Consider the following 57671-nt stretch of genomic DNA (forward strand, 5'->3'; position numbering starts at 1 on the left):
AACGTGGCGCCTTGCTGGACGCCCTCGCTGCGCGCATACACGCGTCCGCCGTGCAACTCGGTCAACCGTTTGACCAGGGCCAGACCTAGACCGAGACCGCCTGTGCGCCGTGTATGCGCGCCGTCAGCCTGCCGGAATGGATCAAACAGATACGGCAAGAACGCCGGCGCAATCCCGCGGCCGTTATCGCGCACCACAATGCGCGCCACCTCGCCCAGCAGATCGGCCGACAACCACACCTCGCCACCTTCCTGCGTGAACTTGATGGCATTGGTCAGCAGGTTCCACACGATCTGCTCGACACGATCGGCATCGCCGTCAATCTCGTGATCGTCCAGTTCGATGGAGGTGTGCAGGGTGATGTGGCGCTCGGCGGCCAGCGCGTGCACGCTGTTGAGCGCGCTCTCCAGCGCCGCGCGCAGCACGAATGGCTCGCGTGTCAGCCGCAGCTTGCCGCTCATCACGCGCGTGGCATCCAGCAGGTCTTCGATCAAGCGCACCTGTTGCTCGACGCCGGTCTTGATGCCTGCCAGCGCCCGCTGCATGAGCGGCGCGCCGCCCGCGATCTGGCTCTCCAGTACATACGCCCAATTCTGGATGCCATTGAGCGGCGAGCGCAGTTCATGCGACACCACCGCCAGGAACTCATCGCGCGCAAGCGCTGCGGCCTCCGCCTGCGCGCGCGCGGCCTGTTCGCGCAGCAACAGCGCATCGCGCTCGCGCTCAGCCTCAGTGCGCTCTGTCACGTCGTAGATGATGAGCAGCGCCGATTCCATCGTGCCATTCCGATCTGCTTCCGGAATGACGCGCGCGTTGTAATGCGCAATGCGCGGGCGCCCCTCCTGTACGGCCAGATGCAACGCAAGTGTCTGTTCGGTGCCCAGGACGAACGCACGGCGGGCGGCGTCCTCCAGCGGGCGCGTGACCTCGGCGGAAAGGGACGATGCCGCCAGCGTCTGGCCGATCATCACGGGAGGCGTCACGCCAAACGCTTCGGTTACGGCGCGGTTGACATACACGCAGCGCAGTTCGCGATCAAGCCGCGCAATCACGTCCGGCGCGTTCTCCACCAGCGTGACGAATTCGCGCTGATGGCGAAAGCGCTCGTGCTCGGCCTCCTTGCGCTCGGTGATGTCTTCCACCACGCAAACGAGCGCCTGTACGCTACCGTCTGGCCCATGCTGCGGCGAATACGCGGCGTGCACAAAGCGGCGGCCAACATCGGCCGGATACTGCAATTCCATTTCAAACTCGACGCGCTGCCCTGCGAATGCGTCGTTCAAGTGCGACAGGACGCGCGCATACGCCGCCTCGCCCATCAGTTCGCGCAGATGCCGACCCAGAACGTCTTCAGACCGCAAGCCAAAGCGTTGTGCGTAAGCGCGGTTGGCAAAGCGCACGCGGTGCTCAGGGTCGATCTGCACCAGCGGAAACGGCACGCTTTCGGTCAGCCATTGCAACTGGAACTCCGACTCGGTGAGCGCTGCCAGGGTCTGCTGGCCCTGCGTCACGTCTTCAATCACGCCCACGGCATGGGCGGATGCTCCGTCGAGGCTTGGCATGAGGTAGCCGCGTTCGCGAACGCGGTATTCGCGAGCTTCGCCGTGGTCGACGCCGAGCCAGCGGTACTCGAGCACGAACTCCTGCCCGCGCGCCAAGCCCTCCCAGGCGGCACGCAGCGCGAGATGATCATCCGGATGCACATGGACAAGCCAGCGGTCACGGACGCCGCACAAGGAATCGGGCTGCACGCCCCACGTCTGCGCCCCGGCGCTTACGTGCAGACGTGTTCCCGTCAACGGATCGTCTACCCAGAACACATCAACCTGCTTCCTTGCGGCCAGTGCGGTACGCGCCTCGCGCGCGGCGCGCACGGGTGCGGACCAGCCCGTTACGGATTCACTCATTGCGCCTTTCGTTAGCAGTTTTCATTCCCGAGGTGACCGAAAAAAATGCGGTGCCGCAGCACCGCATCATAGGGCGTGGAACGAAGTTACTGCGAGGGTAATTCAGAAGCCGTTTGCGAAGCGCCGTTGGCCTGGGCCACGAGCACGCGAATGGCGTTGGGCGTCACGGCACCGACGCCGCCGGCCGGCAACGTGGTGATCAGCCAGTCGGCGTTGTTGGCCAGGCTGAACGGCTGCGACGTGAAGATGACGTTTTTCGTCCCCGCCGTCGCCACGCGCACCTGGTACGTGCCGCCATCGACGTAGATCGAATCCTGCGTGCTGGCGGGCGCCGCGCCGCCATACGCGGCACCGCTCATGGTCGGGGCAATGGCCGAGAGATCCACGTTCGGTGCGGTCACGTAGACGTCGACGTTGGGGGCGTTGTACGAAGCGTTGAAGGTGCGCACGCGCGCCTTGTCTGAGAGGATGGACTTGTTATAGGGGTCATCGATAAGCGCCAGGCTCGTCGCTGATCCGTTGGCACCCACGATGGCGAGTGCCGTGTAGCGGTGGCCATTTGCGGGCGTGAAGCCGGTCGAGGCCAGCGGCGTGCTGCTGCCCGTGTTCGACACCGTGGCCGTGCTCGCCGTCGCGTCAATTCCGAAATAGTTGCTGACGTTCTTGAAACCGACATTGGTGATCTTTGTGGTGCCGTTCACACCAAAGTCAACGTTGCCGATGAACGGGTTGGCGTGCACCGTGCGGTATTGCGGCGAGCTGGTGCCGATGATCTGCCCGATGTCGTCGTCACCGCCGCCGCATCCGGCAAGCACACCCAACGAACCCAGCGCCAGCACGGCGACGATCTTCCTGATCTGTATCTTCATTCTTCCACCTCGGAGGGAGAGTCCTGTCATGAACGGGCGGCATACATCGCATGCCCGTGTACGTTGTTGCCGACTTGTGGAACCGACGATAGCCGCGCACATCCAGGCGCGCCTATCGAACCGGTTCCGATCGTTTTGTCGGAAGCGTCCGACACACGAAGCGACGTTCCCGCATTGAGCATGGCGCGTGCCCACAGCGGTTGAATGACCACTCCAATCCGGTCTCGCGGCCTGGGCTTGAATACGGGTCGCTATACTTGCGCGATCTGTTTTGTCTTCGTGCACCACACACGCTCCGCATGCTCGAACCGCGCCCGGCCGATGCCGTGCCCCTTCCCGATAACGCCGCTTCCCAGGCCGATCTGCAGGCTTTCGCGCAAGAGCGCGAACGCGTGCAGGCGTGGCTCGCTGCGCGGGCGTCTGGCGCCCGCGCGGTGAGCGCTTCCACGCTGTCGCAGTACCGCGTGGAAGCCGAGCGTGTGTGCTGGTACGCGCGCACATTCGGTAAGCCGATCGCAAGCTGGGCGCGCGACGACGCGTCGGCCTATCTGCGCTTTTTGCAAGAACCGCCCGCTTGGGCGATCAGTGCGCGCGGCATTGAACGCGACGATGCCAACTGGACGCCGTTGCGGGGCCCGCTCTCGGCGCGCTCCACACGGCAGAGCGGCATCATCGCGGCGAACCTCTGCGGCTGGCTGCAGCGTGCGGGCTATCTGCGCGTGAACCCGTTTCTCGATGACGATGCGATGGTCATTACCGTGCCGGCGCCAAGCGCGCCTGCAACGAGGTCCGTCGCAACACCCGAACCGGGCACTGCACTCGGCGCGTCCGACATGGCATTGATGATCGATGCCGTTCGCGCCCGTGTCGCCTTGGGCCGTGAAGCGCGCTTGCGTCAAGCGCGCGACCACTTCCTCGCCGTGCTGCTCGCACAGGCGGGCATGCGTGTATCGGAGCTGGTGTCTGCACGCATGGGCGACTTGGCGCTGCACGCCGTGCCGGCCGAGCACGCAACATCCGACGCACTGCTGCCGGCGTCGGTCTGGCTGTTGGCGATCGGCACAGGCCGCTCACAGCGCTGGCTGCCATGCGATGCGTTGATGTCTGCGCTGCGCGAATACCGTACGGCCTTTGGCCTGTCACCGTTGCCGCTACCGAATGAAGCCACGCCGCTGCTGCTGTCGGTGCGCAAGCGCTCGCCGCGACGCGCGGACGGCACCATCATCGACTCGCCTGCCCTGCGTCGCGACTTCGGCGAGCGCAAGGGCATCGCTTCGCGTTCGCAACTGCTGCTCATCGTCAAGGCCATGCTCGGCGAAGCCGCTGAGTACGCTCGCGCCACGGGCCACGCCGATGCGGCCGCCCGCCTGGCGAATGCTTCGTTGCGCGGCGTGCGCGGCGCTCATTTGCGCGAACGGCTCGCCGCAGGTGAGGCCGCAGCGGACGTCGCCCATGCGCTTGGCCTGACCGCCCTGCCGAGCGTCGCCGTACGCGCACGTGAAGCCGATCTGGCCGCCAGCATTGCCGAAGCAGCCCGCAAACTGGCCCTGCCGTCCGCCTGACATTCCTCCATACATCGCGCAGAAACGGGTACGCACCGCCTGCGCGGATGCCATATTCACGCCTTGTCGAAAGCAATTGTTGGCACGATTCGCGCGACAGTTGTCGCTTACGTCGTCCGCAGAATTGGGTACGCTCGGCCGCTGGATCGCCGACGATGGCACGCAGAAACGGGTACGCTCGGCCCTGAAATCGCACGCAGAAACGGGTACGCTTTGGCGCAAATGCTCCCAAAAAAACGCGGACCCGAGAGTCCGCGTTCATTGTGCGTTGCATGAAGACCCCGGCGCTCAGTGCCCGCCCGACAGATAGAAGAAGCGGAACAGGAACACCGCTGAGATGATCCACACGATGATTGGCACCTCGCGCATGCGCCCCGTGAACAGCTTCAGCCCCGAGTACGTGATGAAGCCGAACGCGACGCCGTTGGCGATCGAATACGTGAACGGCATCATCAACGCCGTCAGCACGGCCGGCACCGCTTCGGTGGTGTCTTCCCAGTTCAGGTCCACCAGTTCGCGCAACATCAGGCACGACACATACAGCAGCGCGGGCGCCGTCGCGTAAGCCGGCACCACGCCAGCCAGCGGCGAGAAGAATAGACAAAGCAGGAATAGCACCGCCACCGTCAGCGCCGTCAGCCCCGTACGGCCGCCGGCCTGCACACCCGAAGCGCTTTCGATATAGGCGGTGGTCGACGAGGTGCCCAGCAGCGAGCCCGCCATGATGGCCGTGCTGTCGGCCAGCAGCGCCTTGTTCAGGCGGTCCATCTTGCCCTGCTTGAGCAGGCCCGCGCGGTTGGCCACGCCCATCAGAGTGCCGGTTGCGTCAAACAGCTCCACCAGGAAGAACACCAGCACCACGTTCAGAATGCCCACCGACAGCGCGCCCATGATGTCGAGCTGCATCAGCGTAGGCGCGAGCGACGGCGGCATCGACACCACGCCGTGGAAGGTGTTGCCCGCAAAGAAGAAGCTCGCTGCCGTCACGGCCAGAATGCCGATCAGGATGGCGCCTTTCACGCGCAGATGGTCAAGTGCCACGATCAAGAAGAAGCCGATCACCGCCAGGATGACCGAAGGCTGGTGCACGTCGCCCAGCGTCACCAGCGTCGCCGGATTCCCGACGATCAGCCCGGCGCCGCGCAGCGACACGATGCCCAGGAACAGCCCGATGCCGGCCGTAATCGCCACGCGAATCGAATGCGGAATCCCGTTGACGATCATCTCGCGAACGCGAAACACGCTCACCAGCAGGAACAGGCAGCCGGAAATGAACACCGCGCCCAGCGCCGCCTGCCACGTAAAGCCCATGCCCTTGACCACCGCGTACGCAAAGTAGGCGTTCAGGCCCATGCCCGGCGCCATCGCGATCGGGTAGTTCGCGTACATCCCCATGATGATCGTGCCGATCGCCGCGGCAATGCAGGTGGCGACAAACACCGCGTCGTGCGGCATGCCCGCGTCAGCCAGGATGTTCGGGTTGACGAAGATGATGTACGCCATCGTGAGGAACGTCGTCAGCCCCGCGAGCACTTCCGTGCGAACGTTGGTCTGGTGTTCCTCGAGCTTGAAGGTGCGCGCGAGCCAGGTCATTCAGGTTGTCTCCTCTTGTTGTGAAGTGTCATCGCCGGCCAGCGCTGTCTTGCGCGCGGCTCCCCCGATGCACGCCCACCACGGGGCGAGGCTACTGTTAGCAAGATTCCGGCGCCCCAAGGCGACGCGGTCGAAATACTGTTCATGCGAATCGAATGATGGAAAACGCGCCAGCCAAGTGCCAGGCCGGCGCGCGGGATGCGCATGATGCCCGAAACGCCGGGCGTGTGCACTCGCCCGGCAAGACGCATCGCCTCGGCAGCGGGAGGCCGGGCCCGGCCAACAAACCGTACCCGTTTCTGCGAAAACCCGGAGCCATGCGGCGTGCTTAGCGATTGGCGTACCCATTTCTGCGCTTGCCTCCGCAGAAATGGGTACAAGCTTCTGCAGGAGCAGGGGCGCAGGATGAAGCGCAAAGGCGTACCCGTTTCTGCGCCATTGAAGTGCGCACCGTACCCGTTTCTGTGCATGACGGCGCCACGCGGCGACTCAAAGCGAACCCGTTTCTGCGGGAACGGTTTTGGATCTGCCGTACCCGTTTCTGCGGAGCATCGCGCAGAAACGGGTACGCTTTATCTGCAGGCCCCCTCGCCAAGCCCTTGGCCAATAAGGCTTTTTACCCGCAGAAACAGGTACGGGGATCAGAACGCGGAGCCACGAGGCCCCAGCAAACGGCATCCTCTCGTGTTGGTTTCAGCGATGAAAGTTCAGAATTCGCCAGTCCGGGGCGAAGGCTCGTTGAAATGCAGCCGCACGCAGCTGGCGAACCGCCACGCAGAAACAGGTACGCATACTGCCAAGTCCGACGGCTCGAAGCGTGCACTCGCTTTCGCTGAAATGTTGTAAGCGTTGGGACAAGAAAATCACGAGCCTCGTAGCACGCGCAGATTTGGGTACGCAGGTACACGCGGAATTTGCCCTTACTCACGCAGAAACAGGTACGCTTCGGTGGCTGCCAGCCCGCGCGAGCCCCCAGAATAGCCAAATCGGCCGCAGAAACGGGTACGCACGAGCGGAAACACATCGAAACGCCCAGTCCAACCCCCTGTTTTCTGTGGATAACACTGTGGATAACATGATGTTGTCCCCGCAGATTCCGGTACGCCCAATGCGCAGAAGCGGGTACGGTTTCGCGCAGAAGCGGGTACGCCATTGCGCAGAATCTGGTTCGCCCCCTCGCAGAATCTGGTTCGGTTTACCCCACTGAACCCAATGCTGGCAAGGCTTTGCGGGCCGCGTATACGGTTTACCTGTAGTAAACGTAGAAGGTATATATAGCTTGTAGTGAGGAAAGGTCTTCCGTGGACAACCTTAACGGTTGCCCACCGATGCCCTTCCCGCGACAACGAGTAAAAATAAGAAAACGTACCCAATTCTGCGTGACAAGGCGAAGGCGTTTTAGTACAAAGGCTCTGAACAATTCTTGCCCACCATGGTCACCAAACGCCTCACACCCAATGGGAAACCGGACGACAATTCGCCCGGCCGCATCATCGTCCCCTCGGGAGGGCAAGTCATTGCCGCGCCAGAGAAGTTTCAGCGCCTGTTCGACGAAGCGCAGGCGATGGAGCGCGAAGACGCTTGGCAGAGCGGCGAAGTCGGCTTTCTCAGTCGTGCCAGTGTGCAGGTCACCCTGCCCTATCGGGCTCCCAAAGGTGCACCGCCGGTCTGGACCCGCTCGAGCGGTAACATCTCGCTGATGATTCAGCCCGGCTACTTCACGCAACAGCGTTCCGAGCGGGCGAGCAACGGCCGGCAGCGCATCGTCTCCGAGACCGTCTCCTTTGGCTATCCCTATGGTTCGTATCCGCGCCTGATGCTGGCCTGGATCGGCAAAGAGATCATGGCCAAAAAGAAACGCGGCGAATTCCAGGGCACAGTGGAAGATCGGCGCATTTCCTTGGGCAACTCGTTGTCCGAGTTCATGTACAACCTGGGCATCCCGATGGCCACGGGCGGCAAGCGGGGCACCATGACGCTGGTGCGCCAGCAGATGATTCGCCTCTTCTCTGCCACGATTGCTATCGTGCAGAACAAATCGGCGCCCAGCAGCCAGAATCAGAACCAGGAACCGCTGTCGATCGATCGCATCGGCTACTTGCTGGCAGATCAGCTATCGACCTGGTGGGATCCGATGCAGCCGGGTCAGGGCTCGATGTTCGAGAGCTTCGTGGTGCTGTCCGAGCCGTTCTTCAATGAGCTCGTGAATCGGCCTGTGCCGGTGGATATGCGTGCGTTAAAGGCGCTCAAACAGTCGCCGTTTGCGCTGGATGTGTATTCGTGGCTGACATACCGCTTCTTTACGATCCAGAAGCGTACAGAGATCCCTTGGGAAGCGCTGCAGATGCAGTTCGGCACCGAGACCGAAAGCGAGCGGAAATTCCGGGCGTTGTTCCGCAAGGCGCTGAAGGACGTGCTGGTTGTCTATCCGGACGCGAAGGTGGATGCTGATTCATCCAAGGCGCTGATTCTGCAGCCGTCGCGCACCAGCGTACGGAAGTTGGCCTGAAGCAGAGCGGAAGCGGCAGACAAAAAGAAAGGGGAGCAGAAGCTCCCCTTTTTCATCTCAGGCGATCAGCCCGAAACTTATTCCGGCTTGATCGCCGAGGCTTGCAGACCCTTCGGGCCTTGCTTCACCTCGAAGGTGACCTTCTGGCCGTCCTTCAGGGTCTTGAAGCCCGAACCCTGAATTTCGGAGAAGTGCGCGAACAGATCTGCGCCGCCGCCGTCCGGAGTGATGAAGCCGAAGCCTTTGGTTTCGTTAAACCATTTGACAGTACCCGTGGCCATGCAAAAATTCCTTTAAAAAACAAAAAACACGTCGTCCAGCCGATCCGGACATCGCACGAAGAACCGGCTGATTCCGAATCTTGCGTAGACAAAGTCTTCAGACGACTGTCTAAGCATCATAACCAGTTTGAGCCACAGTGTCGATGGGCGGCATTTTTCCGAAATGTCGCTTTTATGCATCTCACTGGTAAACACCTATGAAGCCCGTAAATGCAGGGTTGAACGCATGAAGTTATGCGCTAAAGACCGCATTTACATCTCAATTTAGGTGAATTGAAAATCGCCTGTTCTAGACATCGCCCGCCCCTCTCAGCGATGCGTTTTGTATAAATTGAATTTTATCGATCTTGTGTTTTCTTGCGGTCTTCCCTAAGATGAGCGCTGCTGACTTTCAGCGCTGAAAGTGGAGGCCCAGTGAGCGCCAAGATCGTAACGGTATTCAATCAGAAAGGCGGATGCGGCAAGACCACGGTCAGCATGCACATCGCCGGAACCCTTGGTTTGCGAGGGAGTAAGACGCTGCTCGTCGATATGGACGAGCAAGGAACGGCCACACGGTGGGCCGCTCAAGCGCCGGAAGACAAGCCCTTTCCGGCTTCGGTGATCGGCCTAGCCCCCTCTGGTGGCGCCATGCATCGAGAGGTCCGCAAGTTTGTGGCGGATTACGATTACATCGTGGTCGATTGCCCGCCGGCGGTCCACTCGCCGTCGTCATCAAGCGCGTTGCTTATCTCCGATATTGCATTGATCCCCGTTGTGCCGTCGCCGCCGGATTTGTGGGCTGCCGTGGCTGCCAAAGCGCTTGCGCAGCAGGCTCAAGTCACCAACGAAACGCTGCGTATTCGCGTGCTGGCGAACATGGTTCAGCGGCGCGTTTCGCTCGCGAAGCAAGCAATTGAAATTCTTGGTGATGATAGTGATATTCCTTTGATGGAATCCATGATCGGCTCGCGCTCTGCATTTCGGGAGTGCCAAGCGATCGGGGCGACGGTGCACGGGGTGTCTGGTGCCCGGGAAGCCGTGAGTGAAGTCGACACCTTGATCGACGAGGTGTTGCAGTTGTTGCAGGAGGAACGTGTATGAGCGCGAAGTTGAAATCGCTCAAAGACGGTATGCTGGCCGGCATTGCCGCAGAAAAGACCAAAACGACACCGGTCGATCGCTTTGCATTGGCAGAAAAAGCGATTACCTCTCACCCCCGCGGTCTGCTCGGGCAAGCCGCCTCAGATCCCGCTTTCAGCGCTGAAAGTCCCTCACCTGCGAATACTTCCGAACGCCGGGTGATCAAGGTTCCGCTTGAACGGCTGCAGGAAAATCCGCTCAACGCCCGTCGCATCTACGATCCGCAGATCGTTCAGGAACGGGCGGCATCCATCGCTACGCACGGTCAGCAGACGCCAGGGTTGGCGGCGCCAGATCCGGCGCGGCCAGGCTGGTATGTTCTGATCGATGGCCATTACCGTAAGCGCGCCTTGGCCGCTGCGGGGAAGGTCGAGATGGACTGCTTCATCGAAGACGGCCTGTCAGACATCGATTTCTACCGGCTGTCCTTCGTCTTGAACGAGCAGCGTTCCGGGCAATCCGTGCTGGACAACGCTATCGCGTGGCGGCAGTTACTAGATGAAGGAAAAGTTAAAAAAGAAGAAGATATTTGTGAGATTACCGGTGTCTCTGCAGGAACGGTCAATAAGACGTTGGCACTGTTGAAGCTGCCGGAATCGGTACTCGAAGTCATGAAGGAGCGCCCGGCTGGCATCGGTATCGCGACCGGATATGAACTGACGCTGTATTTCAAGAGCGCCGGCGAAGACCGCACGCGTGAGCTCGTGCATCGCGTGCTGGAAGAGGGGCTATCGAGCCGCGATGTGGAGCAGATCCGCAAAGTGGCTCAGGAAGGGCGCACCCGAAAGGTCAAGGAAGTCAGCCGCCAGTACAAGATTCGAAGTGCTGAAGGTGATCTTCTAGGCACAATTAAGGAATGGGATTCCGGCCGCGTGATGCTCGATGTGAAGCTAGGAGATCGTGGCGCACGGGAATCGTTGGTTGAGGCACTGAAGAGCCGTTTCGGCCTGGACGTCGCCTTACTGTAGTTCCGCCACAGTTTTGCTCATCGGAAAGCGCCCAATAGGGCGCTTTTTTTTGCCTCAATTTTCGACGGCTCAGAGCTTGTCAATGCAGGGAGCGTACCCGTTTCTGCGTTGGCTGACAGGGTCGGCGACGCCACGCAGAGCCGCGCGCGTCATCATCCAACGTCCGCCGAAATGAGCAGATTTGATGTCGGAAGGCCACGCCGACGAGTCAGAACTCGACTGCAACTACAGTTAGGCAATAAATAAATAATGAAGCATTTATCGAGGTATTTGATGTTTTTAACCCTTGATGTACACTGTAATAACACCTGATAGCTCTTATGGCACGCCCCGGTCTCCATTTCTCGGCTGAGCAGCAGCAGCGGATCGTTGAAGCGATCCGGAGGTTGGATATCGCCTTCCCGCACGACAACGCGGTGTTCTTGGATGAGGTAATCGAAGCCGTTCAGGCCGTGACACGTCGTGTTTACGGCGTTCGGCGTTACGTACAGTGGTTGGCGGAGGCGGGAGTGCGCCGACGTCCGAGCAATACGACGTTGCAGAAGGCGGTAGACCGCGCGCAGGGGCGCGGACCGGTTGCAAACGGTGTTGCCGCGGACGCGGTTGAGACGTGGCCGATCCCGTTGGCTCACGCAGAAACGGGTACGCTTTCGTCACGTGATGAGCGAAACCGCATCGCCTCGCGCGCCATTGGCGCGCCCGGTGCAGGCGCCGAATGGATGGAAGCGCGCATTCGCGCCGAGGTGGCCGAGCGCGCCCTAGAGCACGAAGCTGCGCGCAATCGGCAATTGCAGGCTGCCATGGCCGACTTGGAGCGCCGTCTTGGCGAGGCGCTTGCCACCGCGCCCACCGTACCGCCCAAGTTGACTGATGCGACCCTCGAGCGCCTGGAGCAGACCATGGAGACCGTGACCCGCTTGGAAGGGGCGGCCAGCGCGCTGGCAGGTACGGAGCGCTTTCTGCGTTTGCAGAACGATGCGGTGCGCCAGCAGACGCAAAACGAAGCGGATCAACTGCGCCAGCGCATCCGCACCCTCGAAGCCGAGGTCGCGCAATTGAACGCGCAGATTGATGCCTACCGGCGCACGCCTGAGCGCAACGCACCCGTCTCACGGGGCTGGGTCAAGCCATCTTCCTGATTTCTAACGGCTTGTCAGCGGGTGCTTACTGGCCTAGCCGACCGCAAGTTGGCACAAATCGGTACGCAGAATTGGGTACGCTTTTCGACTTTCGGCGCTGAAAGTTGGTGCGACGGAGTTGCAACCGGTTGTAGGAAAGATGCCAATGCGGTGCTCGTAGCGTTGCGCGGGACACGCCAGATGGCGTTCCATCAACGGGTCGACCCATTGGCTTGCGCTGGCATATGACTTGCTCATGACGCTACGTCTCACCAATGGAGTTGTCATGAACGAGAAGATCACCAAGGCCGTGTTTCCCGTGGCAGGACTCGGTACACGTTTTCTACCCGCCACCAAGGCGAGCCCGAAAGAGATGCTCCCGATCGTCGATAAGCCGCTGATCCAATATGCGGTGGAAGAGGCTGCCGCTGCGGGTATCACGGAGATGATCTTCATTACGGGCCGCGCCAAGCGCGCTATCGAAGACCATTTCGATAAGGCCTACGAGCTGGAAACTGAGCTGGCCGCTAAGAACAAGCACGCATTGCTGGAGATGGTGCAGTCCATCAAACCGTCCGGCGTCGAGTGCTTTTATGTCCGCCAGCCCGAGACCCTGGGCCTCGGCCACGCCGTGCTCTGTGCGCAGAAACTGGTACGCGACGAACCCTTCGCCGTGATCCTGGCCGACGACTTGTTGGACAACCAGCCGCCCGTCATGCAGCAGATGACGGAGCTTTACGATCACTACCGTTGCTCCATCGTCGGCGTCGAAACGATTGCGCCTGAAGCCTCGCGTTCGTACGGCGTGGTCGCCGGCCGCGAATGGGATGACCGCCTGGTCAAGCTCGATGCCATTGTCGAAAAGCCGGCGCCCAAGGATGCGCCGTCCAACTTGGGTGTGGTCGGGCGCTACATCCTGACACCGCGCATCTTCGATCATCTGCGCAATCTGAAGCCTGGCGCGGGCGGCGAGCTGCAGTTGACGGACGCCATCCAGAGCCTGCTTGCTGAAGAGCAGATCCTGGCTTATCGCTACCGTGGTCAGCGTTTCGATTGCGGCAGCAAGTTCGGTTACCTGCAGGCGACGGTCGAGTTTGCGCTGCGCCATCCGGAAGTGCGCGCTGACTTTGAAGCGTATCTGCATGACCGTCTGGGCCTGTCCGCAACGCGTGAAGAGGTGTCCGCCGAACTGGATTCGTTGGTCCGCGACACCATTCCGCTGAGCGTGGCCGCCTGAGCTTCGCCTCTCCCTTTCTCAGAATCGGTCGTGCGGGTTTCCGCACAGGTCGCCCCGGTCGATTCTGAGAAACCGCACACTCCTCCCTTCGTCCACCGTTCGTCGCTTTCCTGCAAAGCCTTGTGCCACGGGCTTTTGCGGCGGATCTGCGCGTCTGCTTTTCGCATGGAATGCTTCTTGAGTAAGAGCGACCACCCATAAACCGGCGGACCGCTCGGACGTCTCACATGCAGTTCTATGTGCGACATGTCACCAGCAAAGGCCGCCGCCAACGCTCCAAGGAGACACCATGACGCAGCCTCAGGCTGGTGCGGTCACGGGCGACTTTTCGCCCGCGCAGGCCCCCACCAAAGACACTCCCGCAGACGTACGCCGTCGTCTGCGTTCCATCTTCTCCGGTTCGGTTGGCAATCTGGTCGAGTGGTACGACTGGTATGTCTACTCGGCGTTCGCGCTGTACTTTGCCAAGTCGTTCTTCCCCAAGGGCGACCAGACCGCACAGTTGCTCAATACGGCCGCGGTGTTTGCGGTGGGCTTCCTGGCGCGTCCGGTGGGCGGCTGGCTGATGGGCATCTACGCCGATCGCTACGGCCGCAAGCGCGCACTGTTCTTCTCGGTGGTGCTCATGTGCGCGGGCTCGCTCATCATTGCGCTCACGCCCAGCTACGCGACCATCGGCGTTGCGGCACCCGTGATGCTGGTGCTGGCCCGTCTGCTGCAGGGCCTGTCAGTCGGTGGGGAATACGGCACCTCGGCCACGTACCTGAGCGAAGTCGCCAACAAGGAAAACCGCGGCTTCTATTCAAGCTTCCAGTACGTCACGCTCATCGCCGGCCAACTGACGGCGCTGGCGCTGCTGATCGTGCTGCAGCAGTTCGTGCTGTCGCCGGCGCAGCTTGAGGCGTGGGGCTGGCGCGTTCCGTTCTTCATTGGCGCGCTGTGTGCGCTGGTGGCAATGGCCATGCGCTCGCACATGGAGGAAACGCAGTCCTTTACTGCCGCTAAGGCAAACAAGAAGCGCGGCACGCTGTCGGAACTGGCCAAGCATCCGCGCGCCGTTGCGACGGTCGTAGGCCTGACGATGGGCGGTACGGTGGCGTTCTACACGTACTCGATCTACATGCAGAAGTTCCTGGCCAACACGGTGGGGTTGTCAAAGGACACGGCGACGCTGGTGTCCGGCGCCACGCTGCTGCTGTTCGCGATGCTGCAGCCGATCGTGGGCGGGTTGTCCGACCGCATTGGCCGCCGTCCGATCCTGATTGCGTTCGGCGTGCTGGGTACGCTGTTCACCGTGCCCATCATGACCGGCATCAGCCAGACCACCAACGTGTGGACGGCCTTCTTCCTGATCATGGCCGCACTGGTGATTGTCTCGGGCTACACGTCGATCAACGCGGTGGTGAAGGCGGAGCTGTTTCCCGCGGAAGTTCGTGCACTGGGCGTGGGCCTGCCGTATGCACTCACGGTGTCGATCTTTGGCGGCACGGCGGAGTACATCGCGCTGTGGCTGAAGCAGGCAGGCCACGAATCGCTGTTCTACTGGTATGTAACGGGCACGATCTTCCTGTCGCTGTTGGTGTACGTGTTCATGCGCGATACTCGCGAGCATTCCCGCATCGAACATTGAACCCATGTCGCCAACCGACGGCCATGCCGACCTTGCCCAACCCGCACGCGGACGTGGCTGGCGTGTGGCCGTCGCGCTGGCCATGGCGGCGTGCTGCGCAGCAGCGGGATGGGGCGCGTACGCCGTCGCCCTGCAGCGCTACGTCGCCACGCGTGCTGAAGAGGCCGGCCAGCGCACCACTTTCTATGCGCAGAACCTGCGCAGCACGCTGGCGCGCTATGAGTCATTGCCGAGGCTGGCGGCGCTGGAGCATGTGCTGCACGTCGCGCTGCAAGAGAATCCCCAGGCTGGCGACGCCGTCATGCGTCGCGCGGCCAACGCCTATCTGAAAGAAGTCCAGGCGGCCACCGACTTGGCCGCCGCTCATCTGATCAATACGACCGGCCTCACGATTGCGGCCAGCAACTGGGATCTGCCGACCTCGTTCGTCGGCCAGAACTACGCGTTCCGCCCGTACTTTGTCGAGGCCATGCGCGAAGGGCTCGGTCGCTTCTACGGCGTCGGCAACACCACGGGCGAGACGGGCTATTTCGTCGCCGCTCCCGTGCGCGAAGACAACAAGCCGATCGGCGTGGTGGTCGTGAAGGTCAACCTCGATGCGTTCGAGGCCACGTTGTCGCGCAGCGGCGATACGGTGCTGCTGGTGGATCGGCACGGCGTGATCTTCCTGTCGTCCGTACCCGAGTGGAAATACCGCACGCTCGGCACCTTGAGCGCCGACCAGCGCGCCGCACTCGACGCGACGCGCCAATACGCCCCGCACATCCTCACGCCGCTCGGAATGAGCGACGGGCAAGCCGCGAGCGTACCCTTTTCTGCGGACCATCCCCCGCAGACCGTGCGTGTGGCGTTGCCCGGAAAATCGGTGTCGACACTGCGTGTGCAGTACCGCCCGGTGGGCCTGCTCGGCTGGCAAGTCGCCGTGTTGATCGACCCGCGCGACGAGCAGCGCACCGCGTTGGTGGCCGGTGCAAGCGCCGCGTTTGCGATGGCGCTGATCTTCGCGGTACTCGTTGCTTTGCGTTTGCGTACGCGCCGGCGCGAAGAGCAGCACCGCGCGCGCGCCGCGCTGCGCGAAGTCCAGCGTGACCTCGAAGCCCGCATCGCCCAGCGCACCGCCGAGTTGACGTCGGCCAACACCGCGCTGGCCGGCAAGGTCGAGGCGCTCGATGCCGCGCAACGCATCCTGCGCGAAACGCGCGATGCCGCCGTGCAAGCCGGCAAGCTCGCCGTGCTCGGCCAGATGGCCGCCGGCATCACGCACGAACTCAACCAGCCGCTCACCGCGCTGACCACGTTATCCGACAACGCCAACCAGCTTGCCGAGCGCGGCCGCATCGACGAAGTGCGCGGCAACCTCACGCACATCAGCCAGCTTGCCGAACGCATGGGGCGTATCGTTTCGCACATCAAGGCGTTCTCGCGCAAGGGCGATGCGGCACGCGCGGCCGTCTCGGTGGACGAGGCCATCCGCCAGGCGCTGATGCTGGTTGAGACGCGTCGCCGCCAGGCCGGCGTGACGGTGGTGACAGAGCCGGTGCCGACCGATCTTGCGGTCTGGGCCAATGCCGTGCGGCTCGAGCAGGTGCTCGTCAACCTCATCCGCAACGCCATTGACGCCACCGCCGAGGCGCCCGCAGCCGAATCGGCGATCGTGCGCGTGAGCGTCCAGCCCATCGAGAAATGGGTACGCATCACCGTGCGCGACTTCGGCCCGGGCATTCCCGCCGACGTGCTGCCGCGCCTGTTTGAGCCGTTCTTCACCACCAAGGACGATGGCCAGGGCCTGGGGCTGGGCCTCGCGATTTCGCTGGCGATCATCGAAGATTTTGGCGGCCGGCTCGAAGGTCGCAATGCGGGTGACGATGCGGGTGGCGCAGAATTCATCATCGAGCTTGAACGCGTTGTGAAACCGACATGACTGAACACGGTACGCCGGACCCTTCCCCCATCGACCACGCGCCCGTCTTCCTGATCGAAGACGACGACGTGGTGCGCCTGGGCTGCGAGCAAGCGCTCACGCTGGCGGATGTGCCGGTGCAATCCTTTGCCGATGCGGAAAGCGCGCTGGCCGCACTCGCCGCGCAAACGCCCGCCGTGGTCGTCACCGACGTGCGCCTGCCCGGCCGCGACGGCATTGCTGTGCTGCGCGAGATGCTGCAGCACGACCGCCAGTTGCCCGTCATCCTCATCACCGGTCATGGCGATGTGACGATGGCCGTGGCCGCCATGCGCGCCGGCGCCTACGACTTCATGGAGAAGCCGTTTCACTCCGAGCGCTTGGTCGACGTGGTGCGGCGCGCGTTGGAAAAGCGCAGGCTCACGTCCGAAAACCTGCGTTTGCGTGAAGCGCTGCAGGGCCGGCAGGCGTACCCGTTGATCGGCCAGAGCGCTGTCATGCAGAACGTGCGCCGTCTCGTCACCGCACTGGCACCGACCGATGCTGACATCCTCGTCACGGGCGAGACCGGCTCGGGAAAGGAAGTGCTCGCGCGTGCCATTCACGAAGGCAGCCGACGTCGCGGGCCGTTCGTCGCGCTCAACTGCGCGGCGCTGCCGGAATCCGTGTTCGAGAGCGAGATGTTCGGCCACGAGGCGGGCGCATTTACGGGGGCCAACCGCCGCCGCATCGGTAAGATGGAATATGCGGATGGCGGCACGCTGTTCCTGGACGAAATCGAATCGATGCCGCTGTCGCTGCAGGCCAAGCTGCTGCGCGCGCTGCAGGAACGCAGCATCGAACGGCTGGGCAGCAACGCGAGCGTGCCGGTCAATTGTCGTGTGGTGGCCGCCGCCAAGGTCGACCTGAAGGATGCATCCGATCACGGGCAGTTCCGCGCGGACTTGTATTACCGCCTGAATGTCGTGTCGATTGCGCTACCGGCGCTGCGCCAGCGTGCCGAAGACATTCCGTTGCTGATGGCCCACTTTCTGCAGCAGGCCGCGGTGCGCTACGAGCGTGCGGCGCCCGACTGGTCTGCGCAGGACATGATGCGCTGGCAGCACCACGACTGGCCTGGCAACGTGCGCGAGCTGAAGAACGTTGCCGAGCGCTTTTGCCTCGGATTGGACGACGGCCTGGTGGTTTCGGAGGCGAGCCAGCATTCCCTGGCGGGCCGGATGATGGCGGTCGAACGCACCACCATCGAGGAAGCGCTGCGCGCGACGGAGGGCAATGTTGCCCGCGCGGCCGATCTGCTGGCCGTGCCGCGCAAGACGCTGTACGACAAGCTCAACCGGCACGGGATCGAGCCGGACCACTTCCGCAGCAGTTAGCGCAGCGAGGATTCGCCGATCTTGCGGCCGCCTTGTGGGGGCCAGCACGTTGCTGCCAGCAGCACGGCCGCCACGGCGTAGATCGCTTCGGTCACGGCCAGGGGCAGCACATGTACCTGGTACAGCGCAGCGGGCAAGTCCGCCAGCGCGTGCAGCAGCACTGCCAGCACGACAATCACAAACCGCCGTTGCCGCACCGCGTGCCACACCACCAGCGTGAGCGTGAACTGGATCAGCATCGCGGCAATGCGCTCGCTCACTGCACCGAGCGCCAGCCACGGCGAGAGCTGCGCCAGCATGGCGTGGATGGTCCCGACCATGGCATCGGCGCCGCTGGCCGCGAGCCGCGATTCCAGCTCGCCGCGGTTGGCGGCAATGCCGAACATCACCATCTGCGCCTGCGATGCCGCACCGACCAGCCACGCTTCGATGCCCGCGTGACCGAGCGCGTAGGCCACAGGTGTGGCGGCACCCCCCGGCTTGCGCACGAGAAAACGCAGGCCAAGCCAGCGTCCGCTTTCCTCGAACAAACCGGCCATCAGCGCGCCGTAGATGACAAACAGCACGGGCATACGCAACCAGTGCGCCGTGATCGGGTTGAGCTGCAGCAGATACAGGTGCAGCGTGCGTTCCAGTACCAGCGCAAACACGACAAACACCGCCGCGCCCACGCCGATGTCGCGCCACGCCAGGTCAAAGCGCCGCCGCAACCAGAACCACGCCACGACCGGCACGCTTGCGATAAGCAAAGCGGCGACGGCATGGGCAACGAGGGCAGACAGGGCGACGGTGGGCATGGCGGATGGCGCAGCTGAGGCAATGAAGGTGGCCGCATGCTACCTGAGGGCGCGGGCGCAAGTCTTGCGGACCGATTGTTACAATATGTGCCTGCGGCAGCAGTGCCGCTTCTTGGCTTCTTGATATGGCAGGACGGACGGTCGTGAAACGCATGATGTGGCGGTGGATCTGGATATGCGGTGTCGGCGTGGGCGCCTTTGGCATGGCGGTGCCTGCCCAGGCTGGACGCTGGCACGAATACCTGACGACGACATCCGTCGTGGCTTCCATCGATCGCACGTCGCTGCGCTCCAACCGTACCGGCCACAAGACCTTTCTGGCGCGCACCGTGCTCAGGCGCAGCGAACGCCGCGCCCATGGGGCCCGCTACCGGCCCGGCACCGTGATCCTCTCGCGCCAGGAGATCGACTGCCATCGCCAGCGGATCCGCTTGGTCGACTACGTGGTGCGCGGGCCGGACGGCGCCACCCTCGATACCGATACCGCCGCCGGCGCGCACTGGATGCGCATCCGCTCCGGTACGCTCGCTGCCCGCTCCGCCGCCTACGTCTGCGGCCGCCGCTAGACCCTGCGGGCCGCTCGACAACGACCGGCGGGCATAGCACTATGGTGCTTGCCCTTTAACTACAACAAGACACCGGTCGCGCGGGGCACCGGTGCCAGCCGACGGTCCGATGAAACTGACCCTGAAATCGCAGGCGGCCATCATGGCGACCGTCATCAGCGTGACGGTGGTGAGCCTGTTCGGCTGGTCGCAGCGCGAGCCGATCCGCCGCGAGGTGATGGCGCAGATCAAGGTGCAACAGACGGCCCTGGTCAAGGAGTCGGCGGAAGATCTCAAGCAGCGGCTGGACACCTACCTGGGCGTGCTCGAGCGCACCGCGCAGCAGATGCGCACCGTGCGGTTCGACAGCCCCGCGCAGGAAGCGGCGTTCTACCGATCCATCCAGCCGGCCAGCGGCCTGTTCGACGGCGTGTTCCTGGCCTCGGCCGAGGGTAAGGTGACGGCCACTTCGCCGCACCGCGAGGGCGTGGTCGGCATCGATATTTCAGATCGGGATTACTTCAAGCAGGTCATGGTCGTCGATCAGCCGACCATCTCCGCGCCGCTTCGCAACCGCGTCGGCGGAGAGCCCATTGTCATCATGGCCGCGCCTGTGCACGATCAGGACGGCAATCTCGTCGGGCTGATCGGCGCGTCGCTGTACCTCCTCAAGCCGAACTTTCTGGGCGACCTGCGCGACACGCGCGTGGGCCAGACCGGCCACGTCTACCTGATCACGCGAGGCGACAACCCCATCTATATCGTGCACCCCGCGGCCGACAAGACGCTTGCCCCGCTGGATGCTGATCCTGTGGCGGCTGCGGCCTTCCGCGCGGACCCGGATGCGCTGCCTGAGCCTGGCGGCGACGTGGTCACCACGCAAGACATCATCGCGGCCGGCTGGACGCTTGCTGCCGTGCTGCCCGGCGCCGAGGCCAACCGCCAGCTCTTCCTCATGCGTCAGCGTTTTCGCTGGTCGCTCCTGGTGCTGGCGGCGCTGATTGGCGTGTCGGTGTGGGCGGCGATGCTGTGGCTGTTGCGCCCGCTTGGCCGCTTGCATGCCGCCATGACGCAGTTATCGGCCACGGACTTGCGCAACGCGCCGCCGCTCGAGTTGGACGGTGCTTCCGCGGAAATCGATGCCGTATCGACAGCGTTCCATAGGCTGATGGGCGAGGTCATGCGCCAGCGTGCCGAGCTGGAAGCCGTGAACGATGCTTCGCCGCTCGGGCTGTTTCGCTCGGATGCAGATGGCCGGACCGTCTATACCAACGAGGCGTACCGCCGCCTGCTTGGTGCCACGCATGAAGAGGCGCTGGCCGATGTATGGCTCGCGCGCCTGCATCCGGACGACCGCGATGCCACCATGGCCGGCTGGCGCGAAGCGGTCGCGCGAGGCGCCGGCTACAACGCCGAGCAGCGCGTGATCGTGCCCGGCATCGGCGAGCGATTGCTGGTGGTCACGACGGCGCCGGTGCGGGTTGACGACGAGGTGGTCGGCCACGTTGGCGTCATGGAAGACATCACCATACGGGCGCGGGCGCAACAGGCTTCGCGCGTGCTGACCAAGATTCTCGACTCCACCACCGACTTCGTTGCGCAGAGCGACGTGCAGGGCAACATCACCTACATGAATCCGGCCGGCCGCCGCTTTGCCGGCATTGCGCTGGATGCCAATCTCCAAGGCCTGACCGTTGCGGATTTCTACCCACCCGAGACGATGGGCTGGCTGCGCGAGGTGGCCGTACCTGCGGCCGCGCGCGATGGGGTATGGATTGGCGAAACCACCGCGCGAGGTGCAGAAGGTCAGGTCGTGCCGATCAACCACATGATCATCGCGCACCGCGATCCAGCCGGGCGTATGGAGTACTTCTCATCGGTCATGCGCGACATCACGCAGGACAGGGCCGCCAAGGAAGCGCTGCAGCGCAGCCGCGAAACGCTGCAGACCGTGACCGACGCGCTGCCCGCGCTGGTGGCCTTCATTGACACCGACGAGCGCTTCCGCTTCCTGAATGCCGCCTACGAGAAAGCGTATGGGCGATCGGCCGCGAGCATGCTCGGACAGACCCTGCGTGAAGTCGTGGGTGACGATGCTTACAGCAGCCTTCGCGATGCGTTGCGGCGTGCGCTGGGTGGCGAGACGATGGTCTTTGAGCGCGAACTCCGGGGCCGCGATCTGTACCGGTGCGAAGAGGTCAGCTACCTTCCGCAGTTCGATGCGCAAGGCCGCGTGGCGGGAGTGCATTCGGTCACGCTCGATATCACGGAGCGCAAGAAACAAGAGCTGCGCCTACGCGCGCTGACGACCACCGACCACCTCACCGGTCTGGCCAATCGTGCCGGTTTTGAAGAGCGTTTGCTGGCGGCGCTGGACCAGGCGCGCGTGAACGGGTCCACCGGCGCGCTGTTGCTGGTCGATCTCGATGGCTTCAAGGTCGTCAACGACACGCACGGGCACGCCGTGGGCGATGTGCTGCTGCGTACCTTCGCACAGCGCCTGGCGCGGGCCGTGCGCCCGTACGACGGCGTGGCGCGTTTCGGCGGCGACGAGTTCGCCGTCATCCTGGACCACCTGTCGCACCCGGACGACGCGAAGACGGTCGCCGCCAATATTCTTGCCGCCTGCAACAAGCCGTTTCGGTTGCGTGAGACGATGGTGCAGGTTGGCGCGAGCATCGGTATCGCGACCTTCGACGCGCGTACGCTGGCGCAGAGCGTTGTCTTCGAAGCCGCCGACGAGGCGCTGTACGAAGCCAAATCGCGCGGCAAGGGGTTGTTTGTGAGCGCCGACGAGCTCTCGACAGGCTAATTTCGCGGTGCCGCAAGGCACGCAGAAACGGGTACGCTCCACGTCGATTTGACGGTATCGCGCAGGCAATGTTGCGCCGCAATAGCCGCCCCCCAGGCCGGGCGGCGGACAATCCCCTATCGCACGGTCGTGCGCTTTCCGGTAAAGTCCCGCGACTGACTGCACGTGCCGGCCACCCCGGCGCGTCGCACAAGAGCGCTGTACCCATGGCGCCTTCGCTTCACACTCCGACGCACTCCCGGTGCACGCATGCCTGATCCGGCATCGCTCGCCCGGCAGGTCTTCCGCCGTTTCGCCAACGTTGCTTGTCTTCGTGGCGCGAAACCCGACAGGCGAGCGTCCGGACGCGATGCAGGGCGCATGCGGGGGGAGCGACGGTGTTGGGCCAGCGCATCTTCGAGACGAATCGCATTCAAGCAATCGCGACGGACAAACAAGGAGCAGGTTCGCATGCAAAAAATGATCAAACGGCTGCTGTTGACGGCAGTGGCTGCGGGGGCGGCAATCGCAACGGGCGCGGCAACTGCGGCCCAGGACATCAAGATCGGTGTGGCCGAAGCGCTGTCGGGCGGCGCAGCCCAGTACGGCGTGGCCATCCGCAACGGCTTCCAGCTGGCTGCTGATGAGATCAACGCTGCGGGCGGCATCAACGGCAGCAAGATCGCGCTGGTGATCGAAGACGAGCAGGGCAAGAAGGAAGAGGCCATCAACGTCTTCAAGAAGCTAATCTTCCAGGACAAGGTGGCGATGGTGTTCGGCCCCACGCTGTCCAACTCGGCACAGGCGGCTGATCCGATCGCGCAGGCGTCCAAGACGGTTGCCTTTGGTACCTCCAACACCGCAGACGGCATCACCAGCATCGGCGATTTCGTCTTCCGCAACTCCGTGACCGAAGCCGACGTGCTGCCGGCCACGATCCAGACCGTTGTGAAAAAGGCCGGTGTGAAGAAGGTGGCCGTGCTGTACGGCAACGACGACGTCTTCACCAAGAGCGGCTACGACAACTTCAAGAAGGCGCTCGAAGATCTGAAGATCCCGGTGACGACCACCGAAACGTTCGCCAAGGGCGACGTCGACTTCAAGGCCCAGCTCACCAAGATCAAGGCGACGAACCCGGATGCGATCGTGCTGTCGGCGCTGATTGCCGAAGGCGGTCCGATCATGGTGCAGGCGCGCCAGCTTGGCCTGAACGTGCCGGTCATCGGCGGCAATGGCATGAACTCGGTCAAGGTGTTCGACTTGGCCAAGGACAAGTCCGACAACCTGTGGGTGGGCAGCCCGTGGTCGATCGAGAACCACACGGCCGAGAACAGCAAGTTCATCACCGCCTACACCGCCAAGTACAAGGCAGCGCCGGATCAGTTTGCGGCGCAGGCGTATGACGCCATGTACATCGCAAGCAAGGCGCTGAAGACGGTCAAGTTCAGCGGCAACCTCGAAGCCGATCGCAAGGCGATCCGCGATGCGCTGCCGGCGGTCAAGCACACCGGCGCGACCGGGGCGTTTGCGTTCCGCCAGGTGACGGCACGCGGCAAGCCGGCTGGCTACGACGCCGTGCAGACGCCGATCGTGAGCGTAACCAAGAACGGTAAGTACACGATCGAGAAGTAACCTTCGGTTCTCGTTGAAACCGAAACGCGGGGCGTAGCTAAACCTACGCCCCATCGCTTTTTCTGCGGCTGCTTTGGTGACATTCGGCCGCACCTCACTCTGATTCATCATGCTGGAACAGCAACTCGTCAATGCGCTGTCGCTCGGCTGCGTGTATGCGTTGTTCGCCCTGGGATTCACGCTGGTTTTCGGCATCCTGGGCGTAATCAACCTGTCGCACGGCGCGGTCTTCATGCTCGGTGCCTATGCGGCGCTGCAGGTCGTCCTTCACTTTGAACTGCCGCTGTGGGCGGCACTGGCCGTCGGCTTTGCCGTGAGCGGCGTGGCCGGTCTCATCATCGACGTGCTGCTGCTGCGCCCGCTGCGCCGCCGCAACGCGCCCCACCTGATTCCGATGATCGGGACCATCGGTGCGGGCATCGCCATCAACAACGCCATGCAAGGCGCGTTTGGTGCGGAGAACCTGCGCTTTCCGGCCGGGCTCGTGTCGGATGCCTCGCTGGATCTGGGCGGCATTCATCTCACCCCGCTGGAGCTGGGCATCATCGTGCTGTCCTTCGCGCTGATGGCGGCGCTCATGCTGCTGCTCAAGCGCACGCAACTCGGCCGCGCACTGCGCGCGATTGCGGAGTCGCCGAAAGCCGCCGCGCTGCTGGGCATCAACGTTGAAGGCCTGTTCCTGCTGACCTCGTTTGCAGCGGCGGCGCTGGGTGGGTTGTCGGGCGTGCTGATCGGCCTGTACTCCAACGCCGTGTTCCCGCTGATGGGCCAGCCGATGCTGCACAAGGGCATCGCGGTCATCATCCTGGGCGGCCTGGGCGATATTCGCGGCGCAATGCTGGGCGGCCTGTTCCTCGGGTTTGCCGAGGTGCTGTCGGTGGCCTACATCGGCTCGACCATGCGCGACGCGGTGGCGTTCGGTCTGCTGTTCCTGATCCTGCTGGTGCGACCGCAAGGGCTGTTCGGCAAGGTGTTGGAACGCAAGGCATAAGGAGACCGACATGGAATGGCTCGACAACTTCTGGTCGGTCTACAGCAACCTGGTGCTCACGCTCGGCATCAACGCGTTGCTGGCGCTGTCCATTTATCTCACGCTGTCGTGCGGCCTGCTGGCGATGGCGAATGCGGCCTTCATGGGCATCGGCGCATATACGGCGGCGCTGCTGACGATGAACGCCGAGATGCCGTTTTCGGTCGCGCTGTTCGGCGGCATGGTGGCACCGGCCGTGGTGGCCGTCGTCATCGGCCGGCCGACGCTGCGTCTTTCCGGTGTGTATCTGGCCATGGCCACGCTTGGTTTTGGCGAAGTCGTGCGCGTGCTGATCCTGAACACCGAGAACTGGACCGGCGGCGCGCTGGGCCTGAACGGCATTCCGCAACTGACCGAGTGGTGGCATGTGGCGGTGGCCGTATTGGCCACGCTGTTCGTGCTGGCGCGCATGCGCCGCTCGAAGGTCGGCCGCGCGTTCGAGGCCATCAAGGAAGATGAAACCGCAGCCGGGCTCATGGGCATCAACGTGGCCGGCACCAAGCTGCTGGCGTTCACGCTGGGTGCGGCCATCGCCGGGCTGGCGGGCGCACTCAATGCGCACCTGACGTTCTTTATCGGCCCGAACGAATTCGGCTTCGACCGCGGCGTCGAAATTCTCACAATGACGATTCTGGGCGGCACCAACGGCCTGACGGGCCCGATGCTCGGCAGCCTGATCCTGTCGCTGCTGCCCGAGTTGCTGCGTGCGTTCAAGGATTTCCGCCTGGTCGTCAACGGCGTGATCCTGATGGTGATCGTGCTGTTCCTGCCCAAGGGCATCTGGGATCCGGCGCGTTTCGCGCGCTGGTTCGGCATCAAGCGCGGCGGCACCATGCCGGGTACGGGCACCACCCCGGCTGCTTCCAATGAATCGCACTGAGGCCGCCATGCTGAAACTCACCTCCATTTCCAAGCGCTTTGGCGGCCTGTCGGTTTTGCAGGACGTCAACATTGAAGTGCCGCAAGGCAGCATCTTCGGGTTGATCGGCCCGAACGGCGCCGGCAAGACGACGGTGTTCAATCTGATCACCGGCCTGCTGGCACCCACCGGTGGCTCGCTCACGTTCAATGGCGAGAACCTGGTCGGCAAGAAGCCGCACCAGATCACGCAGATGGGCATCGCACGCACGTTCCAGAACATCCGCATCTTCAAGGAGATGACGCTGCTGGAAAACGTCGTGGTGGGCATGCACCGGCATCTCGACTACAGTGCGCCGGGCCTGCTGCTCTCGCTGCCAAAGTACCGTGCCGCCGAGCGCCGCGCGCGCGACCGTGCACTCGAGCTGCTCTCGTGGGTCAAGCTCGACCACAAGGCGCATGACATTGCCGACAACCTCTCATACGGCGACCAGCGCAAGCTTGAACTCGCGCGGGCGTTGGCCACCGAACCCAAGCTGCTGCTGCTCGACGAGCCCGTCGCCGGCATGAACACGGGCGAGAAGGTCGACCTGATGGCCGAGATCGAGAACATCAAGGCGCGCGGCTACACGATCTTCATGATCGAGCACGACATGCGCTTCGTGATGGGCCTGTGCGAGCGCATTGCGGTGCTCAACTTCGGCCGCATCATCGCCGAAGGGCCGCCCGAGGCGATCCGCAACGATCCGCAAGTCATCGAGGCGTACCTGGGCCGCGATGACGACGATGAAGCGAACGGCGATGCCGCGCAGAAGGAGACGGCATGACCACCTTGCTGGAAGTCAAAGGGCTGGATGTGTCGTACGGGCACATCGCAGCCGTCAAGGGCATCGACTTTGCGCTCAAGGCCGGTGAAATCACCTCGCTGGTTGGCGCAAACGGTGCGGGCAAATCGACCACGCTGCTGGCGCTGTCGGGGCTGATCCCGAAGTCGCAGGGGGATGTGCGCGGCCAGATCCTGTTCGAGGGCGAAGACGTCACGCTGTTGTCTGCCCACAAGCGTGTGGAGCGCGGCATCGTGCAGGTGGCCGAAGGGCGCGCCACGCTCACCACGATGACGGTGCTCGAAAACCTGGAGCTGGGCGCTTACACGCGCAAAGATAAGGGCCAGATCGCCTCTGATCTGGAGCGCGTGTTCCACCTGTTTCCGCGCCTGAAGGAGCGTATCGATGGGCTGGCCGGCAACCTCTCGGGCGGCGAGCAGCAGATGCTGGCCATCGGCCGCGCGTTGATGGCTCGCCCGCGCGTACTGCTGCTGGATGAACCCTCGATGGGCCTTGCGCCGATCATTGTGCAGGAGATCTTCCGCATCCTGCGCACCATCAATGCCGAAGGGCTGACGATTTTCCTGGTCGAGCAGAACGTGCGCCAGGCGTTGAAGATCGCGCAGCACGGCTACGTGCTTGAGACCGGCCAGATCGTGCTGGCTGACAGCGGTAAAAACCTGCTGGGCAATCCGCGCGTGCTCGAAGCCTACTTGGGCGGCTGAGTGTTTTTTGCACGCCTCGGCATGCAATATTGCCGAGGCGCAAGAACCGCATATCCATTTGGTTTGCGGTTCATTTTCACCCAAAAGCGTACCCGTTTCTGCGTACGTTCAAATCCCCGCTAACACGTGTCTCTGTGCGTCGAACAGCGCGATCAATGCGTCGGCTACCGCCCGCACGCGCGGTGATCGTCGAACGTCGGGGTGGATCACCAGCCAGATTTCTCGATGCAACGCAGGGTCGTCGACGGGCAATCGGCGCAAAAGCGTACCCGTTTCTGCGGGCGCACCGAGCAGGTGAGGCAGCGCCGCGACGCCCAGTCCGGCCAGCGCCGCCTGATGCATCGCCGCCAGGTCGCTGCAGCGTAAGACCACGCGACGGTCGCCTGCGTAGTTGTCCAGCCAGCGCTGTTGCGGGACGTGGCGCAGGTTTTCGTCGTAGCCGATGAATTCCCATTCGGATTCGGGGCGTGCGAGCACCTCTGCGGTGGCGTACAGGCCGTAGCCGAGATCGCCTAGCGGCCGTGTCGCCAAAGTCGATGACGTCGGGCGCGACAGGCGCACCGCCAGGTCAGCTTCGTGCGCCATCAGGTTGGCGTTGCGCTTTTCGCCCAGCAGCACGAGATCGATGCCGGGCCATTGCCGGCGCAATGTCGCCAGGTTTGGCGCAATGATGTGGCTGGCCACCGTGGGCGGCGCAGAGATACGCACCGTCCCGCGCAAGCTGCCCGCGCCCGCTGCTGCGCGTGCAAAGCCGGCGGCTTCCTGCTCCATGCGTTCGGCGCGCTCGGCCAGTGCGTTGCCTTCAGCCGTCAGGCGCCAGCCGCGCGGCAGGCGGTCGAACAGGCGCACGCCCAACGATTGCTCCAACGCATCGGCACGCCGCGCCACCGTGGTGTGTTCCACCGCCAGCCGCCGCGCAGCGGCCGACAAGCTGCCTTCGCGCGCCAGCACGAGAAAGTAGCGCACGTCATCCCACTGCAAGGAAGAGGAAGGTTCGGCCGCTGCCGCACGCGCCAGGGCACGCACATTTTTTGGTCGACCTGGGCTTTTTTGCACAGAAGCTGATCGGTTTTTGTGAATTCCCGGGTGATTCTGAACGGATTACGCTTGTTTCACAACGTGACGAACGCAGTACCCGTCATTCAAAAAACTGAAAAGCGTACCCATTTCTGCGAGGACTTTTGCCATGCACGCCAAGTTGATCCAACTCCGAGAACCCGGACCAGCATTGGGTTTGCGGCCCGCCAGCCTGATGTTGCCGCCGCCCGCGCCGAACGCGTTGACGGTGCGCCACACCGCCGTCGGCGTGAACTTTGTCGACGTGTATCACCGTGCCGGGTTGTATCCGGTGCCGGCATTCCCGGCGGTGCTCGGCGTGGAGGGTGTCGGCGTGGTGGAGGCATTGGGTACGGATGTGCGCGGCTTTGTGGTTGGCCAGCGCGTGGCCTGGGCCGGCCTGGTGGATGGCGCGCCCGGTGGGTACACCAGCCATCGCAACATTCCGGCCGAGCGCGCGATTGCCTTGCCCGATGCGCTGGATGACGAAACCGTGGCGGCCACGTTGGTCCGCGGCATCACCGCGCACATGCTGCTGACGCGGGTACGGCAGGTGCGCGCCGGCGATACGCTGCTGGTGCATGCAGCGGCCGGTGGCCTGGGCGCGTTGCTGGTGCAGTGGGCCAAACGTCAGGGGGCGCGCGTGATCGGCACGGTGGGCAGCGAAGCGAAGGCCGCCGTCGCCATCGGCCACGGCGCGGACCACGCCGTGCTGTATCGCCAGCAGGACGTGCGCGAGGCCGTGCTGCAGCTCACCGGCGGAGAAGGCGTCGACTACGTGGTCGACGGCATTGGCGGCGCCATGCTGCAGACGTCGTTGGCAGTGACGCGGCCGTTCGGCATGGTGGCCAGCATCGGTCAGGCGAGCGATGTGGGCAACGCTCAAACGAGCGCCGTCGATCTTGCCGCGCTTGGACCGTCGCGCTCGATTGCGCTGGCACGGCCAGGCGTATTCCGCTACATGGCCGATCTGTCGAACTACCGGACGGGAGCGCAGGCGGCATTGCAGCGCATGCTCGACGGCGTGCGCGTGCCGGTGGGCGGCACCTATGCGCTGGAAGATGCGGCTGCTGCCCACACCGCGCTCGAAGCCGGACAGACCTCGGGCGCACTGCTCTTGCGCCCTTGAGAACCCTGCGCGCCGAAGGGTTTCCGTGCAAAGCGTACCCATTTCTGCGGGACACTCAGCGTCGTTGCTTCACGCTGCCGGGTCTCGCGTTTCGAAGGTTTTACCTCACCCAACAAGGAGCCATCGCATGCTGTACCTGATTCTTTTCAACTACACCGCACCGCTCGAAGCACTCGATCGTGTGCTGCCTGCGCACCGCGCGCATCTGGACGCCCACTATGCGAGCGGCCACTTTCTGATGTCAGGACCGTTCTTCCCGCGGGAGGGCGGTGGCATCCTGGCGCGTGCCGAATCGCGCGAAGAGATCGACGCCATCGTTGCGCGCGACCCTTTCGTGATCGAAAACCTCGTAGAGGCGCGCGTCATTGCCTGGGGCCCGAATCGTCGCAGCGCAGATACACCGCAGGCGTGGTTGCCAGACGCCGTGGTCGCAACAGTGACTTAAAACGGGCGCGGCGCCGCCGCTATCATGTCGATCTGTCCTTGCGCGAATCGACATGACCGACACGCCGCCGCCTCAACCTGATGTGCCCCACCAGCCATGGTGGCGCCGCGCGATTGCCCGGCTGCCGTTCGGTCGCGAGCATCTGGTGTTTGTGATTGCTGGAGTGATCGGCTGCGCGGGCGCCCTCTCGACGATCCTGTTTCGCGAGTGCCTGCGTCATCTGCAATGGTGGCTCTCGGGTACGGACCAGGGCCTGGTGGCCACGGCGCGCGCGTTGCCGTGGTGGGCGCGACTGCTGGTGCCGACGGTGGGCGGACTGCTGGCAGGCATCACCTTGCAGGTGGGCCTGAAGTGGATCCCCCGAAAGGGCTCGGAAGACTATATGGAAGCCATTGCCGTGGGCGATGGCGTGCTCAGCGCGCGGCAGAGCTTGGTACGCAGTGCGTCGTCGTTGTGCTCGGTGGCCAGTGGCGCTTCGATCGGGCGCGAAGGGCCGATGGTGCAATTGGCGGCAATGTGCGGCTCGCTTGTCGGCCGCGTGTTGCGGCGCTGGACGCCCGTGCCGGTCGAGCAATTGCGTCTACTGGTCGCGTGCGGTGCGGCCGCAGGCATCACCTCCGCTTATAACGCGCCTATCTCGGGCGCCGTGTTCGTCTGCGAAATCGTGTTTGGCGTCATCACCACGGCAACGCTCGGGCCGCTGCTGGTGGCGGCTGTGACAGCTGACATCGTGGTGCGCCAGTTCTTCGGGTACGGGGCGGTCTACGAGATGCCGCACTTCGATTTCGTTTCCGGCTGGGAAGTGTTGACGTATCTGGGCCTCGGTCTGGCCGCGGGGATGGTGGGCCCGCTGCTGCTCGGTTTGATCGACCGCGCGCGCGATGCGTTTGCACGTACCAAGCTGCCGCTCACGCTGCGATTGGCCGCAGGTGGGTTGATTGTCGGTGCGCTGTCCACGGGCGTGCCCGAGGTCTGGGGTAACGGCTACAGCGTGGTCAATGGCTTCCTGCATGAGCCGTGGCTGTGGCAGACGGTGGCGCTGGTGCTGATCTGCAAAGTGGTGGCGACGGCGTCGAGCGCGGGCTCGGGCGCGGTGGGTGGTGTGTTCACCCCCACGCTGTTCTGTGGTGCTGCGCTGGGTTTGCTGTACGGCACGGGCATGCACGCGCTGCTGCCGGATGCGGCGCCGGTGCCGGTCAGCTACGCGGTGGTCGGCATGGGCGCGCTGCTGGCGGCCACCACGCATGCGCCGCTCATGTCGATCCTGATGATCTTCGAGATGACGCTGTCGTATCAGGTGGTGCTGCCGCTCATGTTGGCGTGCATTACCGGCTACGTGACGGCACATGCGGCGGGCGCGCCGTCGGTATATGCGCGTGCGCTGGCGCGCAATCGTCAGGATGCCGGCGACGACGCGCGGCACCTTCCATCGCCATCGGACAGCACGCAGAAATAGGTACGCTTTGCCGGCTCCAGAGTGTCACGTAGAAATATTTGGTGGTGACCAGCTTGCCTTGTCAGCTAAATAGAAGGAAAAGCGATCTATAGATCGCCTTAAAGTGTGCGTTCTGGGGAACTTTCAAGAAATACTGCGACAATTTGTTGCTGTTGCGAATCGTTATCATTTATATTTGCGTCCGCAATTCGTAGTGCACTCTCGTGCACGGCGGCACGGGCGCAGGAGGGCGTTCCGTAGCGGCTGGCACCCATAGAAGAGTGCCGCCGGAGAAACCACGCAATGAACCGCCGCACGCCCGTTGCCAGCGCCCTGTTGGCCCTGTTTGCCACCCCAACCGTCGCACTTGCCCAGCAGGCCACGCTTGCACAGGCACCCGCTACCGCCACGTTGCCGGAAGCCGTTGTGAAGGGCGCCGCCCCGCGCGACGACTACAACGCCGCCAAAAGCTCCATCTCGAAGCTGCCCGAGAACCTGCGCGATGTGCCGCAATCGGTGACGGTCGTGCCCAAGGCGCTGACCGACGCGCAAGGCGGCAGCTCGCTGGCCGATGCGTTGCGCAACGTGCCGGGCATCACCATCGGTGCGGCCGAAGGCGGGCAGATCGGCAACAACATCAACCTGAACGGTTTCTCTGCGCGTACCGATATCTACCTCGACGGCTTCCGGGATCGCGGCCAGTACTACCGCGACTTGTTCGCTCTCGATTCGGTGGAAGTGCTGATGGGCCCGTCGTCGATGCTGTTCGGCCGCGGTTCGACGGGCGGCGTCATCAACCAGGTGACGAAGAAGCCGAAGCTGAAGGCCGCCACGGAAATCACCGGTTCGGTCACGACCAACGGCTTGGTGCGCGCGACCGCCGACGTCAACACACCGACGTCCGACACCTCTGCCTTCCGCATCGCCGCGATGGCGCAGAACGGCAAGACCAGTACGCGCGACGAGATGACCGCGCAGGATTTCGGCATTGCGCCGTCGTGGCGCTTCGGCATCGGCACACCCACGGAGGTGACGCTGTCCGCGCTGCTGCAGCACAACCGCGACATGCCCGACTATGGCGTGCCGAACCTCAACGGCCACCCGGTCAACGTAAGCCCCAAGACGTACTACGGCTACACCGATGACCGCACCACGCAGGACGTGGCGTCGTTCTCGGCCAATATCGATCACAAGTTCTCGCCCAACCTGCGCCTGCGCAATCAGACGCAGTTCAATTACGTGCAGACGGACGCGCGCGAGACAGCGCCAAACGCGGTGGGTACGGTCAATTCGTCGGGCGTGTTCACGGCACTGACCAACAGCAACTTGCCGCTCTCGGCGCTGTCGGTGCGTTTGCAAAGCCATGACCGCCGCATCCGTGACTATTCGCTGTTCAACCAGACCGAGCTGACGGCCAAGTTCGATACGGGTTCGGTCAAGCACACGCTGCTGGTCGGCACCGAGTTCGGCCACGACGGCTACGACAACCAGAACTATTACCGCAACGGCTCGTGCAACGGCACTCCGCTGGCGCAGTCGAGCATGACGAGCGGTTTTGTCTCGTGCGAGCCGCTGGTCAGCCCCAACTACACCACATCGCCGGCCAGCACACCGTCGAGCCTGGGCAACCTGCAGGGCGGTTCGGCCAACACGGTGGCGGCGTACTTCAACGATTCGATTGAATTCACCAAGCAATGGAAGGCAGTCGCCGGCCTGCGCTATGACCGCTACGTGGCGAGCATTTCGAACTCGCTGAATTCGGCGAACACGCCGGCGTCGGCCAAGATCACTGCGCTGCCGTACGCGCAGCAGACCGTGAACTTTGTCAGCACGCGCCTGGGCGGCATCTGGCAGCCGACGGACTGGCAGTCGTACTACGTGTCGTATGGCACGTCGTTCAACCCGTCATTGGAGCAACTCGTAGGCACCACGGGCCAGCAGGGTTTGGACCCGGAGAAGAACAAGTCGTATGAGGCCGGCGGCAAGTGGGATTTGCTCAACGGCGATCTGTCGGTCAGCTCGGCGCTGTTCCAGATCACCAAGGACAACGCCCGCACACAGATCGACAGCACGACGTACACGTCGGCGGGCAAGATCCGCGTGCGCGGTGCGCGCCTGGGTGCCACGGGTCACGTGACCGACAAGCTGCAGATTTTCGCGGGCTATACGTACCTGGACGCGCAGATCGTCAACGGCATCGCCGCGGGCACGCAGGGCATGACGCCGGCCAACACGCCCAAGCACGCCGCGACGGTGTGGACGAGCTACGCCTTCCTGCCGAACTGGGAAGTGGGCGCAGGTGCGTTCTACATGTCGCAGCGCTACGCCAACAACACCGACACGGTGCAGGTGGGCGGCTTCGTGCGCTGGGATGCGATGCTGGCCTACCACCAGCCGAAATACGACGTCCGTCTGAACCTGTTCAACGTGTTCAACAAGACGTATTACGATGCGCTGATTCCTTCCGATGGCGGTCGCGCCGTGCCGGGCACCGGCCGTGCGGCGATGCTGTCGGTGGTGTATCGGATGTAATGGCTGGGGGATGGGCCCTCGGCTGCATCCCCGTTTCCTTCCAGCGCCATGCTTGTTTGCATTCCCAACGTCTTCAACGCTGCGCAGGTGGCTGCGCTACGCGATCTGCTCGACAACGCGGGCGATGCCTGGGTGGATGGCCGCGTGTCGGCCGGATATTCGGGGGCGCCGGTCAAGGTCAACCAGCAGATCGACGAGGGCGCGGAAGTGGCCCTGCAGTGCCAGCAGCTCATCCTGAGCGTGCTGGAGCGGCACCCGCGCTTCATCAGCGCGGCGCTGCCGAACGTGGTGTACCCGCCGATGTTCAACCGCTACGGCGAGGGCATGACCTTCGGCGCGCATGTCGATGGCAGCGTGCGTATCCATCCGCACAACGGCACAAAGCTGCGTACCGACATCTCGGCCACGCTGTTTCTGTCAGACCCCGCCAGCTACGACGGCGGCGAACTGCAGATTGAAGACACCTATGGCATGCACAGCGTCAAGCTCAATGCCGGTGACCTGGTGATCTACCCGGCAACGAGCCTGCATCAGGTGACGCCCATCACGCGCGGGGTGCGCGTAGCGAGCTTCTTCTGGATCCAGAGCCTCATTCGCGATGACGCGCAACGCGCCATGCTGTTCGACCTGGACAACGCCATCCAGACGCTCAACCAGACCGACGCGGATGCCACCGCGCGCCGCACGCTCATCGGCGTGTATCACAACCTGATGCGGCAGTGGAGCGAGACCTGATCTGAGTCCGCAGAGCCCCAGGGGGAAGGTTCGGCTTAGTGGCCCGAACGGCGATACAGCTCGGCCATCATGCCGCAGCTTTCCACGTGCAGCGCGACGGCGCGGCTGGCTTCACGGCGCACGATTTGCCAGAAACGGGCGAGGCGCGAGGCGGGGGCGGCTTTGAGAGCGACGGTGTTCATGGCGATTCCTTCTGAGAACTGATTTAGGGATAACCCTAGTGGGGAATACCCGAATGTTAGTCCGAATATTGCGGCGCAGCAAAGCTGCATTCGCCAGTGTCGCCTCGTCACCACATATGGGTGCCTAACCCGCCACTCTGCTGACCGTGCCGGCATTGCCGTCCACACAGATCGTCTCGCCGTCTTTCAACTGGGCCCGGATGCCGGGGAGGTTCACCACGGCCGGAATCCCGAACTCCCGCGCCACGATGGCACCGTGCGACAGGTATCCACCGGTTTCCATGACGAGCCCGCCGGCCTTCAGAAACAGCGGCGTCCAGGCGGGGTCGGTGCTGGGGGCGACGAGGATATCGCCAGCCTGCAGCGCCGTGCCGGCAACAGCGTGATCGACCAGCCTTGCTCGGCCCTGTGCCGAGCCTGCGCCCACGGCAGTGCCGCTCCAGGTATCTCCGGTGAGGGCGATGGGCGTGGTGGAAGCGACCGGCGCTTCGCCATGCTCGGTGACGATGTCCGGCGCTTGCAAGACGGCCCACTCACCCTGTTGCCGGCGGCGTTCACGCGCCCGCTGGGCGGCGAAGCGCAGCGGTAACGCGCCGGTGGCCGCGGCCACGCATTCGTCCAGCGTCAGGTTGAAGATGTCTTCGTGCGCATCGAGTCCTTCCTCGCCGACAAGCCTGTCTGCCAGCTTCAGCAGGCCGATGCGTAGCGCTTCCAGATACGCCACCAGCGCGCTGCGTGCGGCTTCACGCTGGTTGCTGTCGCGCACGGCACCCTTGAGCATCCCTCGCACGATTGGACGCAGCCAGAACGGTAGGCGCGCCCACGCACGCTCAGACGCCGCCAGCTGCCGTTGCCGCACGGCGCGCGCGTCGCTGCCAATCAGCCCGACGATGAGGTCGAGCACATAGTCGGGCTGCTCGCGCCAGCGCGGGCGGCGGAAGTAGCTCTCTTCAATGGCGCGATGGCCGTAGCGCTCCAGAAACGTACTGAAGTGCGGGCGGAACGGGCTGTGTGCCGGCAGTTGCTGCGCCCATTGCGTGCCGATGCGGTTGTCGGCGCGAAGCCAGGTGAGGGCTTCGGCGTCGGCGGTGGCGGTTTGCGCCAGGGCCATCAGGTCGTAGCTTTGCTGCGCGGTAACGCTGGGTTCTGCGCCTGCCATGAGCGCGGCGGCCATCGCGTGGCCCTCGCCGGGGCACTGTTTTTCGATCACGTCGACCAGGCCCGAAACGGAGCCGCCCGCCGAGCCCTGGAGGAAGAACAGGCCATCTGCGCTGCGCGCGATGTTGAAGCGTTCTCGCAGGCAGGTGGCCAACTCCGCTGTTGCTTCCGGCCACGCGTCTTCACGCCATTGCGCGGCTTGCTTGCGGGCGCGGTTCAGATCGCTCTGTGCATGGCGGCGCGCGGCGCCGGCGCTGCACAAATAACGTACGAGCCGCGCGCCGCGCGCCAGCCGCTGCGGCCATGTGGCGCGCGGCAGCGCAATCTCAGGCTGCGTGCCGCCCAGCATGCGATTGATGGCCTCCGGCGCAATGCCGAATGCGTCAAATGCCTCCCACTGCATCAACGAGACATCGAGGTACACATGGCCGCCAAACAGCCTGGCACGCTCCAGCCCCGGCAACAGCGCGTAGCCTGCCAGCGAGTACGCCAGCGTCAGCATGCGGTTGGCCGCGTGGCCGTAGAGCACCCAGTCGATGGGCGACAGCGGCGCGGGAAACACCTCGCGCGTGTTGCCCCGCGTCCAGAACGTCGGCTGGGTTTGCAGGGCGGCGTAGGTCTGGCGGCCGGCCGTGGTGATCGGGCGAGCCTGCACGATCCAAAAGCGCTGCCCGTCCCAGACCCATTCGATGTCATAGCGCGGCTGCGCAAAGTTCAGTGCGCGTGCCGCGTCGCGCGCCACCGTGGCAAGGGAGACGAGCTGCGCGTCGTCCAGCACGGCGCGGCGGGCGTCTTCTGTCGCGGTGTCGGCGAGTGTGGTGCCGCCTTCGGCCAGCGCGCGCGTCATGTGGCGCTTGGTGCCGATCCGGCGTTCGATCACGCGCAGCGTGTCGTCTTGCGGCGGTACTTCCAGCCGGTCGACGTCGCCATCGGCGTGGCCGCCCACCAGCGCTTCGCCCAAGCCCCAGTGCGCGTTGATGACGATGTGGTCGTCGCGGCCCGTCAGCGGGTCACCCGTGAACGCGATGCCTGCGGCCACCGCCGGCAGCATCGGCATGATGACCACGGCCATCGCCAGGTCGGCAGTGTCGATGCCAAAGCGTTCCCGGTATGCCAACGCTTGCGGTGCGTGCGCCGAGTCCCACACGGCGCGCACCGCGTCCGCCAGCGCCTGCACGCCAATCACGTTCAGGCGCGTCTCGTGAATGCCCGCGAACGAGCGTTGCGCGGAATCTTCCTGCGGCGCGGAGGAGCGCACAGCCAGCGGCGCGTTCTGCCAGCCGCGCGCGGCCAGCGCCTGCGCGATGGCAGCCAGCACCGTATCGGGCACTGCATCGCCGTGATTCCGCCTGAGGCTGGCATCTGCGGCCAGCACGAAACCATCGGGCACCGGCACGCCGAGTCTCGCCATGCGGCCAAGCTGCCAGCCCTTGCCGCCCGCCACTGCGGCACCAGCCTGCGCCGCAGCTGGCCAATCGAGCACGAGCGGATTCATCACGCCTCCTTGCGGGCCATGCCGTGCAGGAACAGGTCGATGACGGCGGAGAAACCCGCGTGCAGGTCTGTTTCGGGACGTGCCAGCCAGCGCATGAGCGCGCCGAGGTACAAGTACTCGAACAGCCCTGCCAGCTGCTCGGCATCGAATCGGGTGTCGAGCTCGCCCGAGCGCTGCGCAGCGTCGATGAGCGCCATGAACACCGCTTCGAGCCCGCTGCGCTTGTCGCTGTCGCGGTTGCGGGCGGCCAAGTCAGCGCTGGCAAAACGGTAGCGGAAATACGCGGCCAGATAGGGCCGGCGCACATCGCACCAATCGGCCGAGGCCGAAAGCAGCACCGCCAGGCGCGAGGCGAAATCCGGCTGTGCCTCGATCTGCGCACGCAATTGGGCGCCGCCAGCCGCCAGCTCGGCGTGGAACTGGTGCGCCAGCAGGGCTTCCTTGACTGGAAAGTGGTTGTACAGCGTGCCTTTGGACACATCGGCCTGCGCGGCAATCTGCTCCATCGTCACGGCGTCGTAACCGTGCTGCTCGAACAGGGAAAACGCCGTGGCCGCCAGGTGGTCCAGCGTCTGGGTGCGCTTGCGTTCGCGGCGGCCGGCTTCAATGGGGATCGGACTGGACGACATTGGCGGCTCGCACTTTTTAAACGATGCGCAATTTTATGCGTCGTTCAAAAATATGTGCAAGCGAGAACCCCTCTGTAGAATCAGCCCATTCTTCCGGCAACCTTTCGACAGGACCGACCATGACTGCACTGCGTACCCTGTATCCGCCAATCGAGCCCTATGAAACCGGCATGCTCGACGTGGGCGATGGCCACACGATCTACTACGAGCGCGTTGGTACGCCCGGTGCCAAGCCGGCGGTGTTCCTGCACGGCGGGCCGGGCGGCGGTGTTTCGGCAGATCACCGTCGCGTGTTCGATCCGGCACGCTACGACGTGATGCTGTTCGACCAGCGCGGCTGCGGGCGCTCCACGCCGCACGCAGGCCTGGAGGCCAACACCACGTGGCATCTCGTGGCCGATATCGAACGCCTGCGCGCGATTGCCGGGGCTGAGCGCTGGCTTGTTTTCGGCGGCTCATGGGGTTCGACGTTGGCGCTCGCTTACGCGCAGAAGTATCCGCAGCATGTGAGCGAACTCGTGCTGCGGGGTATCTACACCGTCACGCAGGCCGAGCTGCGCTGGTACTACCAGTACGGCGTGTCGGAGATGTTCCCCGAGAAATGGGCACGCTTTCAGGCACCCATTCCGGAGGGCGACCGCGGCGACATGATTGCGGCCTATCGCAAAGTGCTCACCGGCAACGACACCGCCAAGCAGATCGAAGCCGCCCGCGCCTGGAGCGTATGGGAAGGCGAGACCATCACGCTGCTGCCCGACCCGAGCAACAGCGCCAAGCACGCCGACGACCATTTCGCGCTGGCTTTCGCGCGGCTGGAGAATCACTACTTCACGCATCAGTGCTGGCTGGAAGAGGGCCAGTTACTGCGCGAGGCACATAAGCTGGCGGGCATTCCGGGCGTGATCGTGCATGGCCGCTACGACATGCCGTGCCCCGCGCGCTATGCGTATGCGTTGCATCAGGCGTGGCCGGATTCGGACTTCCACCTGATCGAAGGTGCCGGCCATGCGTGGTCCGAACCGGGCATCCTCGATCAACTGCTGGCCGCAACGGACCGCTTTGCCGGCAAGTAACCCATGACGGATTCGGCCGACCTGCGCTTCCTGCTCGCCATCCAGGACAACGGCAGCCTGGTGGCGACGGCGCGGGCGCTCGACCTGACGCCATCCGCCGTGTCGCAGCGCTTGCAGCAGCTGGAGAAGAAGCTGGGCACACGGCTGGTCGATCGCACGGCGCGCAGCCTGCGCTTTACGCAAGAGGGCGCGCTGCTGTGCGAGCGTGGAGCAGAGCTGATCCGCCAGCTCGATGCACTATCGGAGGATTTGCACACGCGCCGGGGCGGCTTGGTGGGCACGCTCAAGGTGAATGCGCCGCTGGGGTTTGGGCGACGCTACGTGGCGCCCGTCATTGCAGATTTTCAGCAGCAGCATCCCGACGTCGACATCGAACTGGCGCTGTCCGATGCGCCGCTGGTCGAAGCCGCGGACCGCTTTGATGTGGTCGTGCACATCGGCGCACTGCAGGTGTCGAACCTTGTCGGCCATGCGATTGCGCCGAATGCACGCTTTGTCTGCGCTTCCCCCGCGTTGGTGAAGCGCTTCGGCTTGCCGGAAACGCCCGATGACCTGGCCGCGATGCCCTGCATCGTGCTGCGCGAGAACAAGGAAGACGTGTCGCTCTGGCACTTCAGCAAAGGCCGCACGAGCCGCAGCGTGCGCGTGCCCAGGCAGCTCATCTGCAACGACGGCGATGTCATTCGACAGTGGGCATGCGAAGGGCGTGGCGTGATCCTGCGCTCCGAATGGGATGTCGCCGACGACCTGCGCGCAGGTCGCCTCGTGCGATTGCTGCCCGGCTGGAAGGCGCCGGACGCCAACGTGATCGCGCTCACGCACAACCGCGCGGGGTTGCCGCAACGTACGCGTCACTTCATGCAGGCGCTGCAAAGCCGCTTCAAGCCGCAGCCACCCTGGCGCGCTTGATGTAGCAATACTGAATCTTTGATTCAAGCCGACTTCACCGAAAGCCGGCGTGCGGTACCTACAATCGGTGGCATCGATTTCTACCGATTTGCAGGTGACAAGCGTGAATGCTTCTACGGTTTCTCCCGACGCCGCCTATCCCAAGGCCATCCTGTTCGATCTGCTGACAGCGCTGCTCGATTCGTGGTCGCTGTGGAACGATGCCGCTGGCTCTGAACAGGCAGGCCGCACGTGGCGCGCAGAGTATCTGCGGCTGACGTACGGCTGCGGCACGTATGTTCCTTATGAAACGATGGTTCGGCAGGCTGCGCAGAACGTCGGCTTGCTGGCCTCCGCCCCTGAAGCGCTGGAAGCCAACTGGTTGCACCTGGCACCTTGGAGCGGCGCTGCGCAAGCGCTGGCCCAGTTGCAGCCGCACTGCAAGCTGGCCGTTGTCACCAACTGCTCGGAACGACTGGGCCGGCAAGCCGCCGCGCTGTTGCCTGTTCCCTGGGATGTCGTTGTCACGGCCGAGCAGGCTGGCGTGTACAAGCCCGATCCGAAGCCCTATCGCATGGCGCTTGAACAACTTGGCGTGGATGCGGCTGACGCGGCATTTGTTGCGGGCTCCAGCTACGACATGTTCGGCACGGCGGCCGTCGGTCTGCGCACGTACTGGCACAACCGCATCGGCCTGGCGCCGGTGGAGGGCGCCCAGTTGCCTGAGATCACCTCGCCCACGCTCGAAGATCTGCTGCCCTGGGCCCGCCGTTTTGCCGCATGAGGATGCAACCATGACCCCTGAGACGCACACCCTGGAAACCGTCGACACGCCCGCGGCGTTGATCGACCTGCCGCGCATGCAACACAACGTCGCCCGCATGCAGCACCGCATGAACGCGCTGGGCGTGAAATTCCGCCCGCATGTGAAGACCACCAAGTGCCTCGACGTGGTGCGCGCACAGTTGGCGGCCGGCGCACAAGGCATCACCGTATCGACGTTGAAGGAGGCCGAGGCCTTCTTTGCCGCCGGTATCAAGGACATCCTGTACGCGGTGGGCATTGTCGCCACCAAGCTGCCGCGCGCGATGGCGCTGCGCAAGCGGGGCTGCGATCTGAAGCTCGTGGTCGACAACGCCGAGGCGGCCCACGCGGTGGTCGACTACGCCCGCGCACACGGCGAGCGCTGCGAAGTGTGGATCGAAGTCGATACCGATGGGCACCGCTCCGGCATCACACCCGAGCAGGATGCGCTGCTGGAGGTCGGCCGCATCCTGAAAGATGGCGGCATCGACGTGGGCGGTGTGATGACGCACGCCGGCTCCAGCTACGACCTGAACGACCGCGCCGCGCTGGCGGCATTGGCCGAGCAGGAGCGCGCCGGTTGCGTGCGCGCCGCGCAGCGCCTGCGTGATGCTGGCATGCCGTGCTCGGCCGTGAGCATTGGCTCCACGCCGACCGCGTTGGCCACCGAACACCTCGAAGGCGTGACGGAGGTGCGCGCGGGGGTCTACGTGTTCTTCGATCTGGTCATGCACAACGTGGGCGTATGCGCGATGGACGAGATCGCGCTGAGCGTGCTGACCACCGTGATTGGCCATCAGCCCGACAAAGGCTGGGTGATTGTCGACGCCGGATGGATGGCGATGAGCCGTGACCGCGGCACCGCCAAGCAGTCGCATGACTTCGGCTATGGGCAACCGTGCGCGCTGGACGGCACGCCGCTCGACGGGCTCATGCTGATTGGCGCAAACCAGGAGCACGGCATTCTGGCGGCCAGCGATGGCTCGGTACGCGACGATTTGGCGGCGCGATTTCCGGTCGGCACGAAGCTGCGTGTACTGCCCAACCATGCGTGCGCGACGGGTGCCCAATTTCCGGAATACCAAGCGGTGCCGTCGCGGGGCACGGTGCAGACGTGGGCGCGGTTCCACGGCTGGTGAGCCACACATCCGGCATGACGAAAAGCAAAAGGCCCGCAGCGTGTTCCTGCGGGCCTTTTGCTTGAATCCAATCTACCGAATGCTTCTTGCGCGGCTGAGGACGCTCAAGCCCGAGCCGCGCTTGATGGTTCCGATATGGCCGGGGAGCGAATCGGAACCAGTGCCAACAGCGACAAGGTGTCGGGATTGTAAACACGCTGCCCCGTAGCGCGCTGTAGCACATTTGTTCTACAGAGCCGCACTGCACTGCCTTCGTATACTCGGACGCAACAGGCAGTTGAATCTGTCGCAGCAGCGCGAGGCGCCAGCGGCCGACCACATGACATGCAACCCTCACCTTCCACACTCTGGTTGACCGGGCTGAGCGCGGCCGGTAAGACCACCTTGGCGCTGGCCGTGGCGGAGGCGCTGACGGCGCGCGGCTTGCCGTGCCGGGTGCTCGATGGCAGCGCCTTGCGTCAACAGCTCTGCGCCGATCTGGGTTTCTCCCGGACAGATCGCAGCGAAAACGCGCGACGAGTGGCGCAGTGGTGCGCACAGATGAACAACACCGGCACCTGGGCCATTGCTGCCCTGATCTCGCCGTACCGTGAAGACAGGGAGCGCGCTCGACAGATCGTGGGCGCATCACGCTTCTTTGAGGTGCATGTCGCGACACCGCTGTCCGTTTGTGAGGCGCGTGACCCGAAGGGCTTGTATCGCAAGGCGAGAGCCGGAACGATCGCCAACCTCACCGGTATCGACGATCCTTACGAGCCGCCGTTACATCCCCGGTTGACGCTGGATACCGGCGTGCAACCGACCGAAGACTGTGTTGCACAGGCGTTGGCATTATTTGGGATGCAGGAAGCCGTTGCGGCTTGATGTGGGGCCATGTAGCGCATTTGTTCCACAGACGAATCCAGCCCGCGTCGCTATGCTGCGACGGTTCCAAAAAAAAAAAAAAGAAAAGAGCACAGGTCAAAACGGGGGAGAGCTGCGGCGCGCACTGCATAGCGGGAACAGCAGTGCGCGCCAGCCAGCCATGGTGTCGGCACTTTACGCGCTGCGCTCAAGCGGCAGCCAAAGCGTGAAGCGTGTCCCTTCTGGCCCCGACGCCCAATCGACCGCCCCATCCAACGCCTGCGCGCGGCGCTGCTGATTGCGCAGGCCATGCCCCTTGCCGTCGCGCAGGGCACTTTCCACGTCGAACCCCTGGCCGTTGTCTTCGATGACGACGCGCACGCCGTCCGGGTCTGCTGCGGTACCCACGCGGATCTCGCTGGCGCGCGTGTGGTGCAGGATGTTCGCAATGCACTCCTGCACGATGCGCAGGATATGCAGCGCGCTGGATGGATCGAGCCATGGCAGCGTCGGCAGTTTTTGCACCTCCCACAACAGGGCGATGCCCGTGCCATCCAGGCGCGGTTCCAGGCGAAAGCGCAGCGTGGCGAGCAACAGCAACAAGTCCGCCTCGACCGGTTCCATCGAATCGATGGTCAGCTTCAGATCGTCCAGGCAGCCTTTCAGGATGAGCGAGATATCCACCTCGCTCACGGCACCACGCTCCACCGAGCGGATCGCACTGATGAGCGACGCACCAAGCCCGTCATGCATGTCTTGCATCAGGCGCTGGCGTTCCGTGCTGATGGCGCGCTGCCGTTCGGCCTCGCGCAATTTCTGGTGGCTGAGTTCAAGTTCGGCCTCGCGCGCTTTCAGGCGCTGTGCAAGGTTGGCGTTGGCCTGTTCGACTTCGTCGATGGCGTTGACGTAGCGCCGGTACATCAGCGTGCCGAAAATGCCGAACGTGATGGCGTTGGTGTACGCGCCGAAGTACCAGCCTTCCGGGCTGCTGAAATTGTTCTGCAGCAGCCAGTCGGTCACGCCAAGCAAGGTGCAGATGCCAACACCAATGGCCACCATCACGCCCTCGTTGGAGCGGCGCCAGGCGTTGGCCACGCCGGCCACGCCAACGGCGGCGCCCATGAGCGCGGCAATCGGGTAGATCAACGGCGTGACCTTGGGCGTATTGGGCAGCACGGCCAGCATCGGCAGCGTCAGCACGCCAATCGCGACAGTCACCATGACCAGCGTGCGCGTGAACCCCACGAGCGGTCGCCCATGCAGTTGGCGCAGGAAAAAGTGCACCACCAGCACGAGCCACAGCAGCGAATTGACCGTCAGCCAGGCAAACCAATCGTTGGCCACCGGCTGCGCCACATAGAAATGCAGCCCTCGCAGGAACGAGGTGACGGCCAGGTTGAAGAACAGCAGATAGGCGGTTTCGTGGCCGCGCCGGAACCACACAAACAACGCAAAGATGCCGATGGCGAGGAACGCTGCACTCAACACGGCGGGCAATTCCTGCTGCAGCCACTGGCGGATGTTGTAGCGGCCCTTCAACGCGTCGATCGGGCCCAGCCACAGCGACGAGACGGCCACCTGCGTGCCCTGGGTGTGTTCCAGACGCAGCAGAATCTCACGCACGGGCACGTCGTCGCCCGGCTCGTCCAGCGCGACCCACAGCGGCGTACGCGTGCTGTTCCACAGCGGCCCGCGTTCCTGCGCCCGATGCACCAGCCGGCCGTTGACGTACACCGCGATCGTGCCGTCGGTCTTGATGCGCACGCCGTACAGCGCCAGCGGCCCCGATTGCACGGGCGACGCGGGTACGGCGATCCTGAGCCACGTCGTATGTACGGCACGGGACTGCGCCTTCGAGCCGGCCTGGCGCAGCAGCGCAATCGGGGGCGCATATGGCAGTGCGGCGTGCTGCCAGACGTTGGGTAGCGATGCGCTGTCGAACGTTGACGGCGGTGCCTGGAAGCCTGACCCATCCGTCGTCTGCCAATCGGCCTGCATCAGGTGCAGACTGTCGGCCGACGAAGGCTCGCTGCCAGCTTCTGCGTAGAACATGCCAACAATCACCAGCAACGCCAGTGAAAAGACAAACATCGCTTTGGCAAAGAGGGGCGCAGGACGGGTGCTCATGCAACGCGCGTGGGGCAACGCTCGAAGAAGTGGACGGGCCAATATGACATGCGTTTCGACGCTGCTTGAGAACCCCCGCTCACGAGGGGCAACACCACGCGCTGGCCCCTCCGCCCCGGGGCGATGCGCTACTCGGACAGCAGTCCGAGATTCCTCGCTTCATAGATGGCTTCCGCCTTGGAGGTCACCTTCAGCTTGCTATAGATGCGCCGCACGAAGCTTCGCACCGTGAAGTGCGATAGCTCCATCAGCTTGGCGATTTCCTGCGTCGTGAAGCCCTTGGTGATGTAGTCCAGGACTTCCTTCTCACGCGCCGACAGCAGCGGTGCTGGCGAATTGGGTGCGGCCGGTTCAGGTTCTGAGCGCGTGGCGGTGCCGGCTGAACCTTGCTGGAAGCGCGCCAGAATCTGCCGCGCGATGATCGGGCTGATCGGGCTGCCGCCGCTTGCCAGGCTGCGGATTTCTTCGGCCATCCGGGCCGGCGAGCTGTCTTTGAGCAGATAGCCCGCGGCGCCCGCCTCGATCGAGCGCATGACGTGCGTCTCGTCACCAAAGTTAGTGCTGACCATGATGCTGCAGCTCGGCCACAACTGAGCCGCCGCGCGAATCACGTCAATGCCGGAACCATCGGGCAGGCCGAGGTCGACCAGCAGCACATCAGCGGGCGGACCTTGCAGCAGGGCCAGGCCGTCGGCGCGCGACATGGCGATGCCGGCCACCCGCATGTCAGGCGCGGCCTGCACGGCGCGGCTGAGCGCGTCGCTAAAGCCGGGGTCGTCCTCGACGATGGCGACGTGGATGGGTTGCGGCTCGGAGCCGGTACGGACGGATTGCATGATGGACCGATTGTACGAGGGCCGGGCGACCGACCGTGTAGCGCATTTGCGCTACAGATGCGCGTTCGTGCTTGTGTCTGTGCACGCTGGCACGAGGCACCACATTATGCAAATTTTGTGATTCTCACTGCCATACGCATGATGGGGATGTGCGCACGTTACGTAACGCGAAACGTTTTTGAGCGCTTTAAGAGGCGCTTTCCATTAATGGTTCCGACACTTTGTGTCGACCGCATCGCCTTGTACGGCAACGTTTTCATCTGATTTAGGTGATGTTGCAACCGCGCATGGCACGCACTTTGCAGAAATGACCCCATAAAAATGGTCACCAGCCGCCGCCGGAACTGCGTCTGAGTGAGCCATCACAACGGACCGGCCCACGGGTAGCCGGTCTGGTTCAACGAGGGGAGTGGGCGATGTCACTGGGTGGCAAGTCGACGTTTGCAGAAAATCTATTCATCAAGCCAGCGCCGCGTTGGCCGGATCCGGTCGCGCCGGCAGTCGAGCCGGCCACAGTCAAGATTGCGGTGGTGGGTCTCGGCTATGTGGGTGCGCCGCTGGCCGTGGCGTTCTCGAAGCACTTTGCCGTGTCCGGCCTCGACATTGACGCCACGCGCGTCGCAGAACTGGGCGAAGGCCGTGATCGCACCAACGAACTGACCAGCAACGAGCTCCTTGAATCGGGCGCGCGCTTCACGACGGACGCCACTGTGCTCGCTCAGGCCGACGTGATTGTCGTGACGGTGCCCACGCCTGTGGACCAGGCCCGCGTGCCCGATTTGAACCCGGTCATGCAGGCGTCCGTCTCGGTGGGCAAGAACATGAAGCGCGGTGCGGTCGTGGTGTACGAAAGCACCGTCTACCCCGGCGTGACCGAAGAGATCTGCATTCCGCTGCTGGAGCGCCACAGCGGCCTGAAGCATCTGAAGGATTTCCACGTCGGCTATTCGCCCGAGCGCATCAACCCGGGCGACCGCGTACACACGCTCACCACGATGACCAAGATCGTGGCCGGCGACACACCCGAAACCCTCCAGGCGCTGGTGAGCCTGTACGGCGCCGTTACGCAGGTACATCCCGCCAAGAGCATCAAGGTGGCCGAGGCGGCCAAGGTGCTTGAGAACACGCAGCGCGACGTGAACATCGCGCTCATGAACGAGGTGTCGCAACTGCTGGCTGCACTCGGCGTGGATACGCACGACGTGCTGGCCGCCGCGCGCAGCAAGTGGAATTTCCTGGATTTCCGCCCGGGGCTGGTGGGCGGGCACTGCATCTCGGTCGATCCGTATTACCTCGCGCACAAGGCGGCGTCGTGTGGCTTCAACGCGAGCCTGATCCTCGCCGCGCGTGAAACAAACGACAGCATGTCGCAGTTCGTGGTCGACCAGCTCATGCGCCGCATGACGCAGTGCCATCTGCTCGGGCCGCACACGCTCGTCACCATCCTGGGCACCACGTTCAAGGAAGACGTGCCGGACATCCGCAACTCTAAGGTGGCCGACATCGTGAAGAAGCTTGGCGCGCTGGGCATCCGCACACAGGTGATTGACCCGTTTGCGGACAGCAACGAAGTGGCGCACGAGTACGGCTTCCGCCTCACGAAGCTGGCCGATGCCAAGCCCGCCGACGCCATCGTGCTGGCCGTGCCGCACTCGGAGTACCGCGAGGGCGGCTGGGCACTGGTGGAGTCGCTCGCCAGACCGGGCTCGCCATTCGTGGTGAGCGATCTCAAGGCGGTGCTGGATCGGGATACCTGCCCGGACCGGGCTGTGCTTTGGCGGCCTTGAGTTCCGCGCAGGCCTGATCCTCGCCGCTTTCGTTTCTTCTGTTGCTCCATTTTCTCTATCGCCCTGGCTTCTTCATGGATGCTTATCTGTTGCTGACGCTTTCGCTCGGCTGGGTGCTGTCTGCCCTGCTGTACGTGATCCCGCTGTTGTGCGTGATTGTCTGGCGCAAGGAGACCTTCCTTGCGAAGGACTACACCGTGCAGCGCCGCGTGTCGGTGCTGCTGCCTTGCTTCAATGAAGGCCCGCACGCGTATGACACGATCAAGAGCATCAGCGAGTCGAACTATCCGGCAGAGTTGCTGGAGATCGTTGCGGTGGATGACCATTCCACCGACGACAGCTGGGAATGGATCCAGAAGGCGCAGCGCGACTTCTCGGGTGCGGTCAGGATCGCCGCGTATCGGCAGCCCGTGAACAAGGGCAAGTACGAAGCGTTGAACCGGGCGGCCAACATTGCCACCAGCGCAGATATCTTCATCTGCATCGACAGCGATTGCACCTTCCATCCCGATGCGGTGCGCGAACTGGTGGCGTCGTTTGCTTCGGACAAGATCGCGGCCGTGGGCGGGCACGTGCGCGTGAGCAACGTGAACGAGAACCTCGTCACCAAGACGCAGGCCACGGTGTACTTCTACGCCTACAAGGTGATGAAGATGTTCCAGAACCGCCTGCGCAATGTCACGTGCATCAGCGGTTGCCTGTTTGCTATCCGCCGCGATGCGTTTTTCGAGATCGAAGAAGACGTGAAGACGTGCAACTTCCTCGGCGCCAAGTTCTCTGCGGGTGAAGACCGCTATATGACGCACCTGCTGATGCTGCGCGGCTATCAGACTGCGGTGAACCTCGACGCTATCTGTTGGACGGAGGTCCCGACCACCTTCCGCAAGTTCTTCACGCAGCAGTGGCGCTGGCGCCGCAGCGGCACGCAGGATTACCTGCTCACGTTGCGCACGCTGGGCCGGCACGCGCGCAATGTCCATCCGCTCTCGGCCATGAACCTGATCCTGCCAGAGACGGTGAACTACTTGATGCTGTTCACATTCATCTTCGCCATCGCGTCGGGCAACGCGCTTGAGTGGATCGTGTCGCACCAGGTGTTCACGTACACGGTGTTCGCGCCGTTCCTGTTTGGCGTGCATTTCTGGGCCAAGCGTTGCGCGCCCGATCAGGCCGTGAAGGGCGGGCCGCTGCCGCTGTTGCCGTTCATTGCGGCATGGGCGCTGGCGGGCACAGTCACGTGCGCAATGATGGCCATCTTCACGATGGACTCAAGCAGCTGGGGTACGCGCGTATCCAAGAAACCGGAGGAATCCGCAGGCACCGCAAAGGACGGCGCCGAACTTGAAGGCATGCAGCCACAACAAGGCTGACACACACAAAAAAACAAATCGAACGCGCCGGGTCCACAAGATGAATACGCGGAGACGGCCGGGGGAGCTCAGACATGGTTCGTCGTTCTATGCGCTGGACGGGCGCAGTGTTTCTTACGTGCGCGGCTTTGCCGATGCTTGCGGTGGCGGGCGAGGCCGATCTGTTCTGCGAGCTGTCGGGCGTGCAGGCCGACGCGGAATCGAAGGTGCTCGACGCACCGTACGCCTTCGTCAATGTGGGCAATCCGTCCATCTCCAACAAGGTCGTGTCGGCGGGTGTCAGCAAGAGCCTGTCGCAGGCCCGGCGCGCGGGTCTGGTCCAGGAACGCGCGGCGGCCGAGTGCGAGGCCTATCGCTCAGGTCTGGCGCTCAAGGAGTCGGTGGAAGGCGTGCCCGCCAAGATCGAGCTGCATTCGTTGGCGGAGCGGAAACTGGGTTTGGAGGACGCGCTGCAGGCCGCCGAGCGCAACCTCGCTACCGAGCAGGCCCTGCTAGCGAGCAATGACGCCACGCTGGCCGATCTCACGGCGGCGCTGCGCCTGCGCGACGGCATTGCGATGGATCTGGCCGCACTGCGCCAGCGCCAGGCCGAGCTGTCCACGGCCGCCGACCCCGCACAACGCCCGCTGAGCGAACTCGTGAGCCAGAACGCCACCGCCCAGGCGCGCGCTGCTCAACTGGCTTCGCGCGCGAGCGCCACGCTCGGCTGGGACGTCACCATCCTGGCCGGCATGCGCCATGACTTCACATCGGGTTCGCAATCGCCGTTCATCGGGCTCACTGCATCGCGCAGTTTCGGCTATGACGCCTCCGTGCGCGCGTCGGACCGCGTGGGCGAACTGACCGCCAAGCTCGTCGGCGAACAGCGCGACGGTGCGTATCAGCAGGTCTTGCGCATGAGGCAGTCGCTCGAAGGCGCGCTGAGCGCCGAAACGCTGCGCCAACGCAGCCTGGAGCAACGCAACGCGGCCATCCACACGATGATCGAACGCGCCCAAGGCGTGGACACCAATGCCGCGCGCCGCCTGCTGCGCAACATGTCGGTGGAGAGTCTGACCACCTCGGCCGAGCTGGCCGCCAGCAACGCGCGCATCCAGGACATCGGCACGTGGCTCAAGGCCAATCCGACCAACTGATTTCGAACTCTTCAACCTGCGGGGCACCTCCATGATTGCCGCCTTCTCCAACTACTTTCAGTCGAAGATGCTCGTCGTCTATCGGTTAGCGTCCTTCTTTGTGCTGATCGCCATCATTGGCGGTATCTTTGGCTACATCGCGTTGCTCTTCTTCTACCTGCAGAGCAACAACTGGGGCGCGCCGCTCGTGATCTCGCCCGCGCAGGAGCGCGTGTTGTCGTATCAGCCGCAGGTGGCGCAACTGCGCGCGCAGCTCGACAAGCAACGCACAGATTTGGTGGACCTCACCGCGCAGCTCGCCGTCAAGAAAGAGGGGTTGCAAGCGCTCGACGCGCTGATCGCGCGCACCACCGAGGCGCAACAGCGCCAGATTCAGAACATGTCGCATGTGTCGAAAAACCTCAGCCGGCTGGTCAGCCTCAAGTCGGGTGACATTGCCGACAGCGAGCGCGCGCACGCGCAGCTCAAAGGCATGATGGCTTCGACCGATGCAGAGATGCGCGCGGGCCTCATCTCCAAGGAAGACGCGGCCGCGCGCATGGTGACGCTGCAATCGTCGGCAAATGCGTTGACGGACTCCAAGATCGCCGCGATGCAGGTGGGCGTGAACTCCACGCAGAGCCGTGCGGTGATGTCCACGCTGGGCGGCGCGGCGGACGACCTGCAAACCATGACCACGCTGGCGCAGACGCAGCAGATGATCTTCTCGCGTATGCAGCTCAAGGCCGAAATCGATTCGGCACAGGGCAACCTGGGCGTGCTGCGCGCGGGTATTAAGGAGTCGGAGCGCATCCTGGCGGTGGCCATGCGCTCGCCGTACTACAAGGCGCTCACTCAGCCGGTGTCGGTGGCCTTCGTGCCGTACGAAAACATGGAACGCGCCAAGGCGGGCGAGCCCGTCTATGACTGCATCCTGCAGATCTTCCTGTGCAAGCAGGTCGGCAAGGTGGCCGCCACTTACGATGCCGAGGAATATGCAAAACATCCGCTGTTCCGTTACGACCTGAAAGGCAAGCTGGTCGAGGTGAGCTTCACCGATCCGGCTTCGAGCACCAGCCGCGTCGTCTTCTTCGGGCGCAAGCCGCTGCTGCTGTGAGGCGCGCCATGTTCCGTCGACTGGTTTGTCTGCTCGCGAGCCTGACGTGTGCGTGCACGGTAGCAACGGCGCGGGAGATCACGTTCTCTGGTCAGCAGTGGGTGGTACGTTCATCCGGCGGCCAATTGAGCGGGCCGGGTCCAAACGTGTTCTCGGACGGGCTGGATGCGGCGCATGTAGATGCGCAAGGGCGTTTGCGCATGGCCATCGTCAAGGCAGGGCAGGGCTGGCACAGCGCCGAAGTCACGCTCTCGCGCCCGCTGGGCTACGGCACCTACGAACTTGAAGTGGAAACCGATCCATTCGGCATGGACCGCCAGGCCGTCTTCGGTTTCTTCACCTATAGCAGCGCACCGGAACAGGCGCACCGCGAGTTGGATGTCGAGCTGTCGTACTGGGCGCGGCCAGACGAGCCGAATAACGCGCAGTTTGTCGTGCAGCCGTCCGGTACGCCAGACACGCTGCGCCGCTTCGAGGTCAACCAGGGGCACGTGACGTATCGCATCCGCTGGGAGCACGGCCTGGCCGAGTTCAGCGCTACGACGGCCGACGGCGCGGTGTTGCAGCACTGGTCTCGCACCGCGGGCGTGCCCGATGCGGGCGACGCGCGCCTCCAGCTGAACCTGTGGCTGTTTCGGGGCAAGCCGCCGCAGAACGGGCAACCGGTGGAATTCGTGATGCGGGCGTTTCGCTTTACGCCCGGTGCCCGGTCGCCTAGTGGATTACAGCGGTGATGGCACCCCAGAAGCTCATGTCTTCCGCACCCAGCACCCACATCGATACGCCGGCCAGGTTCAGCGTGTTGGCCATGGCGGCCTTGGTCTGCAAGCCTTGCGCGGTCTCGTACCAGACCTCGTGCGCGCTCCCATCGGTGGCGGTGTAGTTGAAATGAGCGGACTGCGTGGCGGCGTCCCATTGGGCTGTAGCGCCGGTCGTGGCAATCAACGTGGAGATGTCTTTGAAGGCGACCGAGGTGCCGGTGTTCCGTGTGCGATTCCAGTCGTAGCCGTAGGCCGGCAGGCCCAGCAGCAACTTGGTCGACGGCACGAGGCTCGCGGCGTACTGCAGCGCTGTGAGCATCCAGTCGCTGCCAGCCACCGGGCCGGGCTGGCCACTGGGGATGTGCTCGTCGTAGGTCATCACCTGGATGAAGTCGGCGCTCTGGCCGAGGGCGGCGTAGTCGTAGGGCCACGTCCACGTGTTGCCGATCACGTCTGCGCTCTTGGCCGGCAGGCTGAGCATCAGCGTGGAATGGTTGGCATGCAGTTGCGCCGCGAGATCGGCGACGAAGCTGGTGTAGGCGTCGCGATCGGTGGTGTACAGGCCTTCGAAGTCGAGGTTGATACCGGCCAGGTTCTGCGTCTTGGCCAGCGTAACGATGTTCTGCAGCGTCGTCGCGCGATTGGTGACGAGCGCGCCGTGCGCAATGACCGGATCGAAATCGGTGCCGAAATTCGTGATACACGCGTATGAAAGCTTGCCCGCCGCTTGGTTACCGGAGAGCAGTGCTGTTGGGAGCGAGCCGTTCAAACTACCGTTTGCATCTGCGCGGATCACATCCACCGAGATGGCAGTGACGGGCGTGGCCGCACTCATGGCCGATGCCATCGACGTTGTGCTGCCCAATGCGTAGCCCAGCAGCACCTTGGGCGCGGCCGCGGCGGGCTTGGTGGACGTCGTGGGGATGTTCGTCTGCACAGCGGCGCCCGAGCCGGATGCGCCGTCGCCGCCGCCGCATCCCGAAAGCATGAGGGTGACACACGCTGCGCCAATCAGATCGAAAACTTTCATGTGGAAACCCCGTTCGTCTTTATGTTCTCCCGGGGTTTATCGGTCCAGCCTCTGGAACCTTGAGACGTCAACGTCTCAGCCATATCGCCTAGGGGCGATGTTGAGATCAGGCGTTTGAATCGGCTGTCAGGCACGAAGCATCGTCGATCTTCTAGACTGTTCTTCACGGGTTTGCCGCGGCCAACGCTGCGTCAGGCCGGCCACGATAAGGGTGGCGTTGATCTATTCGGGCGTTTCGCGGTCTTTCAGACAAGAGCACACGAATATGGCGATCACGGTGAAGGGCAATCACAAGACCAATCGACTTCGCTGGCTTTTCCCTTATTGGGACCACCGCAAGGTGACGACGCCCCATGCAATCGTGGCCGCGGGAGTTGTCATCGCGATGTCGATGGTGGTGATCTGCGCGGTGGTCCTGTATCAGAGCCGGCTGGACGCCATGGCCCGCGCGACCGAAACATCGCGCAACCTTGCCCTCTTGGCGGAGCGCGACATCGAAAGAAATTTCGAACTCTATGCGCTGTCGCTCCGGGCCGTCGTCGATGGCGTGAACGATCCTGAGGTGATGAGCGCGTCTCCCCGGTTGCGTGGCTTTGCCTTGTTCGACCGTGCCGCAACCGCAACGTATCTGGGCTCGATGCTGGTGCTGGATGCCGAGGGCAATATCGTCATCGATTCCGCTGGCGACGTGCCGCGCAAAGCCAACTTCTCTGATCGCGAGTACTTCAAAGTCCACCGCGACAATCCGAACGTCGGCCTGTACGTTGGCGATCCCTACGCGTCCCGCTTGCGGGATGGGGCGCCAAGCATTCCGCTCAGTCGACGGCTGTCGCGGCCGGACGGCTCGTTTGCCGGCGTCGTGCTGATCGCGCTGCAGCTCGAATATTTCCACAAGCTGTTTGCCGCGCTATCCCTGGGGCCGCACGGATCGGTCGCGTTGATTGCCCGAGACGGCACGATGGTCATGCGGCAGCCCTACGATGTGAAGGTCATTGGGCGCAACATCCGCAACGCTAGTACGTTCAAGCAGTTCCTGTCGGCGCCGGAGGGCAGTTTTTCGGATACATCGACACTCGATGGCGTCGAGCGGCTGTATTACTTCAAGAACCTGCCCAACCTGCCACTCATCATCATGGTGGCCGAAGCACATGTCGACATCTACGCGGCCTGGAAGCGTCGCGCGCTGATCATCGCCTCGCTGATGGCCGCGCTGGCACTTGGCTTCATCGCGCTGTCCTTTGCCCTCGGGGCACAGTTGCGGCGGCGCATGCGCGCGGAGTCGGAGCTGGCAATGCTGGCACGCACTGATGGGCTGACGGGGCTGAACAACCGCCGCACCCTTGGCGAAATCCTCGATCAAGAGTGGCGTCGCGCCAAGCGGACGCGCAGCATTCTGTCTTTGCTCTTCGTCGATATCGATCGGTTCAAGATGTACAACGATACCTACGGGCATCAGGCCGGCGATGATGCCTTGGCGGCGGTCGCGAAGTGTATTGGCGACAATATTCGCCGGCCGACTGACAGCGCCGCGCGGTATGGCGGTGAGGAGTTCGTTGTGGTTTTGCCGGACACGTCGCCAGAAGGCGCTGCCTCCATTGCAGAAAAAATACGCGCGGCCATCTCCAACCTCGCCATCGAGCACAAGGCCAGCGAGTATGGCCGCGTGACTGCCAGCATCGGCGCGGCCGCATGGACGCCAGAACAGGATGTCGATGTGTCGGCCGTCATCCGTGCGGCAGATGCAGCCCTGTACGACGCGAAGGCAACGGGCCGCAACCGCGTTGCTCAGTCAAAGCTGAAGCCGGCCTAGGCGGTACGCATGCGTCGGAACGCGATGGTAAAGACCGCGTGCCCGGCGAGCCCCGTCTACACCGTGGTGTTTATCGAAACGGCTTCAAGCGGGCCTGGCCGCCCCAAGAGATAGCCTTGTCCGTTGCGCACGCCCAGGTCGGCCAGCATCGTTTTCTGGGGCTCTGTTTCGATACCTTCGGCGACGAGATCGCATCGTATTTCATTGGCGAACGTCACCATGGCCTTGAGCAGCGCGCGCTTGATCGGGTCGTCTTCCAGATTGGTCGTCAGGTATGCGTCGAGTTTGATGAGGTCCGGTTTGAGCGCAATGATGTGGTTCATCGTGGAATAGCCGGAACCTGCGTCATCGATCGCGATGCGGATCAAGTGGCGACGCAGCGGAAGAAGCGCTTCCTGCAGGCTGGGGTAGTCGTCGACCAGGGCGTGCTCCGTGATTTCCAGTACCACGCGATGAGGCGGGGCATCGTGCAGCAATGTTTCCAGCTTGCCGCTGAGTACCGTGGCAGGAGAGACATTGACGGCCAGATAGGCGCCGGCAATCGAGTGCAATGCGCGCAGGCCTTTTTTGATGGCAAGCATTTCGAGTTCAACGCCAAGGCCGACTTCCCAGGCATCTGCAAACCAGCGATACGGGGGCCGTTGCTGCCCACCGGGAAATCGGGACAAGGCCTCAAGTCCGACCAGGTGTCCGTCCACTAAAGACCGTATCGGCTGAAAGTAGATCGAGAGTTGATCATGTTCGATCGTGCGTTTCACGCGCGACAGTTTTTCGCTCACCTGCTGTGTTGCCGCTTTGTGTCGTTCGATCTGGCGCGCGATCACCCCAGAGAATGCGGTCATGAGTTCCAGGTCGCGGGAGTTCAGAGAGTAGTCGGGGCGGTCACTGAAGCAGCAGAACGTGCCGAACACCGATCCGTCGGCCAATTGAATCGGCACGCTGATGTGTGCGCCGATGGGAAATGCGGCGGTCATGGGCAACTCGTGCGCGGCTGCAAGTTTGGCCGCGTCTTGGATCAGTGGCGGTAAGCGGCCGTCAATCACCCGAGTGCAATAGCTGTCAGCCAGCGGTCCGGAATCGCCGACGCTGAAGGGCGGCCGCTCAGCACCGCTATCGACATACCGGAAGACACGTTTTGACTCGACGAACTCGGAGACAAATGCGAAAGGCATTCCCAAATGCGTCCGGACGGCACGCAGAATTTGCGCAATGTGCGCAGTCGCTTCAAGGTCGGCCTCGATGAGGCTACTGGTGAGAAGGTGCTCCAATTCCTCTCTCTCCTTAGCCGGATCATTTTCCCGGCGAGTGATCGTCTACCCATTTTCTGCATCAGTGGAGCGCCAAGGAGCAGTATGTCGGGACAGCGGTAATGTCACACGCGACAAGTGTCTCGCACTTAACTCTAGATTATTTTGCGCAGGCTGCCGACGATCCAGATATTCAGGATTAATAGGGATTTGTACGCATCTGCCTGGGCAAAATTCGGTCGATAAATACAGAGACGACCACGGAATCCAAGTGGCTGATAGCGAACACTATTGCCTCGCAGGAAGCATGCCAAACATGGCAGACATTACCCAACCCCAGTTATCTGATGCCATTGCACAATTGGTGAGTTGCGGCGTGTTTTCGGTGGATCGCCAGATGCAGATCCTGTCGTGGAACCGCTTCATGCAATATCACAGCGGTTTTTCCGGCGAGGATGTGATCGGCAAGGACATGTTCGTGCTATTTCCGGAACTGCCGGAAAAGTGGCTGCGCAAGAAAATCGAAAGCGTATTCGTTCTGGGTGTCTCTGCGTACACATCTTGGGAGCACCGCCCGTATTTGTTCCGTTTTCGTCATACGCGGCCCATTACCGACACGATTGAATGGATGCAGCAGAACTGCAGCTTTATTCCGATCGAAGATGGAAATGGTGTGGTCATCGCGGTGGGGATTACATTGCTCGATGCGACGGACGTATGCCTTGCCTATGGCGAGCTGAAGAAGCGTGAAAAAACCGTAACCGATGCGCTTCAGGAACTCACTGTGCGTAACGCCCAACTCTCCGCGCTGAACGAAGAGCTGGCCCAGGCGCATCAGCAACTGCTGCAGTCGGAAAAGCTCGCCGCCATTGGCCAACTCGCCGCCGGCATTGCGCACGAGATCAATAACCCCGTGGGGTTCGTGCTCTCGAACCTGAACAGCTTGCAGCGCTATATGAGCACGCTGCTCGATTACGCACGCAACCTGGATCAGCTGATTGGCCAGCATGCACCGTCACTCGACGCACAGCTCTTGGCGCTTGCGCAGGCGGCCGACATCGAGTTTCTGGCCGAAGATGGTCCCGCGCTGGTGGCCGAATCGCAGGAAGGCCTGACCCGGGTGCGCGACATCGTGGTGGACTTGCGCGATTTCTCACGCGTCGACAGCGCCCATCAGTGGGATCAGGTGGACATTCACCGCTGCATCGAGTCGACGCTCAACATCGTCCACAACGAGATCAAATACCAGGCTGACCTCGTGCGCGAGTACAGCGAACTGCCGGCCGTGACCTGCATCCCGTCACAGATCAATCAGGTGGTGCTGAACCTGGTGGTCAACGCGGCGCAGTCGTATGCGGGCAAAAGCCCCCAGGGCGGCGGGCGCGGCACCATCACCGTCCGCACCGGAACTGACGCGCCCGACGCTGCATCGATCTGGTTTGAGGTAGCAGACGCCGGCAGCGGCATTGCGCCCGAAAACCTGAAGCGCATCTTCGACCCGTTCTTCACCACCAAGCCGGTCGGCAAGGGCACCGGCCTGGGGCTGTCGCTCACCTACGGCATTGTCAGAGCGCATGGCGGACGCGTCGACGTGTCGAGCACGGTGGGCGTGGGCACGACCTTCCGCGTGACGTTGCCACGATGCAGGCCGGAA

The 57671-nt window shown here is 63.5% G+C and carries 46 protein-coding genes (2 of these 46 only partly in view); 33 read left to right on the plus strand and 13 right to left on the minus strand.

What is annotated here, in order from left to right:
* A protein-coding gene (locus NG898_RS20005) for a hybrid sensor histidine kinase/response regulator (protein WP_252694054.1) crosses the window boundary here: on the minus strand, positions 1–1907 show its 5' portion. The gene continues 511 nt to the left of window position 1, outside the view; the window shows 1907 of its 2418 coding nt (coding positions 1–1907); the start codon lies at positions 1905–1907; its stop codon lies beyond the left edge, outside the window.
* An 86-nt stretch (positions 1908–1993) separates the two neighbouring features.
* Positions 1994–2776 (minus strand): DUF4397 domain-containing protein, encoded by a 783-nt coding sequence (locus NG898_RS20010; RefSeq protein ID WP_252694055.1) that lies wholly within the window; start codon positions 2774–2776, stop codon positions 1994–1996.
* A gap of 299 nt (positions 2777–3075) precedes the next feature.
* Here NG898_RS20010 and NG898_RS20015 point away from each other — a divergent pair, with 299 nt between their 5' ends.
* Positions 3076–4338 carry a site-specific integrase gene (locus NG898_RS20015; protein ID WP_252694056.1) on the plus strand — a complete coding sequence of 421 codons (1263 nt, stop codon included), beginning with the start codon at positions 3076–3078 and terminating at the stop codon, positions 4336–4338.
* A gap of 288 nt (positions 4339–4626) precedes the next feature.
* Here NG898_RS20015 and NG898_RS20020 read toward each other — a convergent pair whose 3' ends face one another.
* Complete coding sequence (locus NG898_RS20020) at positions 4627–5931, minus strand: NCS2 family permease (protein ID WP_252694057.1); 1305 nt, start codon at positions 5929–5931, stop codon at positions 4627–4629.
* Between the two features lie 1432 nt (positions 5932–7363).
* On the opposite strand from NG898_RS20020, the gene NG898_RS20025 reads away from it, so the two are divergent.
* A complete protein-coding gene (locus NG898_RS20025; RefSeq protein ID WP_004632417.1) occupies positions 7364–8440 on the plus strand; it encodes a replication protein RepA in 1077 nt (358 codons plus the stop codon).
* A gap of 77 nt (positions 8441–8517) precedes the next feature.
* On the opposite strand, the gene NG898_RS20030 is transcribed toward NG898_RS20025, so the two are convergent.
* Entirely contained in the window at positions 8518–8721 is a 204-nt protein-coding gene (locus tag NG898_RS20030) for a cold-shock protein (protein WP_004632415.1), read from the minus strand.
* A gap of 414 nt (positions 8722–9135) precedes the next feature.
* Between NG898_RS20030 and NG898_RS20035 the strand changes: the two genes are divergently transcribed.
* The 7 genes from NG898_RS20035 (at position 9136) to NG898_RS20065 (ending at position 18072) form a co-directional block, all read left to right on the plus strand.
* Positions 9136–9804, plus strand: a complete 669-nt coding sequence (locus tag NG898_RS20035; RefSeq protein WP_252694058.1) for an AAA family ATPase — start codon at positions 9136–9138, stop codon at positions 9802–9804.
* Positions 9801–10811 (plus strand): ParB/RepB/Spo0J family partition protein, encoded by a 1011-nt coding sequence (locus NG898_RS20040; protein WP_252694059.1) that lies wholly within the window; start codon positions 9801–9803, stop codon positions 10809–10811. The genes NG898_RS20035 and NG898_RS20040 overlap by 4 nt, the downstream gene beginning before the upstream one ends.
* 320 nt (positions 10812–11131) lie before the next feature.
* Positions 11132–11950 carry a DNA-binding protein gene (locus NG898_RS20045; protein WP_315862502.1) on the plus strand — a complete coding sequence of 273 codons (819 nt, stop codon included), beginning with the start codon at positions 11132–11134 and terminating at the stop codon, positions 11948–11950.
* A gap of 265 nt (positions 11951–12215) precedes the next feature.
* Positions 12216–13166, plus strand: a complete 951-nt coding sequence (gene galU / locus NG898_RS20050) for a UTP--glucose-1-phosphate uridylyltransferase GalU (protein WP_252694061.1) — start codon at positions 12216–12218, stop codon at positions 13164–13166.
* A 289-nt stretch (positions 13167–13455) separates the two neighbouring features.
* Complete coding sequence (locus NG898_RS20055) at positions 13456–14796, plus strand: MFS transporter (protein WP_092970812.1); 1341 nt, start codon at positions 13456–13458, stop codon at positions 14794–14796.
* Between the two features lie 4 nt (positions 14797–14800).
* Entirely contained in the window at positions 14801–16717 is a 1917-nt protein-coding gene (locus tag NG898_RS20060) for a sensor histidine kinase (protein WP_252694062.1), read from the plus strand.
* The gene (locus tag NG898_RS20065; protein ID WP_252694063.1) at positions 16714–18072 is read left to right on the plus strand and encodes a sigma-54-dependent transcriptional regulator; all 1359 of its coding nucleotides are present in this window, start codon (positions 16714–16716) and stop codon (positions 18070–18072) included. The genes NG898_RS20060 and NG898_RS20065 overlap by 4 nt, the downstream gene beginning before the upstream one ends.
* Here NG898_RS20065 and NG898_RS20070 read toward each other — a convergent pair.
* Positions 18069–18869: a YhfC family intramembrane metalloprotease gene (locus tag NG898_RS20070; RefSeq protein WP_252694064.1), complete on the minus strand. Its 801-nt coding sequence runs from the start codon at positions 18867–18869 to the stop codon at positions 18069–18071. The two genes, NG898_RS20065 and NG898_RS20070, sit on opposite strands and share 4 nt — an antisense overlap.
* A gap of 125 nt (positions 18870–18994) precedes the next feature.
* Here NG898_RS20070 and NG898_RS20075 point away from each other — a divergent pair, with 125 nt between their 5' ends.
* The 7 genes from NG898_RS20075 (at position 18995) to NG898_RS20105 (ending at position 27274) form a co-directional block, all read left to right on the plus strand.
* Positions 18995–19435, plus strand: a complete 441-nt coding sequence (locus NG898_RS20075) for a surface-adhesin E family protein (RefSeq protein WP_252694065.1) — start codon at positions 18995–18997, stop codon at positions 19433–19435.
* Positions 19436–19544: 109 nt separating this feature from the next.
* Positions 19545–22226 (plus strand): diguanylate cyclase domain-containing protein, encoded by a 2682-nt coding sequence (locus NG898_RS20080; protein ID WP_252694066.1) that lies wholly within the window; start codon positions 19545–19547, stop codon positions 22224–22226.
* A gap of 450 nt (positions 22227–22676) precedes the next feature.
* The gene (locus NG898_RS20085; protein WP_252694067.1) at positions 22677–23837 is read left to right on the plus strand and encodes an ABC transporter substrate-binding protein; all 1161 of its coding nucleotides are present in this window, start codon (positions 22677–22679) and stop codon (positions 23835–23837) included.
* A 109-nt stretch (positions 23838–23946) separates the two neighbouring features.
* Complete coding sequence (locus NG898_RS20090; protein ID WP_252694068.1) at positions 23947–24828, plus strand: branched-chain amino acid ABC transporter permease; 882 nt, start codon at positions 23947–23949, stop codon at positions 24826–24828.
* Between the two features lie 10 nt (positions 24829–24838).
* Positions 24839–25747: a branched-chain amino acid ABC transporter permease gene (locus tag NG898_RS20095; protein ID WP_252694069.1), complete on the plus strand. Its 909-nt coding sequence runs from the start codon at positions 24839–24841 to the stop codon at positions 25745–25747.
* Between the two features lie 7 nt (positions 25748–25754).
* The gene (locus NG898_RS20100; protein ID WP_252694070.1) at positions 25755–26552 is read left to right on the plus strand and encodes an ABC transporter ATP-binding protein; all 798 of its coding nucleotides are present in this window, start codon (positions 25755–25757) and stop codon (positions 26550–26552) included.
* Positions 26549–27274: an ABC transporter ATP-binding protein gene (locus NG898_RS20105; RefSeq protein WP_252694071.1), complete on the plus strand. Its 726-nt coding sequence runs from the start codon at positions 26549–26551 to the stop codon at positions 27272–27274. Before NG898_RS20100 ends, NG898_RS20105 begins: the two co-directional genes overlap by 4 nt.
* Positions 27275–27382: 108 nt before the next feature.
* On the opposite strand, the gene NG898_RS20110 is transcribed toward NG898_RS20105, so the two are convergent.
* Positions 27383–28255, minus strand: a complete 873-nt coding sequence (locus NG898_RS20110; protein WP_252694173.1) for a LysR family transcriptional regulator — start codon at positions 28253–28255, stop codon at positions 27383–27385.
* A gap of 205 nt (positions 28256–28460) precedes the next feature.
* On the opposite strand from NG898_RS20110, the gene NG898_RS20115 reads away from it, so the two are divergent.
* The 5 genes from NG898_RS20115 (at position 28461) to NG898_RS20135 (ending at position 34606) form a co-directional block, all read left to right on the plus strand.
* Positions 28461–29459: a quinone oxidoreductase family protein gene (locus NG898_RS20115; RefSeq protein WP_252694072.1), complete on the plus strand. Its 999-nt coding sequence runs from the start codon at positions 28461–28463 to the stop codon at positions 29457–29459.
* 127 nt (positions 29460–29586) lie between these two features.
* Positions 29587–29904 (plus strand): YciI family protein, encoded by a 318-nt coding sequence (locus NG898_RS20120; RefSeq protein ID WP_252694073.1) that lies wholly within the window; start codon positions 29587–29589, stop codon positions 29902–29904.
* Between the two features lie 52 nt (positions 29905–29956).
* On the plus strand, positions 29957–31360 hold the full coding sequence (locus NG898_RS20125; RefSeq protein WP_252694074.1) for a ClcB-like voltage-gated chloride channel protein: 1404 nt from the start codon (positions 29957–29959) through the stop codon (positions 31358–31360).
* A 282-nt stretch (positions 31361–31642) separates the two neighbouring features.
* Positions 31643–33871: a TonB-dependent receptor gene (locus NG898_RS20130; protein WP_252694075.1), complete on the plus strand. Its 2229-nt coding sequence runs from the start codon at positions 31643–31645 to the stop codon at positions 33869–33871.
* Between the two features lie 48 nt (positions 33872–33919).
* Positions 33920–34606 carry a Fe2+-dependent dioxygenase gene (locus NG898_RS20135; protein ID WP_027679602.1) on the plus strand — a complete coding sequence of 229 codons (687 nt, stop codon included), beginning with the start codon at positions 33920–33922 and terminating at the stop codon, positions 34604–34606.
* Between the two features lie 35 nt (positions 34607–34641).
* Here the strand turns inward: NG898_RS20135 and NG898_RS20140 are convergent, their stop codons facing one another.
* The 3 genes from NG898_RS20140 to NG898_RS20150 form a co-directional block, all read right to left on the minus strand.
* A complete protein-coding gene (locus NG898_RS20140; protein ID WP_252694076.1) occupies positions 34642–34788 on the minus strand; it encodes a hypothetical protein in 147 nt (48 codons plus the stop codon).
* A 124-nt stretch (positions 34789–34912) separates the two neighbouring features.
* Positions 34913–37441: a PEP/pyruvate-binding domain-containing protein gene (locus NG898_RS20145; protein ID WP_252694077.1), complete on the minus strand. Its 2529-nt coding sequence runs from the start codon at positions 37439–37441 to the stop codon at positions 34913–34915.
* Entirely contained in the window at positions 37441–38070 is a 630-nt protein-coding gene (locus NG898_RS20150) for a TetR/AcrR family transcriptional regulator (protein WP_252694078.1), read from the minus strand. The genes NG898_RS20145 and NG898_RS20150 overlap by 1 nt, the downstream gene beginning before the upstream one ends.
* A gap of 119 nt (positions 38071–38189) precedes the next feature.
* Between NG898_RS20150 and pip the strand changes: the two genes are divergently transcribed.
* The 5 genes from pip to cysC all read left to right on the plus strand — a co-directional run bounded on the left by pip (position 38190) and on the right by cysC (position 42838).
* The gene (gene pip, locus NG898_RS20155; protein WP_252694079.1) at positions 38190–39143 is read left to right on the plus strand and encodes a prolyl aminopeptidase; all 954 of its coding nucleotides are present in this window, start codon (positions 38190–38192) and stop codon (positions 39141–39143) included.
* Positions 39144–39146: 3 nt separating this feature from the next.
* On the plus strand, positions 39147–40052 hold the full coding sequence (locus NG898_RS20160) for a LysR family transcriptional regulator (RefSeq protein WP_252694080.1): 906 nt from the start codon (positions 39147–39149) through the stop codon (positions 40050–40052).
* Between the two features lie 94 nt (positions 40053–40146).
* Entirely contained in the window at positions 40147–40815 is a 669-nt protein-coding gene (locus NG898_RS20165) for an HAD-IA family hydrolase (RefSeq protein ID WP_252694174.1), read from the plus strand.
* A 10-nt stretch (positions 40816–40825) separates the two neighbouring features.
* Positions 40826–41974, plus strand: a complete 1149-nt coding sequence (locus tag NG898_RS20170; protein WP_252694081.1) for a DSD1 family PLP-dependent enzyme — start codon at positions 40826–40828, stop codon at positions 41972–41974.
* Between the two features lie 324 nt (positions 41975–42298).
* Positions 42299–42838, plus strand: a complete 540-nt coding sequence (gene cysC, locus NG898_RS20175; protein WP_252694082.1) for an adenylyl-sulfate kinase — start codon at positions 42299–42301, stop codon at positions 42836–42838.
* A gap of 174 nt (positions 42839–43012) precedes the next feature.
* Here the strand turns inward: cysC and NG898_RS20180 are convergent, their stop codons facing one another.
* Together NG898_RS20180 and NG898_RS20185 are read right to left on the minus strand one after the other, a co-directional pair.
* Positions 43013–44944, minus strand: coding sequence for a sensor histidine kinase (locus NG898_RS20180; protein WP_252694083.1), 1932 nt, complete (start codon positions 44942–44944; stop codon positions 43013–43015).
* A 128-nt stretch (positions 44945–45072) separates the two neighbouring features.
* Positions 45073–45780: a response regulator transcription factor gene (locus tag NG898_RS20185; protein ID WP_092970788.1), complete on the minus strand. Its 708-nt coding sequence runs from the start codon at positions 45778–45780 to the stop codon at positions 45073–45075.
* Between the two features lie 416 nt (positions 45781–46196).
* Between NG898_RS20185 and NG898_RS20190 the strand changes: the two genes are divergently transcribed.
* The 5 genes from NG898_RS20190 (at position 46197) to NG898_RS20210 (ending at position 51903) form a co-directional block, all read left to right on the plus strand.
* Positions 46197–47567, plus strand: coding sequence for a nucleotide sugar dehydrogenase (locus NG898_RS20190; RefSeq protein ID WP_252694084.1), 1371 nt, complete (start codon positions 46197–46199; stop codon positions 47565–47567).
* Between the two features lie 74 nt (positions 47568–47641).
* Positions 47642–48937: a glycosyltransferase family 2 protein gene (locus NG898_RS20195; RefSeq protein WP_252694085.1), complete on the plus strand. Its 1296-nt coding sequence runs from the start codon at positions 47642–47644 to the stop codon at positions 48935–48937.
* A 74-nt stretch (positions 48938–49011) separates the two neighbouring features.
* Positions 49012–50073, plus strand: a complete 1062-nt coding sequence (locus tag NG898_RS20200; protein WP_252694086.1) for a hypothetical protein — start codon at positions 49012–49014, stop codon at positions 50071–50073.
* 31 nt (positions 50074–50104) lie between these two features.
* Positions 50105–51169, plus strand: coding sequence for a hypothetical protein (locus NG898_RS20205; protein WP_252694087.1), 1065 nt, complete (start codon positions 50105–50107; stop codon positions 51167–51169).
* A gap of 8 nt (positions 51170–51177) precedes the next feature.
* Positions 51178–51903, plus strand: coding sequence for a hypothetical protein (locus NG898_RS20210; protein ID WP_252694088.1), 726 nt, complete (start codon positions 51178–51180; stop codon positions 51901–51903).
* On the opposite strand, the gene NG898_RS20215 is transcribed toward NG898_RS20210, so the two are convergent.
* On the minus strand, positions 51884–52960 hold the full coding sequence (locus NG898_RS20215; RefSeq protein ID WP_252694089.1) for a glycosyl hydrolase family 18 protein: 1077 nt from the start codon (positions 52958–52960) through the stop codon (positions 51884–51886). The genes NG898_RS20210 and NG898_RS20215 overlap by 20 nt on opposite strands.
* A 385-nt stretch (positions 52961–53345) precedes the next feature.
* On the opposite strand from NG898_RS20215, the gene NG898_RS20220 reads away from it, so the two are divergent.
* Complete coding sequence (locus NG898_RS20220) at positions 53346–54770, plus strand: sensor domain-containing diguanylate cyclase (RefSeq protein WP_252694175.1); 1425 nt, start codon at positions 53346–53348, stop codon at positions 54768–54770.
* 56 nt (positions 54771–54826) lie between these two features.
* On the opposite strand, the gene NG898_RS20225 is transcribed toward NG898_RS20220, so the two are convergent.
* Complete coding sequence (locus NG898_RS20225; RefSeq protein ID WP_252694090.1) at positions 54827–56038, minus strand: sensor domain-containing phosphodiesterase; 1212 nt, start codon at positions 56036–56038, stop codon at positions 54827–54829.
* A gap of 295 nt (positions 56039–56333) precedes the next feature.
* On the opposite strand from NG898_RS20225, the gene NG898_RS20230 reads away from it, so the two are divergent.
* Positions 56334–57671, plus strand: partial view of an ATP-binding protein gene (locus tag NG898_RS20230; RefSeq protein ID WP_252694091.1) — the 5' portion only. The gene runs 51 nt beyond the window's last position; the window shows 1338 of its 1389 coding nt (coding positions 1–1338); its start codon is at positions 56334–56336; its stop codon lies beyond the right edge, outside the window.

It is taken from the genome of Ralstonia mojiangensis (assembly GCF_023955645.1).
In the GTDB taxonomy this organism is placed as follows: Bacteria; Pseudomonadota; Gammaproteobacteria; order Burkholderiales; family Burkholderiaceae; genus Ralstonia; species Ralstonia mojiangensis.

What these genes read in the sequence shown, in the direction of transcription:
- NG898_RS20120 (WP_252694073.1), top strand. Translation starts at nt 29,587, where the DNA reads ATGCTGTACCTGATTCTTTTCAACTACACCGCACCGCTCGAAGCACTC.
- NG898_RS20095 (WP_252694069.1), top strand. Translation starts at nt 24,839, where the DNA reads ATGGAATGGCTCGACAACTTCTGGTCGGTCTACAGCAACCTGGTGCTC.
- NG898_RS20205 (WP_252694087.1), top strand. Translation starts at nt 50,105, where the DNA reads ATGATTGCCGCCTTCTCCAACTACTTTCAGTCGAAGATGCTCGTCGTC.
- NG898_RS20135 (WP_027679602.1), top strand. Translation starts at nt 33,920, where the DNA reads ATGCTTGTTTGCATTCCCAACGTCTTCAACGCTGCGCAGGTGGCTGCG.
- NG898_RS20185 (WP_092970788.1), bottom strand. Translation starts at nt 45,780, where the DNA reads ATGCAATCCGTCCGTACCGGCTCCGAGCCGCAACCCATCCACGTCGCC.
- NG898_RS20075 (WP_252694065.1), top strand. Translation starts at nt 18,995, where the DNA reads ATGGCAGGACGGACGGTCGTGAAACGCATGATGTGGCGGTGGATCTGG.
- NG898_RS20065 (WP_252694063.1), top strand. Translation starts at nt 16,714, where the DNA reads ATGACTGAACACGGTACGCCGGACCCTTCCCCCATCGACCACGCGCCC.
- NG898_RS20015 (WP_252694056.1), top strand. Translation starts at nt 3,076, where the DNA reads ATGCTCGAACCGCGCCCGGCCGATGCCGTGCCCCTTCCCGATAACGCC.
- galU (WP_252694061.1), top strand. Translation starts at nt 12,216, where the DNA reads ATGAACGAGAAGATCACCAAGGCCGTGTTTCCCGTGGCAGGACTCGGT.
- pip (WP_252694079.1), top strand. Translation starts at nt 38,190, where the DNA reads ATGACTGCACTGCGTACCCTGTATCCGCCAATCGAGCCCTATGAAACC.
- NG898_RS20180 (WP_252694083.1), bottom strand. Translation starts at nt 44,944, where the DNA reads ATGAGCACCCGTCCTGCGCCCCTCTTTGCCAAAGCGATGTTTGTCTTT.
- NG898_RS20055 (WP_092970812.1), top strand. Translation starts at nt 13,456, where the DNA reads ATGACGCAGCCTCAGGCTGGTGCGGTCACGGGCGACTTTTCGCCCGCG.
- NG898_RS20010 (WP_252694055.1), bottom strand. Translation starts at nt 2,776, where the DNA reads ATGAAGATACAGATCAGGAAGATCGTCGCCGTGCTGGCGCTGGGTTCG.
- NG898_RS20070 (WP_252694064.1), bottom strand. Translation starts at nt 18,869, where the DNA reads ATGCCCACCGTCGCCCTGTCTGCCCTCGTTGCCCATGCCGTCGCCGCT.
- NG898_RS20200 (WP_252694086.1), top strand. Translation starts at nt 49,012, where the DNA reads ATGGTTCGTCGTTCTATGCGCTGGACGGGCGCAGTGTTTCTTACGTGC.
- NG898_RS20020 (WP_252694057.1), bottom strand. Translation starts at nt 5,931, where the DNA reads ATGACCTGGCTCGCGCGCACCTTCAAGCTCGAGGAACACCAGACCAAC.
- NG898_RS20105 (WP_252694071.1), top strand. Translation starts at nt 26,549, where the DNA reads ATGACCACCTTGCTGGAAGTCAAAGGGCTGGATGTGTCGTACGGGCAC.
- NG898_RS20025 (WP_004632417.1), top strand. Translation starts at nt 7,364, where the DNA reads ATGGTCACCAAACGCCTCACACCCAATGGGAAACCGGACGACAATTCG.
- NG898_RS20030 (WP_004632415.1), bottom strand. Translation starts at nt 8,721, where the DNA reads ATGGCCACGGGTACTGTCAAATGGTTTAACGAAACCAAAGGCTTCGGC.
- cysC (WP_252694082.1), top strand. Translation starts at nt 42,299, where the DNA reads ATGCAACCCTCACCTTCCACACTCTGGTTGACCGGGCTGAGCGCGGCC.
- NG898_RS20190 (WP_252694084.1), top strand. Translation starts at nt 46,197, where the DNA reads ATGTCACTGGGTGGCAAGTCGACGTTTGCAGAAAATCTATTCATCAAG.
- NG898_RS20100 (WP_252694070.1), top strand. Translation starts at nt 25,755, where the DNA reads ATGCTGAAACTCACCTCCATTTCCAAGCGCTTTGGCGGCCTGTCGGTT.
- NG898_RS20145 (WP_252694077.1), bottom strand. Translation starts at nt 37,441, where the DNA reads ATGAATCCGCTCGTGCTCGATTGGCCAGCTGCGGCGCAGGCTGGTGCC.
- NG898_RS20060 (WP_252694062.1), top strand. Translation starts at nt 14,801, where the DNA reads ATGTCGCCAACCGACGGCCATGCCGACCTTGCCCAACCCGCACGCGGA.
- NG898_RS20115 (WP_252694072.1), top strand. Translation starts at nt 28,461, where the DNA reads ATGCACGCCAAGTTGATCCAACTCCGAGAACCCGGACCAGCATTGGGT.
- NG898_RS20040 (WP_252694059.1), top strand. Translation starts at nt 9,801, where the DNA reads ATGAGCGCGAAGTTGAAATCGCTCAAAGACGGTATGCTGGCCGGCATT.
- NG898_RS20220 (WP_252694175.1), top strand. Translation starts at nt 53,346, where the DNA reads ATGTCGATGGTGGTGATCTGCGCGGTGGTCCTGTATCAGAGCCGGCTG.
- NG898_RS20150 (WP_252694078.1), bottom strand. Translation starts at nt 38,070, where the DNA reads ATGTCGTCCAGTCCGATCCCCATTGAAGCCGGCCGCCGCGAACGCAAG.
- NG898_RS20215 (WP_252694089.1), bottom strand. Translation starts at nt 52,960, where the DNA reads ATGAAAGTTTTCGATCTGATTGGCGCAGCGTGTGTCACCCTCATGCTT.
- NG898_RS20045 (WP_315862502.1), top strand. Translation starts at nt 11,132, where the DNA reads ATGGCACGCCCCGGTCTCCATTTCTCGGCTGAGCAGCAGCAGCGGATC.
- NG898_RS20080 (WP_252694066.1), top strand. Translation starts at nt 19,545, where the DNA reads ATGAAACTGACCCTGAAATCGCAGGCGGCCATCATGGCGACCGTCATC.
- NG898_RS20140 (WP_252694076.1), bottom strand. Translation starts at nt 34,788, where the DNA reads ATGAACACCGTCGCTCTCAAAGCCGCCCCCGCCTCGCGCCTCGCCCGT.
- NG898_RS20170 (WP_252694081.1), top strand. Translation starts at nt 40,826, where the DNA reads ATGACCCCTGAGACGCACACCCTGGAAACCGTCGACACGCCCGCGGCG.
- NG898_RS20210 (WP_252694088.1), top strand. Translation starts at nt 51,178, where the DNA reads ATGTTCCGTCGACTGGTTTGTCTGCTCGCGAGCCTGACGTGTGCGTGC.
- NG898_RS20090 (WP_252694068.1), top strand. Translation starts at nt 23,947, where the DNA reads ATGCTGGAACAGCAACTCGTCAATGCGCTGTCGCTCGGCTGCGTGTAT.
- NG898_RS20125 (WP_252694074.1), top strand. Translation starts at nt 29,957, where the DNA reads ATGACCGACACGCCGCCGCCTCAACCTGATGTGCCCCACCAGCCATGG.
- NG898_RS20195 (WP_252694085.1), top strand. Translation starts at nt 47,642, where the DNA reads ATGGATGCTTATCTGTTGCTGACGCTTTCGCTCGGCTGGGTGCTGTCT.
- NG898_RS20085 (WP_252694067.1), top strand. Translation starts at nt 22,677, where the DNA reads ATGCAAAAAATGATCAAACGGCTGCTGTTGACGGCAGTGGCTGCGGGG.
- NG898_RS20130 (WP_252694075.1), top strand. Translation starts at nt 31,643, where the DNA reads ATGAACCGCCGCACGCCCGTTGCCAGCGCCCTGTTGGCCCTGTTTGCC.
- NG898_RS20160 (WP_252694080.1), top strand. Translation starts at nt 39,147, where the DNA reads ATGACGGATTCGGCCGACCTGCGCTTCCTGCTCGCCATCCAGGACAAC.